The 54,438-nt window shown below is 35.5% G+C and carries 39 protein-coding genes and 1 pseudogene; 24 read left to right on the forward strand and 16 right to left on the reverse strand.

The window, feature by feature from the left end; translation table 11 throughout:
- Positions 1–265: hypothetical protein (locus FLACOL7796_RS03640; RefSeq protein ID WP_317168318.1), on the forward strand; the 265-nt coding region annotated here is incomplete at its 5' end.
- A gap of 25 nt (positions 266–290) precedes the next feature.
- On the opposite strand, the gene FLACOL7796_RS03645 is transcribed toward FLACOL7796_RS03640, so the two are convergent.
- The 3 genes from FLACOL7796_RS03645 to FLACOL7796_RS03655 form a co-directional block, all read right to left on the reverse strand.
- Positions 291–1,799, reverse strand: coding sequence for a glycoside hydrolase family protein (locus FLACOL7796_RS03645; RefSeq protein WP_173969473.1), 1,509 nt, complete (start codon positions 1,797–1,799; stop codon positions 291–293).
- Between the two features lie 151 nt (positions 1,800–1,950).
- Positions 1,951–4,131 carry an HAD-IIB family hydrolase gene (locus FLACOL7796_RS03650; protein ID WP_173969474.1) on the reverse strand — a complete coding sequence of 727 codons (2,181 nt, stop codon included), beginning with the start codon at positions 4,129–4,131 and terminating at the stop codon, positions 1,951–1,953.
- Positions 4,132–5,016: 885 nt separating this feature from the next.
- Positions 5,017–5,793, reverse strand: a complete 777-nt coding sequence (locus FLACOL7796_RS03655; RefSeq protein WP_173969475.1) for a polysaccharide deacetylase family protein — start codon at positions 5,791–5,793, stop codon at positions 5,017–5,019.
- Between the two features lie 198 nt (positions 5,794–5,991).
- Here FLACOL7796_RS03655 and FLACOL7796_RS03660 point away from each other — a divergent pair, with 198 nt between their 5' ends.
- From FLACOL7796_RS03660 to FLACOL7796_RS03670, 3 genes are all read left to right on the forward strand, one after another.
- On the forward strand, positions 5,992–6,684 hold the full coding sequence (locus tag FLACOL7796_RS03660; RefSeq protein WP_173969476.1) for a response regulator transcription factor: 693 nt from the start codon (positions 5,992–5,994) through the stop codon (positions 6,682–6,684).
- Positions 6,674–8,041 carry a HAMP domain-containing sensor histidine kinase gene (locus FLACOL7796_RS03665; protein WP_173969477.1) on the forward strand — a complete coding sequence of 456 codons (1,368 nt, stop codon included), beginning with the start codon at positions 6,674–6,676 and terminating at the stop codon, positions 8,039–8,041. Before FLACOL7796_RS03660 ends, FLACOL7796_RS03665 begins: the two co-directional genes overlap by 11 nt.
- A 1,250-nt stretch (positions 8,042–9,291) precedes the next feature.
- Entirely contained in the window at positions 9,292–12,507 is a 3,216-nt protein-coding gene (locus FLACOL7796_RS03670) for a TonB-dependent receptor (RefSeq protein WP_173969478.1), read from the forward strand.
- A gap of 257 nt (positions 12,508–12,764) precedes the next feature.
- Here FLACOL7796_RS03670 and FLACOL7796_RS03675 read toward each other — a convergent pair whose 3' ends face one another.
- Positions 12,765–13,862, reverse strand: a complete 1,098-nt coding sequence (locus FLACOL7796_RS03675) for a sensor histidine kinase (protein WP_173969479.1) — start codon at positions 13,860–13,862, stop codon at positions 12,765–12,767.
- A gap of 501 nt (positions 13,863–14,363) precedes the next feature.
- On the opposite strand from FLACOL7796_RS03675, the gene FLACOL7796_RS03680 reads away from it, so the two are divergent.
- Positions 14,364–14,903 (forward strand): AAA family ATPase, encoded by a 540-nt coding sequence (locus tag FLACOL7796_RS03680; protein WP_173969480.1) that lies wholly within the window; start codon positions 14,364–14,366, stop codon positions 14,901–14,903.
- 42 nt (positions 14,904–14,945) lie between these two features.
- Here FLACOL7796_RS03680 and hxpB read toward each other — a convergent pair whose 3' ends face one another.
- The gene (gene hxpB, locus FLACOL7796_RS03685; RefSeq protein WP_173969481.1) at positions 14,946–15,584 is read right to left on the reverse strand and encodes a hexitol phosphatase HxpB; all 639 of its coding nucleotides are present in this window, start codon (positions 15,582–15,584) and stop codon (positions 14,946–14,948) included.
- Positions 15,585–15,627: 43 nt separating this feature from the next.
- Positions 15,628–15,966, reverse strand: a complete 339-nt coding sequence (locus FLACOL7796_RS03690; RefSeq protein WP_173969482.1) for a winged helix-turn-helix transcriptional regulator — start codon at positions 15,964–15,966, stop codon at positions 15,628–15,630.
- Between the two features lie 161 nt (positions 15,967–16,127).
- Between FLACOL7796_RS03690 and FLACOL7796_RS03695 the strand changes: the two genes are divergently transcribed.
- Positions 16,128–16,931 carry a DNA alkylation repair protein gene (locus FLACOL7796_RS03695; RefSeq protein WP_173969483.1) on the forward strand — a complete coding sequence of 268 codons (804 nt, stop codon included), beginning with the start codon at positions 16,128–16,130 and terminating at the stop codon, positions 16,929–16,931.
- Between the two features lie 71 nt (positions 16,932–17,002).
- Here the strand turns inward: FLACOL7796_RS03695 and FLACOL7796_RS03700 are convergent, their stop codons facing one another.
- From FLACOL7796_RS03700 to FLACOL7796_RS03710, 3 genes are all read right to left on the reverse strand, one after another.
- A complete protein-coding gene (locus tag FLACOL7796_RS03700) occupies positions 17,003–18,133 on the reverse strand; it encodes an efflux RND transporter periplasmic adaptor subunit (protein ID WP_173969484.1) in 1,131 nt (376 codons plus the stop codon).
- Positions 18,134–18,137: 4 nt separating this feature from the next.
- Positions 18,138–22,517, reverse strand: a complete 4,380-nt coding sequence (locus FLACOL7796_RS03705) for a CusA/CzcA family heavy metal efflux RND transporter (RefSeq protein ID WP_173969485.1) — start codon at positions 22,515–22,517, stop codon at positions 18,138–18,140.
- 85 nt (positions 22,518–22,602) lie between these two features.
- Positions 22,603–22,980 (reverse strand): hypothetical protein, encoded by a 378-nt coding sequence (locus FLACOL7796_RS03710; RefSeq protein WP_173969486.1) that lies wholly within the window; start codon positions 22,978–22,980, stop codon positions 22,603–22,605.
- Positions 22,981–23,839: 859 nt separating this feature from the next.
- Between FLACOL7796_RS03710 and FLACOL7796_RS03715 the strand changes: the two genes are divergently transcribed.
- The 7 genes from FLACOL7796_RS03715 (at position 23,840) to FLACOL7796_RS03745 (ending at position 35,029) form a co-directional block, all read left to right on the forward strand.
- Positions 23,840–24,379, forward strand: coding sequence for a phage tail protein (locus tag FLACOL7796_RS03715; protein WP_173969487.1), 540 nt, complete (start codon positions 23,840–23,842; stop codon positions 24,377–24,379).
- A gap of 20 nt (positions 24,380–24,399) precedes the next feature.
- Positions 24,400–24,939, forward strand: coding sequence for a phage tail protein (locus FLACOL7796_RS03720; RefSeq protein WP_173969488.1), 540 nt, complete (start codon positions 24,400–24,402; stop codon positions 24,937–24,939).
- Positions 24,940–24,959: 20 nt separating this feature from the next.
- Positions 24,960–25,502 carry a phage tail protein gene (locus FLACOL7796_RS03725; RefSeq protein ID WP_173969489.1) on the forward strand — a complete coding sequence of 181 codons (543 nt, stop codon included), beginning with the start codon at positions 24,960–24,962 and terminating at the stop codon, positions 25,500–25,502.
- 68 nt (positions 25,503–25,570) lie between these two features.
- A complete protein-coding gene (locus FLACOL7796_RS03730; RefSeq protein ID WP_173969490.1) occupies positions 25,571–26,701 on the forward strand; it encodes an ABC transporter substrate-binding protein in 1,131 nt (376 codons plus the stop codon).
- Positions 26,698–27,636: a formyltransferase family protein gene (locus FLACOL7796_RS03735; protein WP_173969491.1), complete on the forward strand. Its 939-nt coding sequence runs from the start codon at positions 26,698–26,700 to the stop codon at positions 27,634–27,636. Before FLACOL7796_RS03730 ends, FLACOL7796_RS03735 begins: the two co-directional genes overlap by 4 nt.
- Positions 27,637–27,652: 16 nt before the next feature.
- Positions 27,653–34,129: a T9SS type A sorting domain-containing protein gene (locus tag FLACOL7796_RS03740; RefSeq protein WP_173969492.1), complete on the forward strand. Its 6,477-nt coding sequence runs from the start codon at positions 27,653–27,655 to the stop codon at positions 34,127–34,129.
- Positions 34,130–34,177: 48 nt separating this feature from the next.
- Positions 34,178–35,029, forward strand: a complete 852-nt coding sequence (locus FLACOL7796_RS03745; protein ID WP_173969493.1) for an outer membrane beta-barrel protein — start codon at positions 34,178–34,180, stop codon at positions 35,027–35,029.
- Positions 35,030–35,103: 74 nt separating this feature from the next.
- Here the strand turns inward: FLACOL7796_RS03745 and FLACOL7796_RS03750 are convergent, their stop codons facing one another.
- On the reverse strand, positions 35,104–35,562 hold the full coding sequence (locus tag FLACOL7796_RS03750) for a response regulator (protein WP_173969494.1): 459 nt from the start codon (positions 35,560–35,562) through the stop codon (positions 35,104–35,106).
- A gap of 299 nt (positions 35,563–35,861) precedes the next feature.
- On the opposite strand from FLACOL7796_RS03750, the gene FLACOL7796_RS03755 reads away from it, so the two are divergent.
- The 4 genes and pseudogenes from FLACOL7796_RS03755 to ligD all read left to right on the forward strand — a co-directional run bounded on the left by FLACOL7796_RS03755 (position 35,862) and on the right by ligD (position 39,464).
- Positions 35,862–36,353 carry a hypothetical protein gene (locus FLACOL7796_RS03755; protein ID WP_173969495.1) on the forward strand — a complete coding sequence of 164 codons (492 nt, stop codon included), beginning with the start codon at positions 35,862–35,864 and terminating at the stop codon, positions 36,351–36,353.
- A gap of 5 nt (positions 36,354–36,358) precedes the next feature.
- Positions 36,359–36,913: a hypothetical protein gene (locus FLACOL7796_RS03760; RefSeq protein ID WP_232067285.1), complete on the forward strand. Its 555-nt coding sequence runs from the start codon at positions 36,359–36,361 to the stop codon at positions 36,911–36,913.
- Positions 36,900–37,277: pseudogene (locus FLACOL7796_RS24785) on the forward strand (DNA polymerase ligase N-terminal domain-containing protein); the annotation flags it as partial. The gene FLACOL7796_RS03760 and the pseudogene FLACOL7796_RS24785, both read left to right, overlap by 14 nt.
- A gap of 279 nt (positions 37,278–37,556) precedes the next feature.
- A complete protein-coding gene (gene ligD, locus FLACOL7796_RS03765) occupies positions 37,557–39,464 on the forward strand; it encodes a DNA ligase D (RefSeq protein ID WP_232067287.1) in 1,908 nt (635 codons plus the stop codon).
- Positions 39,465–39,662: 198 nt separating this feature from the next.
- On the opposite strand, the gene ku is transcribed toward ligD, so the two are convergent.
- The 5 genes from ku to FLACOL7796_RS03790 form a co-directional block, all read right to left on the reverse strand.
- A complete protein-coding gene (gene ku, locus FLACOL7796_RS03770) occupies positions 39,663–40,433 on the reverse strand; it encodes a non-homologous end joining protein Ku (RefSeq protein ID WP_173969496.1) in 771 nt (256 codons plus the stop codon).
- 9 nt (positions 40,434–40,442) lie between these two features.
- Positions 40,443–40,811 carry a SpoIIAA family protein gene (locus tag FLACOL7796_RS03775; RefSeq protein WP_173969497.1) on the reverse strand — a complete coding sequence of 123 codons (369 nt, stop codon included), beginning with the start codon at positions 40,809–40,811 and terminating at the stop codon, positions 40,443–40,445.
- Between the two features lie 324 nt (positions 40,812–41,135).
- Positions 41,136–41,897 (reverse strand): alpha/beta hydrolase, encoded by a 762-nt coding sequence (locus FLACOL7796_RS03780; protein ID WP_173969498.1) that lies wholly within the window; start codon positions 41,895–41,897, stop codon positions 41,136–41,138.
- Between the two features lie 28 nt (positions 41,898–41,925).
- Positions 41,926–42,405, reverse strand: a complete 480-nt coding sequence (locus tag FLACOL7796_RS03785; RefSeq protein WP_173969499.1) for a hypothetical protein — start codon at positions 42,403–42,405, stop codon at positions 41,926–41,928.
- A gap of 2 nt (positions 42,406–42,407) precedes the next feature.
- Positions 42,408–43,364, reverse strand: coding sequence for a heme-binding domain-containing protein (locus FLACOL7796_RS03790; protein ID WP_173969500.1), 957 nt, complete (start codon positions 43,362–43,364; stop codon positions 42,408–42,410).
- A gap of 323 nt (positions 43,365–43,687) precedes the next feature.
- Between FLACOL7796_RS03790 and FLACOL7796_RS03795 the strand changes: the two genes are divergently transcribed.
- Positions 43,688–44,806 (forward strand): LytTR family transcriptional regulator DNA-binding domain-containing protein, encoded by a 1,119-nt coding sequence (locus FLACOL7796_RS03795; RefSeq protein ID WP_173969501.1) that lies wholly within the window; start codon positions 43,688–43,690, stop codon positions 44,804–44,806.
- A gap of 389 nt (positions 44,807–45,195) precedes the next feature.
- Here FLACOL7796_RS03795 and FLACOL7796_RS03800 read toward each other — a convergent pair whose 3' ends face one another.
- Positions 45,196–47,616: a TonB-dependent receptor gene (locus FLACOL7796_RS03800; protein ID WP_232067286.1), complete on the reverse strand. Its 2,421-nt coding sequence runs from the start codon at positions 47,614–47,616 to the stop codon at positions 45,196–45,198.
- Positions 47,617–47,945: 329 nt separating this feature from the next.
- Between FLACOL7796_RS03800 and FLACOL7796_RS03805 the strand changes: the two genes are divergently transcribed.
- The 6 genes from FLACOL7796_RS03805 to FLACOL7796_RS03830 all read left to right on the forward strand — a co-directional run bounded on the left by FLACOL7796_RS03805 (position 47,946) and on the right by FLACOL7796_RS03830 (position 53,914).
- Positions 47,946–48,962 (forward strand): SDR family NAD(P)-dependent oxidoreductase, encoded by a 1,017-nt coding sequence (locus tag FLACOL7796_RS03805; RefSeq protein ID WP_173969502.1) that lies wholly within the window; start codon positions 47,946–47,948, stop codon positions 48,960–48,962.
- Positions 48,963–49,059: 97 nt separating this feature from the next.
- Positions 49,060–49,866 (forward strand): AraC family transcriptional regulator, encoded by an 807-nt coding sequence (locus tag FLACOL7796_RS03810; RefSeq protein WP_173969503.1) that lies wholly within the window; start codon positions 49,060–49,062, stop codon positions 49,864–49,866.
- A gap of 417 nt (positions 49,867–50,283) precedes the next feature.
- Positions 50,284–51,324 (forward strand): SDR family oxidoreductase, encoded by a 1,041-nt coding sequence (locus tag FLACOL7796_RS03815; protein ID WP_173969504.1) that lies wholly within the window; start codon positions 50,284–50,286, stop codon positions 51,322–51,324.
- A gap of 2 nt (positions 51,325–51,326) precedes the next feature.
- Complete coding sequence (locus FLACOL7796_RS03820) at positions 51,327–51,980, forward strand: NAD-dependent epimerase/dehydratase family protein (RefSeq protein WP_173969505.1); 654 nt, start codon at positions 51,327–51,329, stop codon at positions 51,978–51,980.
- Positions 51,977–53,110 carry an MBL fold metallo-hydrolase gene (locus FLACOL7796_RS03825; protein ID WP_173969506.1) on the forward strand — a complete coding sequence of 378 codons (1,134 nt, stop codon included), beginning with the start codon at positions 51,977–51,979 and terminating at the stop codon, positions 53,108–53,110. Before FLACOL7796_RS03820 ends, FLACOL7796_RS03825 begins: the two co-directional genes overlap by 4 nt.
- A gap of 15 nt (positions 53,111–53,125) precedes the next feature.
- Positions 53,126–53,914, forward strand: coding sequence for a helix-turn-helix domain-containing protein (locus FLACOL7796_RS03830; protein ID WP_173969507.1), 789 nt, complete (start codon positions 53,126–53,128; stop codon positions 53,912–53,914).
- The last annotated feature ends 524 nt before the right edge of the window (positions 53,915–54,438 follow it).

Here is a 54,438-nt window from a genome sequence, read left to right on the forward strand (position 1 = left end):
AATTTTAAGAATATTAAGTGTGGACAAAATTAATGTACTGAGATTAAAAAGAACTTTATCTTACCTGGAAAGTAAGCAACGCGAATTGAAAAGACAAAATAAAAATGATACCCGAAGCCTTGAGTCTATGATAAAATATCTTAAAAAAGATATGTTAGAGCAGTTTAAATTAACAGATTATGATGTTTACATCAAAGGCGAAATCAACAATACCGAAACTTTTATTCAAAGCGTTAAAAGCATTATAGATACTAATTCCAGATAGTTCGATCATAATCTGCCAGGTACATTTATTGGGCTATTTTATTGTATTCATCAAATGCTTTATTAGGATCTGCAGTTGCATATTCATTCTCGGGTTCCGGAATTACGTGAATTTTTGAATCGCTTAAAGAAACAATCGCTGAACAAACATAAACACCTATCTTACCTTCGCTGTATTTATAGTCCAACAAGGTTAGTTTTACGACTTCATTAATCGAAAGTTCATAATAATTTCCGTAACGGATAATCTTAAAGTAGATTTCTTTGTTTTCGACGATTTCAAATTGATTGGTTTGAATGTTCTCAAAAACAAAATTATTCTTTACATCTTTTTCATTAAATCCCCAGGCTCTAAACTGTACAAAACCATTTACAAAATCAATAGAAATGTAATAGGCTGTTCCCTGCTCATCGCATTCGATTACGAAACCTGTTTTTCCCATTCCTTCGACAGCCAATGTTCCTTCCCATACAAAATTTTCTGAAGGTTTATCAAAACAAAAAACTTCATAACCGCTTCGACAGCCAATTCGCCATTTATTTTCATTTTCGATCTCAAAATTTGCTGACGGATTTCCTAAAATTGGTGTAGGAACAGGCATGTTTCTTTGATGAATGGTTCTTTGGTAAAGTGTTCTCCAATGATGGTAGGTTTTTAATAATAATCGGCCATTACTATCTACATCCAGTTGTTTTGGCGGCGGAATTACGCGAAGTGTATTCACGTTTCCTCCAACGAAGTAAAAATTATAAATCAAATAATACTCGCCTTCTTTTACAATTCTTGCTGCATAATTGCCTTGTGGCATTAATACATTATTATGAAACGCGTGGTATTCTCCTTTAAAATCGGGAGAAAACCAATAACGCACTTTTATATCTTCGCGAATTGAACCCAACAAATAATGCATTCCTTTTATTTCTACCACGCAGGGACATTCTATATCATCATATACATAGGCTACATGCAGCGGTTTTTGCAGTACAAAACCTTTTTCTTCTCTTTTTGCAACGCCAATACATCCTCTTCTATACGTTGGCCCTACTGCACTTCGCGCACAAATTAGCAGATAGTCTTCTCCCTCAAATTCATATTTATAAGGATCTCTGAAACTCAGCCATTCACGTGGGTTATTATCTCTGCTTTCGTAAAACGGAGCATCACTTTTTAGCGGTAAACCATATTGATTGTCTTTTGTCCAGTGAATTAAATCCGGCGAAACTGCCCTGCCTACTTTTTGCGTAACTCCTTTGTCTTTGCGCTTTAAACCTGTATAATACATTTCGTATCCTTCTCCGGCCGAGTTTTTACTCACATGCATTGTCCATAACATATCATCATCCCATTCGCCTGGATCACCTACAAACAAAGCATTTTTTACTCTTTTCCAAGAAAGACCATCTTTTGATACTGCATGCGCAATATAATCGTGATTGGGAATAATAAGATGAAATAAATGATGCACTCCGCTTTCATCTATAAATACATCAACGTCTCCTATTTCCCAATTACTAAATCCTGAACCTGAATACATACTAACCTAATTTATTATTTAACATATTGTGTCATTTTTGTCATCCTGAGCGAAGTCGAAGGATCGCAAACAAAATCGCTAATCTTTAATTTCCATATTTCAAGGGATTAAAATCCCTTGCTACAATATGAATCGTTCCTCCGGAACTTATTTATTTTATTATTTTATAATGTTTTAATCCTTCTAAAATACCGGACGAAGCTGCATCTTTGGCCACATAAATACTTTTTGTGGTTTCATAATTAGCGAGTTCTACGCTTCGGTTTCCTACGATGATTCCTTTTACAGCACCTCTGAACATATCGATATCGTTGCCTGAATCTCCGGCCGCAATAACATTCGATAAAGGAATAGACCATTTACGGCATAAAAACTTAATGGCATTTCCTTTTGAGGCTCTTTTAGGTATAAAATCAAGAAACTCGCCATGACTCGGGATAATATTTACTTTGTACCATCCAGCGCCTAAAACTCTGATTAATTGCTCGTGATCGTATTTTTCTTTATCATAATAATAAGATATTTTATAAGGGTTTTGCGCTTCTTCTTCCTGCAGTCGTAACCACGGAACTTCTTGCAGACGGCTGACAATATCCTCTCTTTTCCATCGGCCGGCCAGAAATTTAGCCCAGCCTTTATCTAAAATATAATCTTTACCATTTGTATAGTAAATTTCGGTTCCTACGGAGCAAATAATAAAATCAGGCAACGGAAATTGTTCTTCTTCGATAACTTGTTTTACCAATGCTAAATTTCGTCCTGATGCCAGAGCAAACGCCATTTTATCAGTACGATTGATCAGATGCTCTTTTAGTTCTTTTAGTCCGGGATTGTTTAATTTTGGTTCTATCAATGTCCCGTCGATATCCGAAACAAATAAATGTTCGACCTTACGTTTTAATCTTTCGATATTGATATTAGGGTAATGCTGTTTTTTGATTCCTGAACCGGATGATAGTGACAGATTTTCGTTGACCAAATCTACATATTGGTTGACGTGACTTAACCAGCTGTAATGTTTCTGAATATTAATGGCGCCATTATTCGAGTAATATTTCCATTGATTCTCATTGGTTAAAATATTTCTCAATGCTTTTTTGATTTCGTTTTCATCCAGCGGATTTACTAATTCTCCGTTCTGGCAAGTCGGAATAATTTCTGATGGTCCGCCGTTTTTGGTTACCACAACCGGTAAACCTGAACTTGCTGATTCTATTACGGTTAAACCGAAATTTTCATGCAGGGCTAAATTCACAAAAACACCTCTTTTTTCGGCGGCATAACGATATATAATCGAGACTTCATTTTCGACGTCATGTTTCTTCGGAATTGCCATTTTCCCGTACAGATCGTATTTATCCATTAATAACAAAAGATCTGTAAGGACATCTTTTTCAGATTCGGGCATTTTTGAAATATCTTTTCTAATTCCGGCAAAAATAACCAGATTGGCAATGCTTTGCAGTTCTTTGTCTTTACCATAAACTTCAATTAGAGTGTGAAGATTTTTATGGCGATCTGGTCGTGAAAGCGCCAGAATAAAAGGTTTGTGCGGATTTATTAAAAACTTCGAAATGGTCTCGGCTACCCAATATTTTCGTTGCTCTTCTTCCATTTGCTTATCAGAATCTTGTTCTCTATGATAATACGGAACAAATTTACTGGTATCGATTCCCGGTGAAATGGCGTGGTATTTACCTAATTCAAAATTTTTATAGGGTTTGTAAGTTTCGATTTCCTGCTCTGTCGAAGTAACTATAAATTCAGATAATTCTAAGGTTTTTTCTTCGGCTGCAATTCTTTGTTTAAACTTGTATTTCTTTTCAATTTCTTCTTCGTTTAAACCACTTTCCAGCAATTTATTTTTTTTATGAAAACCTAAAGAATGGCCTGTATGCGCGAAGGGAATATTTAAGATGGTTGATAATTCGCTGGCTACATATCCTGCATCGCCGTAATGTGAATGAATCCAGTTGGGGAATATATCATGGAGTTTGATATGTTGCACAATTCCGTTTACAAAAGTGTCTAAACCGTCCCATAATTGTTCTTTTGCTTTGTACTTTTTTCCCAGAAAGGGAATACGCCTTATGTCTAATTTATCATTAATGATTTCGATAGGTACTGCATATTCCGGAGAAAGATTTGGGTCGTCGATTAATCTTGTAAATACGTGAACATGTTCTACATTTTCGTGTTGTGATAAAAACTCTGCAAGTTCGTATACATATTTTGTTTGTCCGCCATTATCAGCATCTCTACCAATCTCCAAACCGGAACCTTTTAGCAGTCCGTGAATGTTGATTAATGAAATTCGTAATTTTGTCATCATTGTCTTTTATTTGTTAGAATTTTTAAGGTACGAAAAATCGAGCAGTTGAGCCCAAAATCATACAAAAAATAACAGGATTATTAACATTTACAGACAAAACTGTAAGAATGATGGTGGTCGCGAAGTAAATTTTATGATTTTCGAAAAAGACGAAAAAAAGGTTTTTAGCCACAGATTAAAGGATTAAAATGATTTAATTATTTGTGGTTAATTATTTTAATTTGATAATTATTGAATAGCTAGAAAAGCCACGAATTCACGAATTTAAAATTGTTGAATTTTATAGTAAAAGACAACAAACTATAAATACGATATTGTATAGTCCCGGAGGGATAAAATATTTATAGAAATATTAGATAAAATGAACAGAGCCCGTCGCGGCGGGTGAAATATTTATCAGGTACGTAATTATATGTGGCTCCTCTGGAGCTTGATTTCTAAATTCTATATCTTTTTTTCTATAAATATTTCGCTCCGCTGGAGCTTATCTCAAAATTCCCTATCTCTTTTGTTCTACTAATTTATAGGTACCAATTATCCATATTATTTGTCATTTTCGAGGAACGAGAAATCTTCGTGAGTAACTTTACAAAGATTGGAATTTCTTTGCGGAGTTTCTAGTGTAATCCTTCCTTCGTCAGGATGACAAAAATGAGTTTAATTGTTGAAAATGAATAATAGACAAAGTGCTTGATGTTCTCATTCGAAAAACTACACGAAAATCCTGTTATGACAACGATTGTCTTAGCCCCGATAGAAGAGGAAATCCTTTTTTGCCGGTGTTCGGCACAAAAGATTGGAACGGATTGCTTCGCCAGTTCGCTCTTTCAGGCTCGGGTGCGGGATTAGCTCCTAAAAAAACACCTTATTGTGGTTTGCTATTCATTATTCAGGTAATAAATTGTCTAAGTCTGATGTCTTATAGAATTTAAGATCGTTAAGTTTCATGTATTTGCAAATAAACTCTAAGGTTTCTATTTTGGTCTGATAATTTTCGGTTACGTTTTTAACGGGTTTGTGTCCGCATAAAAGCAAAATTTTATTGTGTTTTTTAGCGTAATCTAATAGTTCTAATACATACGGAATACTAAAATGTATGTGACTGTTGTCGATATCAAAAGCAAATACAATTTTCGAATTATTAAAAAAACTGTCTTGTTTTTCGGGCGCTTCGCCTCCAAACGCTCTTCCTCTTATAATTTTAAAATCATTCGATAAAGCTTTGTCAAGTGCGTCAGATCTTTCTCCGTAAGGATAGGCAAAAGTGGTTACATTAAATTTTAGTCTTTTCATAGAAGCAATCATCGGGTCGATTTCCTGTTTCATGTAGGCATCGATTCCGTGTTGGTTGACAAATTTTACAGCGTTGTAATGATGGTAACCATGACCTGCAATTTCGTGGCCTTCCTTTTGCATTTCAAGAAGTTTTTTTATTTGAGGAGCGCCAATAGAATCTATTCGGCAAACATTAAAAGTGGCTTTCCATCCGTATTTTTTCAAGGCCTGATCGGCTTCGTACCATTCGTCGACATAGGCGTCATCAAAAGATAAAATTACTCCCGCTGCATATTTTTTAGGTTCTGGTTTTTCTTTTTTGGTTTCGCAGGAAAAAAAAGTAAAGAGTATTAAAAACAATAGTGTTTTAGTGTAGAATAGCTTCATAGATTACTGGTGGTTAATTTTTCGAACTCTTAAAAAAATACGACTTTGTACTTCAAATATATAACATTCTTGTTTAGCTTTTATGCCCTATTCTTTAAATTTTAATATAAATCATCGTCATATTCTTTGGTTAATTTTTTGCAGCAGGTTCTACTTTTTAATTACTTTTATAGCAACAAATTTGATTACTATTCGCACATGAATAAAGTATTATTAGTTGAAGACGATCCAAGGGTTGCTTCATTTATTACGAGAGGACTTGAAGAGCATCTGTATGAAGTGAAAACAATTACAAAGGGTTTTGATGCCATAAAAGAAGTAATGGAGAACGAGTATAATATTATTATTCTCGACATCATGCTGCCTGATATTACAGGATTTGAAGTTTGCGAAGTTTTAAGGAGCCGAAAAATAATTGTTCCGATTCTTATTCTGAGTGCGCTCGATACACCACACGAAAAAGTAAAAGGTCTGCAAGCCGGAGCCGATGATTATCTCGCTAAACCTTTTTTGTTCGAAGAATTACTGGCGAGAATAAATGCGCAGCTGCGTCGTGCAGAATTCAGTACCGGAATTCTCGATTTTCAGTCGTATGCCGGAGTCGAAATTAATATGAAAGAACAAAGTGCAACAAGAGACGGAAAAGAACTGAATTTGTCTTCGCGAGAATTAAAGCTTTTGATCTTTTTTATGAAAAACCGCGAGAAAGCCTTATCCCGAATTGCGATTGCACAAGCGGTTTGGAATATCGATTTTGATACAACATCCAACACCGTAGATGTTTACATTAATTATTTGAGAAACAAGATCGACAAGAACTTCCCTACTCCTCTTATTCATACCATAAAAGGAACGGGATATATGCTCAAACAAAAGAGTTATGAATCTTAAAAATAAGTTAGCCGCTAATTCTACTTTACTTTTTGCTTTTATAACCGGGCTTCTTATGGCCGGATCTTTCCTGCTGTTTAAAAGTCACATGAAAGATCTCTATTATGATAATCTTGAGGATCATGCCATGACAACGGCACTTTTTTACTTTGAAAAAGATGAGATAAAAGAGTTTAATAGTGAGCGTTACAAACAAATTGAACTTCAGTACAAACGCATCAACAATGAATCGATACGGGTTTATGATGCCAAAACCAATACGCTTTATTTACGCGATACTATTAATTTTGAATTAAGCGATCAGGACTTAAAAAATATCAAAAAAGAAAAAATTCGAACTTTTAGCCGTGGCGACAGGCAATTTGTTGGCTTGTTTTACAAAGACAATCAGGGAGATTTTATCATTGTCGTTTCCGGAATCGATCGTGCCGGTAATCGTCAATTAGATATGCTGGGGCTCATGTTTATTTTGTTTTATCTCGTGGGGATTCCTCTCAATTATCTTTTGGGAACCTTTTTGGCCAGGCAAACTTTTCGCCCTTTTACAGAAGTAATTAAAAAAGTAAATACCATAACGACCGAAAATCTTCATTCGAGATTAGAAGTCCCGCAAACCAGCGGCAAAGATGAGATTAAAGAACTGGTAACGACTTTTAATTATCTTTTAGAAAGACTAGAAAGCGGAATCATGATTCAGAATAATTTTCTAAAAAATGCTTCGCACGAATTAAAAACACCGCTTACCATTATTATAGGAGACATCGATGTATCGCTGCAACAGCGCAGAACCAACGAACAATATGAAGAAATTCTAAAATCGCTGCGTAAAGATACTTTACATCTAAAAGCCACTCTCGACGGTCTTTTGGTTTTATCGGGATTAGAACTTTCTGAACCGCAACAAATGGAAACCGTAAGAATAGACGAAATCTTATGGAATGTTCTCGAGAAAAAAGCCATAGAATATCCGGAATCTAAGGTTTCATTCAATTTGAATGCCATTGCAGATCAGGAAGATTTACTTTCTGTTTATGCCAACAAACACATGCTTTTTATCGCCTTGTATAATATTTTAGATAATGCCATAAAGTTCTCGAATCCTAAACCGGTCAATATTTTTGCGCTTTCTAATGAAGGTAAACTGATCATCAAAGTCGTAGATCAGGGTCCGGGAATTTCAGAAACCGATCAGAAATCTATCTTCGATCTATTTTTTCGAAGCGATAATACACGCCATATTCAGGGACAAGGATTGGGACTTTTTATAACCACACAAATCCTTAAACTTCATAATATCAATTTAATTGTAGATTCTGAACTTGAAAAAGGTACTTCGTTTTCTTTGGTGTTTCCTTAAAGCAATAATTCATCGAGATTTCTATTTTATTTTTTTTCAGGAGCTAATCCCGTACCCGAGCCTGAAAGAGCGAACTGGCGAAGCAATCCGTTCCCATCTTTTGTGGTGAACACCGCCACAAAAGGATTTCCTCCCGAAGCCTCGGGACTATCGGGGCTAGGGCAATCATTTTCATAAGAATGTTTTTCGTATAGTTTTGTCATTTCGAACAACAGTCGAGCGGATGTAAATATGAAATAACAAATGTTTTGTTGTGTACCTACGGCACGCTAACGGATCTTAAATTCAATTTTCTACCAATATTTTGTGCCTAGCGGCACAATAAAATAGCTCCAGAGGAGCGTAATATCTATAGCAATATATCCGCGCCTCATTTAAAGCTCCAGCGGAGCATAATATCTATAGCAGATTTATCCACGCCCCATTCAAAACTCCAGCGGAGCGCCATATATTTTTATTATAAAATCGATATATATGTCGCCCCGATGGTGCTTTTTGAAACATGGATATTTAATTTTCTATAAATATATCGTCCCTCTGGGACTTTATCAACAGCCTAAAAAGAAAGCTCCGGAGGAGCGTAATATCTATAGCAATATATCCGCGCTTCATTTAAAGCTCCAGCGGAGCATAATATCTATAGCAGATTTATCCACGCCCCATTCAAAGCTCCAGCGGAGCGACATATATTTTTATTATAAAATCGATAAATATGTCATCCGCCGCGGCGGACTTTTTGAAACATGGATATTTAATATTCTATAAATATATCGTCCCTCTGGGACTTTATCAACAGCCTAAAAAGAAAGCTCCGGAGGAGCGTAATATTTATAGCAAATATATCCGAGTCCCATTTAAAGCTCCAGCGGAGCGATATATTTTTATTCTTTAATTCTTAAAAATGTCTCGATAGGGTTTTGTTTTAAATGTTTTTAAATTACACTCAGCACGTTAAATAATCATTTATTTTTAGTAGAATACTTCTCTCTCAGATTATCGATTTTTGCGATCGGTAACATTTACTTAACACTCTAATCTTTTTCTAATCTACTTTAAATCTAGCTTTAATCTACTTATTTTTAGCTTTTTACACAAGTCGTTGATTTTAAAGAGCTAATTCCTTTCTCTTGAAATAACATCTTCATAATCCTAAGTTAACAATGAATAGTTTTATCATTTTAAGTTAACAAAAGCGTTAAATCTGATCGAAACAAAGACAGTTTCTTTGTCAAATAAAAACTAAAAACAACATGACAAAACTAAAACTCTTTTTTTCGGCATTCATGCTTCTTGTTATGGGGAACATTTTTGCTCAAATTACAACCTCATCTTTATCTGCAAAAGTTAGCGATGGTACAAGCCCTTTAACTGGCGCCGAGGTTACATTAACACATTTACCTACCAACTCCGTTTACAGAGCTGTAACAGATAAGCAAGGTAGGTTTAGTTTCGAAAATTTAAATGCCGGTGGACCTTACGAACTTGAAATTAAAAGTTCTGGTGTTCAGGATTATTCAAATGCACAAATACATTTAGCACTTGGAGACAATGATTTGCCTACAATAGTAGTTGGTAAATCAGATAATAATGTTCTGGAAGAAGTAGTAATTACAGGTTCTAAACCTTCTTCTAAAAATAACGGAACAAGTATTAATGAGAAAAAAATTAATGGTCTTCCGTTAATCAACAGAGGAATTCAGGATGTTACTAAATTAGTACCACAAAGTTCTAACAACTCTTTTGCAGGAACGAACTTTAGATACAACAACGTAACTATTGACGGTTCTATTAACAATGATGCAATTGGTTTTAGCCCTTCTTTAGGAGGTCAGTCAGGAACTTCAGGAATGCCTGGAAGCAGTACACGATCAAACTCTATAAGTTTAGATGCGATACAGGATATTCAGGTTTATATTGCTCCTTATGATATTAAATTAGGAAACTTTTTAGGAGGAAGCGTAAATGCCGTTACCCGCAGCGGTACAAATGAAGTAACAGGATCTATTTATAGCTATGGCAGAAATGCTGCTATTACTGGTCCTAATAATGCAGGTGATGGTTCTAAAATGCCAAATTCTTTTGGTGATTACCAAGTTGGTTTTAGATTAGGTTTACCAATTATAAAAGATAAATTGTTCTTCTTCACCAACATGGAATATGCTGAAAGAACAGATCCTTTGTTCTACAATGCAGGACAAACGAATTCTGAAGGAAAATTAACTTCATTGGTTGATAACACTACAGCAGAACAAATTTCAAACTTCGTTAAAACAAATTATGGTTTTGATCCGGGAAGTTACGGTGCTTATAACAACTTTGCGAAAAGTCAAAAATTCTTCAATAAATTAGATTGGAAAATTAACGACAAACACTCTCTTTCGCTAAGAAACAATACTGTTATTTCTCAAGCTTCGAACTTAGAGCGTGATGCTGCAAACTTCAGGTTTTCAAGCATGGACTTTACTCAAAAAAACCAATCTATTAGTACGGTTTTAGAATTAAAAAGCCACTTTAACAGCCAATGGTCTAACTCATTTATCGCAAGTTACTCGGCTATTAAAGATTACCGTGATCCAAAATCATCCAATGCAATGTTTCCTCAGGCAGAAATTGGTTATAACGGAGGAACAATTTTCTTAGGAAATGATCGTGAAGCAACTGTTTTTAACATGAAACAAAACACTGCCGAAATCACTGATAACCTTACTTACAAAACAGGAAACCATACTTTATTGTTTGGTACACACAACGAATTCTACGACATTAACTACGGATTTGTAAATGCACTTAACGGAAGAGTTTCATACAAATCTCTGGCAGATTTCTTTAACAAACTTCCTACTCGTGTTCGCGGAACGTATCCTTTTGATGGTTCTACAAGAGATCAGATTTTTGATAATCCTTATGCTAAATTCAAAGTAAACCTTTATAGTGTTTATGTACAAGACGAAATTAGAATTGGAAACAAATTAAAAGTTACTCCTGGTGTAAGAGTTGATTATACTGATTTACCAAACAAACCAAAATTAAGCCCACAGGTACAAAATTCTCCGGCTGATCCTAATTATGGCAATACATACACTTACACGCCTTTAAGCCAAATTAATAACAACTTTTTCAGCACTGCATTAGTTTCTCCAAGAATTGGTTTTACGTATAATGTAGACGAAGATAAAACGCTTGTTTTAAGAGGTGGATCTGGAGTATTTACAGGTAGAATTCCGTTTGCATGGTTAGGATATGCTTACTACAATGACGGTGTTGGTTACGGAAGTTATGATAAAAACAACCTTACTCCTGCTCAGGTTGCAGCAGCTGGTGATCCTTTGGCAAACAACGGTTTGAATGGATATCACGATGCAACGCCAAAAGTTCAGGCAGATTTAGTAGACAATAAATTTAAAATGCCGGCTGTATTAAGAAACTCATTGGCCATCGATAAAATCATCAACGGTTACAAATTTACAACTGAAGGTATTTATACTAAAGTAATTCGTGATCTTGAATTTCAACAAGTAAATAAGACAGATAACCCAACTTATTTCTCTTATGATACAAATCACCAAATGCCAATTTATGCAGCAAACATAAATCCAGCTTTTTCTAATGCTTATTTATTATCAAATACAAACAAAGGATACAGATACAGCATCACTGAGATGGTTACGAAATCATACGATTTTGGTTTAAACTTTATGGTAGCGTATACTTACGGAGATTCTCGTGACGTAACAAACGGAATTCGTAACTCTATGGAAAGTAACTTCCAGATGAACCAGTCATTGACTCCTAACGATCCTCAATTGGCGACTTCTAACTTTAACATCAAACACAGAATCGTTTCTAATGTTGGTTACTCTGTAAAACTGGCTGATAACAATACTTTCTCTGCTAACGTGTATTTTAATGCACAATCAGGAAATCCGTTCTCATGGGGATTTGTAAACTCTACAATTGCAGGAACAGGACAAGCGGCAGGATTGGCTTATATCTTTAAAGATGCAGCAGAAGCAGCTAAATACATTGGTGTAAATGCAGCAGGAGTTCCTTCAGCAACAGCAGCTCAACAAGTTGCAGCTTACGAAGAATTCATTAATGGAAATGATTACCTAAAAAGCAGAAGAGGAACATTCACTCAAAGAAATGGTGATACTACTCCTTGGAACATTCAGGCAGATTTGAAATTAACAGATGAAATTAAAGTTCAAAAAGTAGGTACATTCCAAATTTCATTTAGCATGGCAAATGTTGGAAACCTTATCAATAAAGATTGGGGAAGAAGCTACTTTGTTCCAAACACTTACAATTCAACAGCTAACCTTGGTTTAACAAAATCAGGAAACTTAGGCGGAGTTGCTACTGGCGACCCAACATATACTTTCCAAAAACCAACGGCTACACCTTATACTATAGATCAACTAGCCTCAAGATTCCAAGGACAACTTGGACTTAGATATTCGTTCTAAAAGATTGTGTTTTATTTTTTTATTTGTCCCCCAGTTTCACACCCTTATGAAACTGGGGGACTTTTTTTAAACAAATGCTTTGTTAAAATCTCAATTTTTTAAATTCCAAATTCCAGTACCAAATACCAATATCTTAAATTCCAAATTCCAATAAAAGAGAGGAAAAGATTAAAATCTTTTCCTCTCTTTATATAGTTTAAAACAGCTCCAACAATTGGAATTTGGAATTTTTAATATTGTGTTTTTAATTTGAAATTTTATCCCTTCAGCGGTAAGATAAACTTAAAAGTACTTCCTTTTCGAAATTCACTTTCGGCCCAAATTTCGCCTTGGTGTTTTTTTATAAATTCACTGCAAAGTAATAATCCTAAGCCATTTCCGGTTTCATTTTCTGTGCCTTTTTGGATTACTTTTCCGGTAATTTTAAACAGTTTTTCTTTTATTTTATCAGGAATTCCAATACCATTATCTGTAATAGAAACCTCAACTTTTTGATTTATTACCTGCATTGTAATTTTAATTTCACCTTGCTGATCTGTAAATTTAATTGCATTGGTCAGTAAGTTTCGCAAAACGGTATCAATCATGTATTTATCCAGTTCTGCTTCAATAATTTCAGTTGATTCAAAACTTAGATCTATATTTTTATTTAAGGCACTATTTTTATGGAGCGCAATATTTTCTTCAATTAATTGATTTAAAACCACTTTTTGAGGATTGTATTCGATCATTCCGGTTTGCACACGCGACCAGTCTAGCAAATTCTCCAGCAGTTTGTAAATATTTTTGTTCGATTCATGAAGCATTCCTGTAATCTCCTTAATTTCTTCATGGCTGTAAGTATCAATTTTCTGAGCCAATATTTCTGATAATGTAACTGAAGATCCCAAGGGTCCTTTTAAATCATGTGCTATAAGCGAAAAGAATAAATTTTTATCGTTTAAAAGTTTCTTGATTTTAGAATCCTGTTTTTCCTTCACCAACAATAAAAATCCAACAGTACCAATAAGTGTGAGCAAAAATAAACTTATGCTATATAAACTGTCGAAAATACTGGGTCTAAAAAAATATTGTTGCGGATCGATATGACTGTAAATCGCTCGTAAAAAGATTAAAATTTCGAATAAAACATAACAAAGCAGATAAAATATTCGGAAAAAATTAGTTCCTTTTTCTCTAAAGTAACCTATCGTTGGCGGTAAATAAATAAAAAATATTGCCATCGACATAATAAAAATACGCGTGTTGATCGTATTCTCGAACAATGTCGCCAGGTTAAAAACTAGTATTCCGGCAATTGTAAGTCCTTTTTGTAAATGATACCGTCTGTTGCATTTCGTTTTAAGAAGAGACATTATCGCTATTGTTTCGCAACATGTACCACACAAAATTATTGAGTTAGCAGCATTAATAGAAATAAAATCCGGGATGATGTTTCTTAAAAAAATTAAAACCCATCCTATGGTTAATAATATTTTACCATTGCCAAAGGTTCTTAGTTTTTTTCTGTTCTCAACGGTAGCATATGAAAACGAGTAACTAAAAATAAGAATGCAAATAAATAAGTTTCCCCAAAAATAAAGTATAAAAATCGTTTTTGGATCTAGTGGCAAAAATTGAAACATTACAGGCTTTAATGTATTTTAAAAAACTAATCGCAAATATACAACTTAGTGATGTAATCCGCTATCGTACTGCGTTTATTGGTTAAGAAAACTATTTCGATTAACCATTACTTCAGAAAATTTTTCTATTTTTCAACTTAAATAAATTGAAGTGAACTTTAAGATTATGACTATTTTTATATTCTACAATTATAACCTTAATTGAATTGCGACACATTAATTAAAAACAAAATGAGAATAATGATTATGGGCGCATCAGGAGCCGGTGCTACAACATTGGGCGATTATTTCGTAAAAAATAATGATCGTTTTTTACACCTGGATTCTGATAATTATTTTTGGAAAAAAACCGAACCCCTGTTTCAGGAAGCAAGAATTGATGATGAACGCAATTCCTTATTCGAAAATGATTTTTATTCTCACAAAGATGTAGTAGTTACCGGTTCGATATTTCATTGGCATACTAACTATAAGTTTTTATTTGATCTTGTTGTTTTATTATATATTCCGCAAGAACTTAGAATGCAAAGATTGAGCGAAAGGGAAATTTCGAGATATGGAGATAAAATACTTTTCGACGAAAAATTAAATGCTAAATACAAAGCTTTTCTTGTATGGGCAGCCGAATATGATCTAGAAGAAAATACTTCAAGCAGAAGCCTTAGACAACAAAAACAATGGTTAACAGAAGTACAATGCGCTACTTTGTTTCTAGATGGTGATCTAACGATAAAAGAAAGATTTGACATTTTACAAAATCATATTTCATAAATCATCTGTAAGCTTCTTCCCTTTATCTTATAAATAATCAATTCAGGAAAAAATAGTGAGCTGATGTTCTAAAAAACAATCCATCTTATAATCGGCTAAACTTAAATTAACATCCTGATTTCCATTTGTAAATGCAACGACTTTCATACCTGCTTTTTTCGCTGCCAGCATTCCTGAATAAGAGTCTTCGATAACAATACAATTTTCAGGATTGATACCCAGTTTTTTTGATGTCATTAAATAAATAGCAGGATCTGGTTTGCCCAACTCAACAAATTCTGCTGAGAAAATGATATCAAAATATTGCGCAATACCCGCTTTTTTAAGTACTACCGGTATTATTTTATAAGGTGAGTTGGTAGCCAGACCAATCTTGAAACCATTTGATTTTAGTTTTTTTATAAAAGATTCAATACCTTTTATTTCTCCCCCAACCTGCTCTATTAATTCCATTACTCTTGTGATCACCATTTCTTCAACCTCTTCGAGAGTTTTGTTTTGCCACGGAAATTTTTCATACCAAAACTTTGTCACCTCTACAGTTGTCATTGTTTTAGTGAGATTAGTAAATTCTTCTTCTAAGGCAACACCAAGTGATGAAAATATTTCAAATTCAGCTCTTTGCCAAAAAGGTTCTGAATCAATAATAACACCATCCATGTCAAAAATAACTGCTTTCATAAATTATAAGAATATAAGTTTAATCTAAAATTGGTTGGCCAAACTAAACCTTTTTGTTTTCTATCAATAATTTCCCCCAATCGTTTAACAGCCATAAAGCTTCTACCAGTTTTTTTCCTATTTCGGTAAGGGAATATTCGACTCTTGGAGGAAGTTCATTAAAGGATTCTTTAGTTAAAATTCCATCTTGTTCCATCTCTTTAAGCTGTTGGTTCAAAACGCGTCTGTCTACTTTAGCAATACCACGCAAAAATTCGCTCGGACGTTTTTTCCCTTCATTAATTTGCCAGACTATAGGAATTTTCCATTTTCCGCTAATCGAATTTACAGCAATTTCTAACGGACAAATTTTATTTTCTTCTGCTCTTTCCTTTATTTCCATAATAGTGACCTTTTTATCCCTATGAGACAATTATATGCGTTATTGCCCATGTTGAATGTATTTTGAACCTTTACAAAAATAACAAAATTAAAAAGACCTCAATAGTTTAGACGAATAAAGCAAAAACATTAAACCTGAAATTACAATACAATAATACTATCATGACTGACACAAAACGAAAAGGATCGCGTTCTGCAAAAGATATTCCAACATCAATTTTAAATCAACTAAATCGGGGAGAAATTGAAACCACAAATCTGGTAGAATGGTTGGCTGTAGATCAAAAATTACTGCTTGAAAATGTGCTTCAGAAAATGGAACGAACATATTATCTTAAACCTATTACAGACCAAATTAATGGTTTACAAAAACAAACGGTTAATACGATAAACGAAACTATTGGAAGTTGCATTTTAGAAATTGCAACCAAACAAAATGATATCGAAATTCTTCCGGCAATACAATCTCATCAATCAGATTTGGTTCGATGTTGGGGAACTTATACTATTGGCCGCAATGCCCAATTATCTATTGCTGAAATTCTATCCCAAATTAAACCTTTTGCTGCCGATACACATTTTGGTGTGAGAGAAATAAGCTGGCTCGCTATAAGATCTGCCTTAATTAAAAACCTTGACGAAAGTTTAAAGATTCTCTCAAAATGGACCAATGATCCTGCTGAAAATCTAAGACGTTTTGCAAGTGAAGCAACCCGGCCAAGAGGCGTTTGGAGTGAACATATCGAGCAACTAAAACAGCAGCCGGAACTAGGTTTGGTGATTTTAGAACCTCTGTTTTCTGATCCTTCTAAATATGTACAAAATAGTGTCGCCAACTGGCTCAATGATGCCAGCAAAACACAACCTCAATTTGTAATTGAGATTTGTAATAAATGGCAGAAAAAAAGCGCATCAAAAGAAACGGCTTATATCGTAAAAAAGGCATTGAGAACCATCGAAAAATAATTAACTGAAATAAAAAAGGGGATAGCTTTTTTATCACTATTCCCCTTTTTCGCAATTAACTAAAAAAATCTTTATTGGTCTCCTCCATTCATAAAAGTCATCAAAAGTGTGTACGCATTTTTGGTTACAATTTTTGAAGATTTATCAATAGCAGAAGATTTTATCTGACGAAAACCATCTGTTGTTGTTCCCGGTTCTACAGCTACCATTTTGTATTGATTATTTCCTGTTACCGCAAAAACAAAAAACTTGCCTTGCCACCTTACAACCGCGTCTTCTGGAACTGCAATTGCTTTTTCGTTTTGATATTCGGCTTCAGCATTAATAAAAAGTCCCGGAATTAATGCACTATCATACTGATTTACTTTACAAACTACTTCGGCTGCACGATCATCATTAAGACTTTGATTGATATAAGCAATTTTTGCCGTATACTTTTTAGATCGTTTTGCATTGGTAAAAGCCGTTACTGTTTGCCCAACCGAAAGCAAATGAATATCTTTTTCGAAAGCATTCATTACCAATACGATATCGCTCATTTCTAACAACTCAAAAAGCATATCTGTTGGCGCAATATATTTACCCACGTTTACATTTACCTTAGACACCAAACCGTTTATAGGCGAAGTAATCGCTACTGTTTTACTAATATTTGATGCTGTTAAGGTTTTTACATTAATATTTAGCAAAGCTAATTTTTGTGCCAACGATGCCATATAAATACGCTGAGTCTGCATTTCGGTAGCAGTTTGCTCAAACAATTTATCACTGCTTGCTTTTTTGGCATTAAGTTCTTTTTGTCGATCGTATTCGCTTTTAGCCAATTGAAATTTTTCTTTGGCAGTAAGATAATCCTGCTGCAATTGTATGTACTGCATATCTTCTACTACAGCCAATAACTGACCTTTTCTAATGTGCATTCCGGCCATTAAATCGGTTTTTCTAATGTATCCGCCCAAAGGAATACTTACGCTTACTACACTTTTTGGCGGTACCGTAACTGTTCCCTGAAGTTCTAGAATTCCTTTTACATTTTTCTCTTCCGGATTCCCAACAACCAATCCTGCATTTTTAACCTGATCGTTCGTTAATGTAATGCTGTTTTCCGGATTGACTTCTGTTTTATTTTGTGGCTCTTTTTTATCTTCCTTGCAGGAAACCAATAACAAAAGGCTTAAAATCGTGATGCTATATATTTTCATTGTATTATAAATTTGTAAGGGTTTGAAGAGTAATAATCGCTTTGTTGTAATCATTAATCCTGTCCAGATATTCATTTTTGATGGTGATCGCCTGATTAACGACTAAAACCCATTGCAGATAATCGATATCTCCGTTTTCTAACTGACTGTTGGCGGCCTCAATAATTACTGTGGCATTTTTAAGTCCTTCGTTTTCGTAATAGTGTAGGCTTTCTCTATACTTTTCGACCTCGCTTGTGGCATTGGCGATTTCTGTAGTCATTTCGATCTTCATATTTTCTGCCATAATCTTATAATTTTCATATTCGATTTTAGCTGCTTTATTTCGCGAGGATTGACTAGAAAAGAATAACGGAATCGACAATCCCAAATTCACATAACTAAACCTATGACTGCTATCATAATACGTTTCTTGTCCGGTAGAACTTGTTTGTGCGCCAATAATACTCAGGTTGTTATACCCAACCGTAATATCAGGCATTAGTCTGGATTGTTCTGTTTTCCATTTCCATTTTGCGGCTTCGGCTTCGTGATTTGCAAGTTGTATTTGAGGAAGTTCTGCCGTATTTGATTTTTCGTTTAACGAAAGATTAAAATCGGTTTTGATATTGTCAGAAGCCGGAACATGAACGGTACTATCCTGAAGTATAATATTGAATGATTTCAGTGTAATCGCAATATCTTTATTGACCATCGTAAGCTGATTGGTATAAAATTGTCTTGCCGATTGTGAAGCACTTTTCTCCAATACATTTGTTTCTCCTACCTTATAACGTAATTCTGATTTCTGCTCCATCAATCTGTAAATAGAATCGGCGTAAGCCAATAATTCCTTTTTACTATTAAGCCAAATATAATAGTAGAACAAGTTTCTAACATTCGATTTAATTTGCTGCGAAGTCAATTGCGATGTTACTTTGGCCACATTATAATTTTCCTGTAATGCCTTTTTTTGATTACTGTATAATGTTGGAAAAGCAAAAGTCTGACTCACGCCAAATCTTGTATCATTAACGCCACTATTAAACTGTCCATAATCTGCATCTAAAGCCAATTTTGGAATATCATAAGCTGATTTTTGCAGCTGCTCTTTTGATTGTTCGTTTAATCGTGCTGATTTTATTCTTTTGTTATTCTGAATCGCAATCGACAAAGATTCAATTAAAGAAACAGGCTTTTGCTGCGCTTGTACTGAAGCCGTTATAAACAAAGCGACAAGCAATAAAGTCAATTTATCCATTTTATGTTTTTTGATTTTTTTCGAAAATACCTTCGTGTGATACGTCATTAAATAAATGGCCGGAAGTACAAAAAGTGTCAGTAAAGTTGCCGTTATCAATCCGCCAATAACTACTGTTGCTAATGGTCGCTGAACCTCTGCTCCTGCTCCGTTACTTAAAGCCATTGGTAAAAATCCTAAAGAGGCAACTGCGGCCGTCATTAATACGGGACGTAATCTGTTTTTTGTTCCTATAATAATAATCTGGAACGGATCTGTTATTTCGCCGTGTTTTTGTATTCGGTTGAACTCGGATATTAAAACAATACCGTTTAAAACCGCCACTCCAAAAAGGGCAATAAACCCAACTCCGGCAGAAATACTAAAAGGCATATCACGCAGCGCCAATCCAAAAACGCCACCAATTGCCGATAGCGGAATTGCGGTAAAAATGATAATTCCTTCTTTAAAAGATCTGAAAGCAAAATACAACAACGCCAAAATCATAAATAAAGCCGCCGGAACAGCAACTCCTAAACGGGATTTTGCTTGTTGCAAATTCTCAAAAGTTCCACCGTAAGTGATATAATATCCAGGATCGAATTTGATTTGACTATTGACTTTTTTCTGTAATTCTTCGACGATAGATTCTACGTCACGACCTCTAACATTAAAACCGACAATGATTCTACGTTTCGCATCTTCACGCTGAATCTGATTTGGACCTTCAACTTCTTTTACCGAAGCCACTTGATACAACGGAATCTGCATTCCGGAACGTGTAGAAATTAATAGATTTCGAACGTCAGAAATGTCTTTTCTTCCGCTGGCTTCTACTCTTACAACCATATCAAAACGTTTCTCGCCTTCGTAAATACTTCCCGCTACAGCTCCTGCAAAAGCAGCATTTACAGTTTGATTGATATCGGAAACATAAATGCCGTATTTTGCCATTTCCGCCCAATCATAATCAATTACAATTTGAGGCATTCCGGTTACTTTTTCGACATAAAGATCTGTTGCGCCTTCGACGGTTTTACTGATCGCGCCCAATTGTTCGGCATATTGAGCCAGTTTATCAAGATCTTCTCCGTAAATTTTACAAACCAAATCTTGTTTTGCTCCCGTCATTAATTCGTTAAAACGCATTTGTACCGGAAACTGAAATCCTGTTGTAACTCCTGGCGCAACTTCTTTTACGGTTTCGGTCATTTTATCTGCAAGTTCCGGAAACGAAGAAGCACTTGTCCATTCTGATTTATCTTTTAATACAATAATCATATCTCCGCCTTCAATCGGCATTGGATCGGTTGGAATTTCTGCACTACCAATTCTCGACACTACTTTTTCGACTTCAGGATATTTACTTTTAAGTGCCGATGAAATTTTCTGAATCGTTTCTGTTGTGGTCGAAAGATTGGTTCCTAACAGCAATCGGGTTTCTACAGCAAAATCTCCTTCTTCTAATTGCGGAATAAATTCTCCTCCCATTCTGCTGAAAAGCAACAATGCAATTCCGAATAAAACAAAAGCAGAAACGACGATTCCTTTTCTAACTTTTAAAGCTTTAGACAACCAATTTTCATAATAACTTTCTAATTTTATCATGATTCGGTCAGAAAGATTCGGTTTATGGCTGATCTTTTTACTGATAAATAAGGCGCTAACCATTGGCACATAAGTCAGCGAAAGTATAAATGCCCCTAAAATCGCAAAAGCAACAGTTTGCGCCATTGGTTTGAACATTTTCCCTTCGATTCCTTCCAATGATAATATGGGCAAATAAACAATCAGGATAATGATTTGTCCAAAAACCGCGGCATTCATCATTCTTCCGGCAGAACCTGTCACTTCCTTGTCCATTTCTTCCTGCGAGATGGTATCAACGCCTTTGTATTTTTTGGCACTATGAATATGATGCAAAATGGCTTCGACAATAATGACGGCGCCATCGACAATTAAACCAAAATCGAGCGCTCCAAGACTCATTAAATTTCCGCTTACGCCAAAGGTGTTCATCATAATAATGGCAAACAACATCGCTAACGGAATCACAGAAGCTACAATAAATCCGGCGCGTAAATTCCCAAGAAAAAGTACCAGAACAAGAACAACAATTAGTGCGCCTTCAATTAAGTTTTTCTGAACCGTTCCGATGGCGTTATCGACCATTTTTGTACGATCAAGAAAAGGCTCAATTTTTAATCCTTTTGGTAAAATCTTTTCGATTTCGGCAACACGCTTTTTTACATTTACAATCACATTATTAGCATTTTCGCCTTTTAACATCATGACAATTCCACCAACAGATTCTCCAATATCGTCTGTTGTTAAAGCGCCGTAACGTATCGCTGAAGACATTTTTACCTCAGCAATATCTTTGATTAAAATTGGCGTTCCTGCTTGTGTATTTTTGACAATAATATTCTGGATGTCCTTAATATTTCGGGTTAAACCCACACTTCTGATATACAATACGGTTGGTCCTTTTTCGATATAAGCTCCACCGGTATTTTCGTTATTACTGCTTAATGCCGTAAAAACTTCTTTTATGGTCAGGTTTTGCGCTTTTAATCTTGACGGATTTACGGCAATTTCATATTGTTTTAGCTTTCCGCCAAAGGTTGCTACATCGGCAATTCCGGGAGTTCCCAGAAGTTGTCTTCGAATGGTCCAATCCTGAATAGTGCGTAAATCTTCAAGAGAATATTTGGTTTCGTAACCAGGCTGTGGTTTTAAAACATATTGGTAAATTTCGCCCAATCCTGTTGTTGCCGGAGCCATTTCCGGAATACTGGCATTCTCTGCAATTTCTACTTTTTGCAAACGTTCAGATACTTGCTGGCGCGCCCAATACACATCGGTATCATCGGCAAAAACAATGGTTACAAGTGAAAGTCCGAAACGCGAAATACTACGGCTTTCTTTAAGCTGCGGAATATTACTAATCGCTTGTTCTATCGGAAAAGTAATTAAACGTTCTACGTCTTCTGCTCCCAAAGACGGCGCGGTTGTAATAATCTGAACCTGATTGTTGGTGATGTCAGGAACGGCATCAATTGGTAAACGGGTCACTTCGAACACACCATAGATAATCCATAGTAATGTAAAAACCCCAATTACCAGTTTATTTTTAACTGAGAATTGAATGATCTTATTAAGCATCTTTTGATTTAATTTTTTTGAAATAATAATGTCATGGCTAAAGCACAAAATGCCTTAACCACAATAAAAATCTTCGAAAATTAAATTATGCCAAAGGAGGTCTGAATACCGAAAACAAAGCGGGATCAGAATATAAGTTTGAAGTAAACGGAATTATACGTGATTCTGAAAAATCAGTATTGAAAAAAATATCGAACGTATGTTTTTCGGATGGAACAAAAACCAGTTGAAAAGAAGCGCTCGAAATATGTTTAAAAGGAAGCTGCATATCGCGATCTGAATCGTTATCGTTTAAATCTTCTCCCCAGTAATGCATTTCAAGAAAATCTATAAAACTTACATTGTGTCTTTGCTGATGTTCCTTATAATGTTCGATCAGGATTGGCAATTTATAAAATTGCTGAAAGAACCCAATATTGGATACGATTAGAAAGATGAATATGTAGATAATAACTTTTCGCACTTTACAAATTTAGTTCATGTAACAAAATTTTCCCAAAGCTTAAGGCAGATCTAAGAAAGTTTTATCATTTTACTGATATAAGCAAATAGATATTTAATTTATCCTATTAAAGCATACAAAATATTGAAGTCTTATTAATTTCGATATTTTTTTTAATAGTCTTTTTAGTATTTAATATGATTTCGATTTTAAATTATTATTGAAACAAGTTGCAAAACCTAAAAGAAATGCCTTTTGTGCAAAATCATATACAACAATAAAATCAATGAACATCTGATAGTTATTAAACGAATGTAAGCTTATGCTTCTCTGGTTTACTCATTACATAAGAATTTACGTAAAAAACACTGTCTTCCTGATAGTTATGTTATTTATTTTTGTAAATTTAATCGTTCAAATACACGAAAACCCATTTCTACAAGCCTAAAACGATGTGTCATCATTACATTTTTCGCTAAAAAGTTACTTTTTTCACTGAAAAATGAATTCGCATAATTAGAAGCCATTCATCAAAATTTCTGTGACAGGAAAAATAGATTTCATGACAGGAAATCCCTTTTTCGTGACATATTTTTCATCACCAAGCCACTAGCCGTATAATTTTAGAGTATAAATTAAGTTTTAAGGCGATTTAGTGTTCAATTTGAAAACCATAAGTGTTACTTTCTATTCAAAAATTGATTAAAAAGTGGAATTTATTACTTAGATAAAAACACGTAAAAACACCTGTTCGTAAAACACTTATTTTCAATAGATTAGCATATAGTAAAAATCTATCAGATTAATTACCGATTGTAACCGAATCTATCAAAACATTATAAATCAAACAACTAACATTAACCTATTAAATCTAAAAATTATGGAAGGATACGTTGGAGAAATCCGCCACTTCGCTGCCACTTTTGCACCCAGAAGCTGGGCGTTTTGTATGGGACAACTGGTCGCGATACAATCGAACACTGCTTTATTCTCTATTATTGGCACCACTTACGGAGGCAATGGCACCAGTACATTTCAGCTGCCAAATTTAGGCGGCCGTGTTGTTGTTGGAGCCGGTCAAGGACCTGGGTTGTCAGACTACACTCTTGGTGAAATTAGTGGAACAAATTCTGTTGCACTAAATAGTACACAACTTCCGTCTCACACTCATACTTCAGTGGCAACTGTTACTGTCCCATCTTATGGAGACGATGGAGATGCCAGCACTCCAGATGGAAACGCACTGGCCGCAAAACCTAAAATGTATAGTACACAGCCTGGGGAAGACAGCATGAAAGAAGTAAACTTTAGCGTTTCGACTAGTATAGCTGGTCAAGGACAACCTATTTCAATTACACAGCCTACTATAGGCATGAATTACATTATTTGCCTGAATGGTATTTTTCCATCTAGAAACTAAAAACCTTAAACAAAAAAACTATGGAAGGATATATATCTGAAATCCGCATATTCAGTGGGAATTTCGCACCAAGAGGCTGGGCTTTCTGTAACGGCGCTCAAATAGGCATTGCAGGTAATGAAGCTTTATTTACACTAATTGGCACTACGTACGGTGGTGATGGCCAGGTTACATTCAATTTACCAGATCTAAGAGGACGTGTTCCTGTTGGCACTGGTCAGGGACCTGGACTACCTAATATAATATTGGGTCAGATTGGAGGTACAGAAACTACCACAATGACCATAAATCAAATGCCTTCCCACAATCATATTGTAGCAGGCACGCTTACAATACCTGTTCGCAAAGAAGCTGGTAATACAGGAGCGCCGGCAAATAATATTCTTGGAGGATTGACAAATGCTTATACTACCGCAGCACCAGATAACAATCTGAAACCAGAAAATGCTACAGTTACATTATCAAATACAGGTAATGGTCTTCCATTCGATATTATACAGCCTTATCTGGTTACAAATTATATTATTTGTACAGAAGGTATTTTTCCATCTAGAAACTAAAAACCTTAAACAAAAAAACTATGGACGGAACAATGTCAGAAATTCGATTATTTGCCGCCAACTTTGCTCCAAAAGCTTGGGCACTTTGCAGCGGACAAATATTAGCAATATCTACCAACCAAGCGTTATTCAGCCTTTTAGGCACAACATATGGAGGTAATGGAACGACAACTTTTTCATTACCAGATTTTAGAGGTAGAATTCCAGCCGGAACAGGAACAACCCAAGGCGGTATAACGCAATTACCTCTTGGCGCACAATTAGGAAGCAATACAGTAACTGCAACAATAGCAAATTTACCACAGCACACACATAATGGTACAGGAAAATTTGCAATGAAAGTAGTGGCTGACGTAGGAAATACCGGAGCTCCTGCTAACACTAATTTGGCCTCTTTAAACGGGCTTTATTCTAGTCAGCCTGCAGATGGTGCGATGAAACCTATAACGCCTGTAATTACAATAAATCCAACTGGAGGCAATCTTCCTATGTCAATTCAACAGCCATATTTAGGCTTGAATTATATAATATGTCTTCAAGGAATTTTTCCTTCTAGAAATTAAAAAAAAAACAACCCACTAACAATTAAGCTAATGGGTTGTTTTGTTTTCAAAACAGTTTAAAAAAATTTATGAAGATAGCTTTACTTTTACCCCGATCTGTTATTTATCCTTCAATGTCTTTTGACATCATGGATGGATTTAAATCTGCCTTAAAAAAAATTGGAATTGATGATAAACATGAAATTGTAACTGCCGGCATAGGAGTTGGCGGCAACAATAAAGAAATTTATGAATGCTCAGAACAATTATTATTAAACGGAACAGACATTATTATAGCTTATATAAATCCTCTTACTGCTGAATTTATACAGCCTATTTTTGAAAGTGCTGGTAAACTTTTAATAGTTCTAGACAGCGGTTATCAATTTCAAACAACAGATAAAAAACTATCTAATGTCTATTTTATATCTCTGGAAGGTACTTTATGCACTCGAGCAATCGTTAATAAAGCTATTGAAGAAGGACAAAATAAATTTGCTTTTACCTGTTCTTTTTATGATGCCGGTTATAAATCACCTTATTCTTATTCGACCGCTATTGAAGATAAAGGAGGAATCATTACTTATAATCATGTTACCCCTTTGCAACGTACAGAACTTAATCTAGCACCATTAGATGAATTTTTGGAACAAAATAAAGATGTTTCACTAGTTACATCTTTTTGCGGTGATATGGCTGAGGATTTTTTTAGAGAATCAGCAAAATCAAAACATATTGCATCAAGTAAAACTTACGGAAGTGGTTTTACTGCCGAGGAACTTTGGCTTCAAAAAATACCATATCCCGGCTACAATTGGAGTTGTGCAATACCATGGTCATCCAATACGTCTAATAAAGAAAATGAAGAGTTTGTTTCTGTTATGAAAAATATCAAAGAGCAAAAAGCCAATGTTTTTTCTCTTTTAGGATGGGAAGCAGCTTTATTTATTGGTAATTCTGACGGTAAGTCTTTAGATAACATTGTTATTGATTCTCCAAGAGGAAGAGTTTACATGAATCCAAATACCGGATTTTCTGAGGCTCCTTTATATTATGCAACCGTAACAAAAAATGAAGAAACTGGAAATTGTGTATTAGAAAACATAACCGAAGTTTCTAATTTAGATCAGGAACGTGAACGTCTTCAATATCACATACTAGCTATTCAAGATACTATGGCAAATTCTTGGTTTAACTCTTATGCCTGCTTAGATTCATGAATACAACACGAGACATAGTAGTACTTTGTAACAACCGTATGGCTTTTCCGGCGATACAAACCTTACATAGCCTTGGAAGACTGCATGCTATTGGAGTACCCTCAGAAAATGAAGATGTAAAAGCCTTTTGTTCTGTTTTTGCCGCAAAAGCGGGTATCAAATTAATATGGATTGAGAAATCTAAGTTAGAAGTACATCTTCAGGAAATTATTAAAAATATTGGTATTAAATTTATTTTCACGATGACTTTTCCATGGAAAGTTCCCGAAGAAATAATCGAAAAGCATCCTAATCTTTTCTATAATTTTCATTATGGTCTATTACCTGAAATGCGTGGTGCTGATCCGGTTTTTGAGTCGATTAGAAAACAAAAAAATGAAACCGGAATTTCTGTTCACAGTATTGAAAAAGCGATAGATAAAGGAAAGGTAGTTTTAAAGAAAACACTTCCGTTACATAATGATTTCACTCACGGAATGCTTTCTACTAATTTATCTTATCTGGCTTCTTACATGCTACCTGAGCTTTTCACATTATTACATAATAATGACAAAGGTGTAAGTCAGGACGAATCATTGGCGAGATATTATAAAAAACCAACAATTGCCGATGTCAGTATTCAATGGGAAAAACAGGATTCTAAATCTATACAAGCTTTAGTAAATGCCTGTAATCCATGGAATAAAGGAGCATATACACAATGGAATGGTTTAAACATACGACTTCTGGAAGTTTCTCAAACCAATACTATTACAGATTACCCAAAAGCTCCCGGGACTATTCTAGAAATAAATGAAAACAACGGACTTATAATACAATGTTATGATAATACACAACTTCGTATAAATACTGTTTATACTGAAGAAGGCTTTATGAGTGGGCATAAATTGCTCGCTTTTGGCATAAAAAACGGCGAACAATTTGCCTCTTTATAATTTAACTATCTTAATTATGAAACATTTTTACTCTCAAATCAAAAAATTTTTAAATATCGCCCTCTTTTTGGGGATATTTTTACAGAGTTACATAGGTAACTCTCAGACATTAGCCGCTGGAGATATTATCTTCACAGGATATGACTCTACCTTCTCTGCTACAGATGGAGATGTGTACTCTTTTGTAGCTTTAGTTGCTATTCCTCCTGGTACGGTGATACGATTCACTGACCGAGGTTATTTTGGAACTCCCGGTTCCTGGCAGGCTGCAGCTGCGTCTGAAGGAACTGTTACCTGGACTTCCGGAGCAGCTATTGCAGCCGGAACTGAAGTAACTATAAAAGGTTTGACAGCCTCAACTTACAATCCCGTTAACTTAACATCTACTCCTAATGGTTCAGTTGCTTTGACCGAAGGTACAATGGTAAACGGATTAAGTTTATCTTCTGTAGGAGATCAAATTATTGCTTTTCAAGGTGGTACCTCTCCAACCGGAGCAGTTACTTTTATTAGTGGACTGCATTATTACAACTGTCCTGATGGTACTTCACAAGCTGCTTGGGATTCAGGTGCATGTGCTAATGGATCTAATGGCTCAAAACTTCCTACAGGTCTTGTAGGTGGTACAAGTGCATTTTTTACAGGGCCTGGTGGTTCAGGAAGCCCTGAAGTAGGAAAATTTAATGGCAGCGGAAATCTTAGCACTGTAGCCAATATTAGAATAGCTGTAATGAATCCTGCAAACTGGACTACATCAGCGACTACTCTTGCAATGCCTTCTGGAGCTCCGTTTCTAGGTTCGCCCCCAGTTGTAACGACTACTGCGGCGACAAATGTTAAATCAGTTTCTGCTACATTTGCAGGTAATGTAACTGACACAGGTGGTGATGCTAACGTAGAAAGAGGAATAGTTTGGGCTACTACAACAAACCCAACTACAGCAAATACAAAAGTTCAAATTGGAACTGGAATTGGACCTTTCAGCGGACCTGTAACAGGACTTACTCCTGCAGCAGTGATTTATTATAAAGCTTATGCTAAAAATAGTACAGGCACCACTTACGGAGCTGAATTAAATTTTACTACAGGGACTGCATTAACTGCTCCGGCAACAATCTCTAAAACAAATGTAAGTTGTAACGGAGGAAATAATGGTACCGCTACAATTGCTGTAAGCGGTGGTACACTTCCTTATAGTTATTCATGGTCTCCATCCGGAGGAACAAATGCAACCGCATCTGGTCTTGGTGTTGGAGTTTATAATGTAACCGTTACTGATGGTGAAGGAACACAAATAACAAGATCTACCACTATAACGCAGCCATCTGTATTAAATGCAACTTCTGCTTTTACAAACGTAGCGTGTAATGGAGGATCAAATGGTGTTGCTTCTGTAAATCCATCAGGAGGCACACCAGGTTATACTTATCTATGGAATACTGGTGCTACAACACAAACCATAACAGGTCTTATGGCCGGAACATATAGTGTAACTGTTACAGACGCAAATGCTTGTACCAAAACGATAAATAATATTCAAGTAACACAACCAAGTGTATTAAATGCAACATCTGCTGTTACAAATGTATCATGTAATGGAGGATCTAATGGTACTGCTACTGTAAATGCTACAGGAGGAGCTGGAGGATATACTTATTTATGGAGTACTGGTGCTTCAACAGCGACTATAACAGGTCGTTTAGCAGGAACTTACAGCATAACTGTTACAGATGCCAATTCATGTACTATAACTTTAAATAATATTACAATAACACAGCCTTCTGTTTTAGGCGGAACCGCATCTACAACATCAGTTTCATGTTTTGGAGGATCTAATGGTACTGCTACTGTAACTCCATCAGGAGGTTCAGGAGGGTATACCTATTTATGGAGTACTGGTGCTACAACAGCTACTATAACTGGTCGTCAAGCAGGTACTTACAGCGTGACTATTACAGATGCAAACTCTTGTGCCTTTACTGTAAGTGGTATTACTATTAACCAGCCTGCAGCTGCACTTAATGGTACAACTGTTATAACAAACATTGCATGTAACGGAGGATCTACTGGTGTTGCTTCTGTAACTCCAATAGGAGGAACCAGTCCTTATACCGTTTTATGGAGTAATGGAGCTACAACATATACTACAACAGGTCTTTTGGCAGGTGTCTACAGCGTAACTATCACTGATGCAAATGCATGCAGCAGAACCATAAATAATATCCTGGTAACGCAGCCTCCTGTATTAAATGTAACACCTTCCTTAACAAATGTTGCTTGTAACGGAGGATCAAACGGTGTTGCTTCTGTAAATGCAACTGGAGGAGCCGGAGGATATACTTACTTATGGAATACTGGTGCAACAACATCAGCCATAACAGGGCTAGCAGCTGGTACTTACAGCGTAACGGTTACTGATGCTAATTCTTGTTCTAAAACGGTAAATAATATTAACGTAACACAGCCAGCTGTATTAGACGGAACAACATCTACAACGTCAGTTTCATGTTTTGGAGGATCTAATGGTATAGCTTCAGTAACTGCAACTGGAGGAGCCGGAGGATATACCTATTCTTGGGCACCATCTGGCGGGACTGCAGCTACAGCTAGCGGTCTTACTGCAGGAACATACAGCGTTACCATTACTGATGCTAACGCTTGTAGCAAAACTATAACGGGTATTATTGTTGGTGGTCCTGCTGCTGCTTTAACAGCCACACCTGCTGCACAAACTAATATTCTATGTAATGGATCTGCAACTGGATCTGCAACTGTTGCAGTAACAGGCGGAACTGGAACTTATACTTATCAATGGTCTCCTGTGGGAGGAACTGCTGCAACAGCAACAGGATTAACAGCAGGAACTTACACAGTAACTGTAAGAGATGCTAACTTATGTCAAACTACGCAAAGCTTTACTATTATAGAGCCTGCTGCTTTAACAGCTTCAGCAGCTGCAAAAACTAATATTGCATGTAATGGTGCTACAACCGGATCTGCAACAGTTTCAGCTACAGGAGGAACAGGAGGTTATACTTATTCTTGGGCACCTTCTGGAGGAACTGCCGCTACAGCATCTGGATTAGCTGCCGGGACTTATACCGTAACAGTTACAGACGCAAACTTATGTTTTACTACTCAAAGTTTTACTATTACACAGCCGCCAGTTTTATCAGCAACTACAGCTGCTACAAGTGTAAGTTGTTTTGGAGGAAGTAATGGTAGTGCAAGCGTAACAGTATCAGGCGGTACACCTGGTTATACCTATGCATGGGCACCACTTGGAGGCAATAGCGCGACTATTACCGGAAAACCTGCAGGAAATTATACTTGTACAATTACAGATGCTAACGGATGTACATTAGTTAAAACGATTACCATCAATACTCCTGCTGCATTATCTGGAACTATTTCAAAAACAGATGTTTCCTGTAATGGAGGCACTAATGGTGTCGCTACTGTAACTGCCACTGGAGGAGTTGGAGGATATACGTACTCTTGGTCACCTACTGGAGGAACTGCTGCAACAGCATCTGGATTAACTGCTGGAACATATACTGTAACAATTACAGACGCTAATACATGTTCTACTACTGCAAGTGTAACAATAATACAGCCTAGTGCTTTATCAGCTGTTACATCACAAACTGATGTTCTTTGTAATGGAGGAGCAACTGGTACAGCAACCGTAGTTGCTTCTGGCGGAACAACAAACTATACTTACATATGGTCTCCAAGTGGAGGAACTGCTGCTACTGCAACTGGACTTACTGCTGGAAACTACAGCTGTTTAATTACAGATAATAACGGATGTACCTTAACTAAAACTTTTACTATCATGCAGCCATCAGTTTTATTTGCTACGACAAGCCAGATAAATGCAACTTGTTCAACAGGTGGTCAGGCTGCAGTAAATGTTAGTGGTGGTACTACTCCATATTCATACTCATGGTCAAATGGTGCTACGACACAAATTGTAACAGGTCTACTAGCTGGAAATTATAATGTCGTAATTACAGATGGTAACGGATGTACGCTGATTAAAAACTTTACTATTACTACAACTAATACTTTAGTTGCCGCAACATCTCAAACTAATGTTTTATGTAATGGATCTAATACAGGAACTGCATCTGTAATTCCTAGTGGTGCTCCAGGTCCCTTTACTTATGTATGGGCTCCTTTTGGAGGAAATGCCGATACAGCAACTAATTTAACTGCAGGAAATTATTCCGTAACGATTACATCTGCTAACGGTTGTTCTATTGTAAAAACGTTTACAATCACAGAACCTACAGCTATAAACATTACACCGTCGCAAACTAACCTATTATGCAATGGCGCCGTAACAGGATCTGCAAGTGTTGTCGTAACAGGAGGAACTGGTAGCTATACTTATTCTTGGTCACCTTCTGGTGGAACTGCCGCTACAGCAACAGGACTGAGTGCAGGAAACTATACAGTAACTATAAAAGATGCTAATTTATGTGTAACAACACAAAATTTCACAATCACACAACCTACTGCAATTACAGCAACCACTACAACAACAGATGTATCTTGTAATAGTGGATCTAACGGTTCTGCAACAGTAAACGCAACAGGAGGAACTGGAAACTATACTTATACATGGTCTCCAACAGGAGGATCTGCTGCTACAGCAACAGGATTAGCTGCGGGAAATTACACTGTAACCATTACAGACGAAAACAACTGTAGTATTACTGAAAATGTTTCTATAGCTGAACCTACAATTCTTGACGCTACGATTGCACAAACTGATGTAACTTGTATTGGTACTGCCGATGCTACTGCAACTGTTACTGCAACAGGCGGAAATGGTAATTATACTTACTCATGGTCACCTTCTGGAGGTTCTGCAGCAACAGCAACCGGACTTAGTGCAGGAAATTATACGGTAACTATTACAGATGCTAAAGGGTGTTTTGTTACAAAAACTGTAACAATCGTAACCACTCCAGATGTAACTGCACCAGTTCCTGATGTAGCAAATTTACCTGCAATTACAAGTACTTGTTCAGTTTTGGCATCACAAATTTCTGTTCCAACAGCAACAGACAATTGTGCAGGAATTATAAATGCTACTACAACCGATCCTTTAAGCTATACAGCTGTAGGAACGTATACCATCAAATGGACTTATAATGACGGACATGGAAATACTTCATTTCAAAATCAAACGATTAATGTAACAGCTTCACCTTTAGATCAGGTAACTTTTAGCAATGCTTCGTATACTTTTGATGGAAATCTTCATGCATTACAAGTGGCTAATCTTCCTGCGGGAGCTACTGTAGCGTATTCTATTACGCCAGCGGCAAGTACTTTAAATGGTGCTATAAATGCTGGTAGCTATACCGTTACTGCAATCGTTTCGCCTGCAGCAAGTACACCAAATTGTTCGCCAATTACACTTACTGCGCAACTTACGATTAACAAAGCAGCGCAACTGATTACTTTTGGTGCAATTCCTGCTAAAATTTTAGGAGTACTTAATGACTTCAGTTTAGATGCGACTTCTAATTCAGGTTTACCAATTCGTTATTCATTTACGTACACTTCTGCCCTGCCACCTGCAAATGTTTCTGCAATAGGGTTAGTTAATTTGTTAAGATCAGGTAGTTTAATAATTGTAGCACATCAGGATGGTAATGACAATTATTTACCTGCTGCAAATGTTGAGCAAGTTCTTGTCATCAAAAACAATGATATCACCATTACTAAAATTACACTTGGTAACAAAGTATATCAAAATCCTGCGAAACAAATTACATACGTGATGGGATGTGATGAGAATAATCCAAACGTTAGTTTCACAAATGAAACCGGAGCGACATTCTCACCTGCTGCTAATCTTACGATTACAACTCCTAAACCTGGAATTTATACGCAAAATGTTACTGTAACTTCGCAAGACGGAACAGCAACGGCTACTTATGCCTTGACAATAGAAAAACCATTTGGTTTCTATGACATTGTTCATCAAAAATTCAACAATGTATTGCTTATAAATAACAATCCTCAGACAAACGGAGGTTACGAATTTGTTTCGTACCAATGGTTTAAAAACGGACAGTTGGTAGGAACAGGTCAATACTATTCAGCAGGAGAAGATTTATCGAATTCATTAGATACTTCTGCAGATTTTAGTGTAAAAATGACAACTAAAGACGGAAAAATTCTTCAAACTTGTAGTGCCAAAATTACGGTTCAAAAATCGTTAACGGCAAGACTTTATCCTAACCCAATTCAAACAGGACAAGTCATTACAGTTGAAGCAGATTTCCCCGCCGAAGAATTAGAAAATATGCAAATAAGCTTATATACTGTTTCTGGTCAATTGGTAAAAACTTTGAAATCATCTACGGTAAGAACTGAAGTTCAGTTACCAGATGCTGAAAGTAATATGTATGTTGTAGTTATTGAAACTGCCAATATCAAGAAAACACTAAAAGTAATTGTAAATAAATAAAATCTGTCAGTACTACTTTAGGGTAGTACTGGCATAATAAAAAATAAGATGAAAAAATATATACGAAACTATATAACATCACTGTCGATCGTTACACTACTTTTAGGAACTTGCCTAAACAGTTATGCTCAGGACAGAAAACAAGAATTATCAATAGCTGTAGGAGGACCTTTTTCATTTCTAAAGTATAATTCTGGCGGAGATGTAGTACCCGGAAACGGTATAAATGCAGGAATTCGCTATTCTTATTACTTAAATGAAGGTTTAAGTATTGGTATTGGTGTCGAATATCAAACCTATAATTCTGATGTAAAGTATGGCTTTTTTAACGGACAATACAATGCTATTGATGCTGAAAATGAAGCTTTTCAATTTAGATACAAAGCAACTAATTTAAGAGAGGAACAAAAACTGGGATACATCAACATTCCAATTGGTATTCAGTTTGAAACTCCCGGAGATACAAAATTATATGTTGCAGCAGGAGCTAAAATAGGTTTCGCGACAAACGGAACTTACCAAAGTACTTTCCAGAACCTTACTACAAGCGGGTATTATCCGCAATATAATGTAGAATTGTTTAGTCCTGCATTTGCTGGTTTTGAAAATGTAAACGATCTAAAAACAAGCAAACAAGATCTAAATACAGAGGTATCTTATTCTGCTACATTCGAAACTGGTTTAAAACAAAAAATTGGTGATCGCAGTGCTATTTATATCGGACTTTATTTGGACTACGGTTTGAATAATGTTTATGATAATAAAGGAAGCAAAAATCTGGTACAATACAATCCGCAATTACCTGTGCAGTTGCAATACAACAGCATACTTGACTCTTCTTTTTCAAATGATGTCAGATTGGTTTCTTACGGACTTAAACTAAGATATGCGATTCGATAATGTAAATTCAATCACACAAATTCTTAAAACTAAAAAATCCATTCGTTGCGGCGAATGGATTTTTTTATTAAAGCTTATTCAATCTTAACCGATTTAATCTCGATCTTATTGTACTGCGCAATAGATTTTGGTTTTCGCCAATATTCTATAATAGTTTTGATAACCTCTTTGAACTTCACATAATCAAAAGGTCTCACAAAATAACTGTGCGTTGGCAGAGAATACGGATCGATTACAAAACTTTGCTCAAACAAAGTGGTAAAAAACAAGTACGGACAATTGAATATCGTCCCTACTCCATTATTATCCGGATTCGTTTCCATCACTTTATAATTCATAACATTCAGCAAAACAATATCAGAAAACACCAAAAAAGGCTTAATCTGATGACGAAGCATATAATTGCAAGCCGTTTCGGCGGTATTAAAATATATGATTGGGTTGGCGTAATTGAGTTCACTAAAAACCTCAATAAATAATTTTCGATCTTCCTGCTTATTCTCTATTACTACTATGGGTCCTTTTTTATTCATAACAAATACATTTAAATTCTTAACTACAGGCACATAACTTCCCGTACTTAATTCTATTCAAATATTTTAAAAATTGACCAAAAATTACTTACAAAATCTTCTTTTCTGCTTATATAATTTTCATTTATGGCAAAATCATTAAGAATTTCCTTTTATAAAAGCTAAAATACTGTTAATTATATAATTACTATTTCAAATTTTATAAGTAAATACGACTACTTCCTAACTAATTTTGAGTGAGACATTTAGAATCAGAAAAAATGAATTTTAATTATCTAATAATTTAAACTCAAATAGCTATGAATACTTCAAACCATAAAACAAGCGGACATATAGGAAGTTACCTTAAAGACGATCGCATTCTTCATCCCGAAGATGATATTCATCTGGCGGCTGATCAAACACAAAACGATATCTACGCCGTAAATAACAATAATGACCAAAGTGACGAAAGTTATGTCGACGAATATCAAAAAAGAATGGATGAAGAATATGATGCAGAGGAAGATCAATTCTTTAATCAGGAGGAAGATCCTGATGATTTAGATGATAATTTCGCTGATGCCCTTGACAGAGAAAACGAAGACGATGACTATTTTGAAGAAGATCCAGATGAAGATCTTGACGAAAGTGATCTTGACGATGATCTTATAGAAAAATATGACGAAAATGATCGTGATCCCGATAATTTTGCCACAGACCATTTGAAACAAGACGAACTTGATCAGGAATACGACATCGATCAGGATCTTGAAGAAAAAGATCCGGTAAATAATCCAAGAAAGTTTTAAGCACAATGCTTTACTCAAATAAACCATTCTACCTGAATGGTTTATTTACTTTTTTATCAATCATAAATCAGGGAATCATGGATATCTATACTTTTTTTCAACTAATAATTGTTACCATCGCAGCCACATCTGCCATGACATTATTCAGTTATATTGTATCAGAAAGCTTTCGGGAATTGTACAAAGAACCGGTTTTATTAACTTTTATGTTAAGCAAACTGCATCTTGAATTATCCCCTAATACAAAAGAAACATTAGCCTGGATATTACATTATTTTATAGGCTTTTTGTTCGTTTTATCCTATTACTTTTTATGGGTAAACGAGATTTTACCACTTTCCTTTTTAATCGCTTTTTTACTAGGTTTTACCAGCGGAATCATTGGCATTTTGGGTTGGATGATCATGTTTAAAATGAGCGATCATAAGCCCAAAATCGATTTTAAAGGTTATTATTTTCAGTTGCTTTTGGCCCATATCATTTTCGGTCTTGTTGCAGCAGGGATTTATGCTCTTTCATTAACTGTTTTAATCTTAACAAACGCCCATGTCACTGTCTAAATACAATCAAAAAAGAGATTTTAAACAAACTCTGGAACCAAAAGGAAAGGTCGAAAAATCAGCCAGCAAATTGATTTTCGTGGTGCAAAAACACGCCGCTTCGCATTTGCATTACGATTTTAGACTCGAGATGGATGGAGTGCTCAAAAGCTGGGCGATTCCCAAAGGTCCGTAGATGAATCCTGACGATAAACGTTTGGCGATGATGGTCGAAGATCATCCTTATAGTTATAAAGATTTTGAAGGCACAATTCCGGCCGGAAACTACGGTGCCGGAAATGTTATTGTTTGGGATAATGGCACTTATACCCCAGATGAGCCTACTCAAAATCCTGAAAAAGCATTACTCGCAGATCTTAAAAAAGGTCATTTGAGTTTTATTTTAAAAGGAAAAAAACTAAAGGGAGAATTCTCACTCATCAAACTAAAAGGCAAACAGGAAAATGCATGGTTACTCATTAAAAAACAAGATCCGTATGCTACAGAAAGCGATATATTAAACAAAAATAAATCGGTTATAACAGACAGGACTTTAGAAGAATTAGAGAAAAAATCCAAAAAAATGGATCAGAATAGCTCTGAAAAAAAAGCTTCGAAAAAAAGTAATTCATCCGCTGAAACTCCTGCCGTTTTCATTAAACCCATGTTAGCGAATACCAAAGAAAAAGCATTTGATGATACCAATTGGGTATTCGAAAATAAATACGATGGATATAGGACAATTGCTGTAATTAATCCTACTGATGTGCAATTATTTAGCCGAAATGAATTATCTTTTAATACTAATTTTAAACCCATTGCAGATGAATTACAAAAAATAGATCATATTGCAGTTTTAGACGGCGAAATTGTGGTAGAAGACGAAAACGGAAAAGCTAATTTTCAGCTGCTTCAAAACTATCTGAAAACGGGTTTTGGAACGCTAAAATACTATGTTTTTGATCTTCTTAATTTAGATGGAAATCTCATCACTGATTTGTCGTTGCTTGAAAGAAAAGAGCTTTTGAAAATTCTCTTTAATAAATATGATTTCACCAATGTTTTTTACTCAGAACATACCATAGAAAAAGGTTTGAAGCAATTTGATCTTTCGATAAAAAACAAAGGCGAAGGAATTATTGCCAAAAAAGCCGATAGTACTTATATCCCAAATAAAAGAAGCAGCGACTGGCTTAAAATTAAAATTTCGAATGAAGAAGAAGCCATTATCATCGGAATCACGCAGCCTAAGAATTCCAGAAAATATTTTGGTGCCATTTTACTCGGGCAATATTACGGAAAAAGGCTTCAGTTTATTGGGAAATGCGGCACCGGTTTTACAGATGCAACATTAAAAGAATTGTATACAAAGCTAAAACCTCATTTTGTGAATGAATCTCCGCTTAGCGAAAAAGTAGTCCTGAGAGATCAAATTCAATGGGTAAAACCGAAACTGGTTTGTCAGGTTAAATTTTCAGAATGGACGAATGACAAACATTTAAGACATCCCGTATATCTGGGTTTGAGAATTGATAAAAAAGCCAATGAAGTTTTTGTTCCTTCAAACAATAAATCAAATGTTGAATTAGAGGTTAAACCGGATAAAATTTTAAAAGAAGAAAAAATGAAAGAAGAACCAACCCCTGCAACAGAAAACGATTACGACTTAAAAATTGGGAAAACTACTTTGCATTTAACCAATCAAAACAAGATTTATTTTCCTGAAGATGGTATTACCAAAGGAGAAATCGTGCAGTATTATAATGAAGTCGCTGATTTGATTCTTCCGTATCTTAAAGATCGGCCGCAATCGATGAATCGTTTTCCTAACGGAATTAATGCACCGGGATTTTATCAAAAAGATGTCGCTGTAGACAAAGTTCCGGATTGGCTGAAAACCAAAAAAATATTTTCAGAATCGAATGAAGAATATCTTAATTATTTGATTTGTAATGATAAAGCAACTTTGCTCTATATGGCGAATTTAGGCTGTATCGAAATGAATCCTTGGAATTCTACCATTAAACACATCGAAAATCCGGATTGGCTCGTTATTGATATTGATCCTGACAAAGATGATTTTCAGGAAGTGGTAAAAACTGCTTTAACCGTAAAAGAAGTTCTCGACGAACTCGAAACCGATTGTTATTGCAAGACTTCTGGCGCAACCGGATTACACGTTTACATTCCGCTTGGCGCACAATACGATTACGATTCGATTAAAATCTTCGGAGAATTACTGGCTACCGACATTCATTCACGTTTACCCAAAACAACTTCTTTAGAACGAAGCATTAAAAAAAGAAACCATAAAATCTATATCGATTATTTACAAAACCGACGCGGACAAACTTTGGCTTCGCCTTATTCTGTAAGACCTAAGCACGGAGCAACAGTTTCTACTCCTTTAGAATGGAGCGAAGTAAATTCGAAACTGCATCCTTCGCAGTTTACCATCAAAAATGTATTGAAACGTTTTGAGAAAAAAGGAGATTTATGGCAACCCGTTTTAGGAAAAGGTGCCAACATCAAAAAGATACTACACAAACTGGAAAATAGAAATCCTAACTAATAAATAAAATCGTTACTAAAAAGTATAATTCCTCCGGGATATTTCCAGGGTGTACCATTCGTTAATTCTACCAATATTTAACTCCTTCGGAGTAATAAAAAATATCTCGGAGAGATTAAATATTGGTAGAAATCAATTTATTTATGCCGTTTTTGTGTCCCGTAGGGACTACATTTATTAACTAGCAACCTGAAGTAACTAAGAGGATTTCTTTTTTTCCAGACTTGCTTTTAGCATTGCCATTAAATCATCGCTTTGTTTGTGAACGACTTTTAATTTTGGAGCGGCTTGTTTTTTACCTTTTGCTTTGTTCTTTATAATTTGCAAAAGCTTCGCGGTATATTCATCTTTGTAAGCGCTGATATCGAATTTTTCTGTAAGCTGATCGATCAGTTTTTCGGCCATATCCATTTCTTTTGTAGCTTTTTTAGACGCTGCAGGTAATTTTAATTCTGATGTATCTCGTATTTCCTGCTCAAAACGAATTCGGTTTAAAAGAATTACATTTTTGTACGGTTTCAAAATCGCCAGGCTTTCTTTATTGCGCAAAACAAAACTCGTTACCCCTACTTTTCCTGACGCTTCAAGCGCATCTCTAAGCAAAGCATACGCATTCATAGCGCCTTTATCAGGCTCAAGATAATACGGTTGTTCATAGTAAATACTATTAATTTCTGTTTCTAAAGCAAAACTCTGAATGTTAATCGTTTTGGTTTTCTCAGCATCTGCTGCCTCAAAATCCGCATCTTCAAGAATAACATATTTATCATCTATTTTATATCCTTTTACAATATTGGCGTACGCCACTTCTTTTCCGGTATTTTCATTTACCCTTTTGAATTTGATGTTGGCGTGATCTTTTTCATCCAGCATATCCATGTCAATACTGCTTTCCTGCACCGCAGAAAATATTTTAATGGGAATATTAATTAACCCAAAACTTATCGATCCTGTCCAAATTGCTCTCATAACTTTAGTTTATAAAATTGAATTTCCTTCGACCCATTTCAGGGCTTTATTGAAAGCTAACTTTTTAAAACCACGTAATTCTCCCGTGCTGTTAAATGTAAATTTGTCATTAAAATTCATCTCTTCAGAGTCTGAAACAATCGCAACCCTGTTCCAGTTTTCAAATTGTTGCAATCCCAAAACAGCATCCTGAAACCATACATTTTCAGTAAAACTCTGAACATCCGTATCCAACGCAAATAAAAAATTTATTTCATTTGATTGTTTGGATAAACCTTCTAACTCAGGCAATACAACACTCTTAAAATCAGCAGTTGTTACCTGACCAAGAGCTCTAAAAGCAATTAAATTTTTGGCTGTTTCTATTTTATGTATCATAATGATTATAGTTTGATTTGTTGTTCTAATATTTTCTTTTACAGAGGGTTAAAATTAATTCACAACACATCAGAAAATCTTACACGATTATGGGCAGAGATTACAAAACTTCAACAATGTATTTATCAGTTAAAAACAATCAAAAATTTTTCACGCAGATTAAGCAGATTTTATTCAAAATAATAATCGGCGCTAATCTGCATAAATCCTTTCAAATCTGCGTGAAACCTTAATTATAACAAAATAGGTTTCGTCAAATAACACTTCATAAAAAAACTCCAAAATCAAATGACTTTGGAGTTTATAATTAACCTTTAAAATAATTTATTTCTTTGCTGTTGCAGCTTCTTCAATAATACGTAAAACTTCTGTTGGGTGCGAAAGCATTACCACATGGCTTGCTTCAATTTCTGTTGTTTTCGCATTCGCTCTTTTTGCCATAAATCGTTCTAATTCCGGGCTTATCGATTTATCGCTTTTAGCTAAAATATACCAGCTTGGTTTTGTTTTCCAGGCAGGTTCTCCGCTTTTATCTGCAAAAACACCTTGTTTTGCAGGAGTTTGTGTTGCATAAATCAGGTTTTGGTCTTTCTCTTTAAGATCCTGAGCAAAAACTTCTTTAACTCCCGCTTTCGACAAATAAACAAAACCATCCAAAGGCTCTAAATAATTGCTAAGCGTAATCGCAGGGCCTTGCACAGATAAAGCAGGAATTGTTTCTCCTAAATCAGGAACCAATGCCGCAACAAAAACCAAACCTTTTACTTTAGGGTCGTTTCCGGCTTGTGTAATCACAAAACCTCCCCACGAATGTCCCACTAAAATAACATTTCCTTTCGCCTGCGCAATCGCTCTTTTGGTAGCAGCAACATCATCTGCCAATGATGTAATTGGATTTTGAACCGAAATTACGGGATATCCTTTTGCCTGCAAAGCCACAATTTGATTGGTAAACGAAGATCCGTCTGCCCAGATTCCGTGAACAAAAATGATTGTTGGTTTATTTGATGTTGTTTCCTGTGAATACATTTTTATACTACTAAGAGATACAAAAACAGCAAAAGCTAAAATTTTAATTGTTTTCATTTGTTTAATTATTTAGTGTTTATTTAATTTATAATTCAGGCACAATTGCCCTTTTTTGATTCAGTAAAAGCCCAATTCGATGCGAATTACCAAGTGTATCTTTTTGAAGTATCATCGTATTCTCTTCAAATTTTTGATATTTAAAATCCTCTTTTTCTCCCACAGATTCCAAAATTTCAATAGATAATAACTTACCAGGGATAATGGCTCCAATCCAGTTAGGATCGGGTTTTTGATGCCATGTAATGCAAATCAGTTTTTCGCCCTTCTGCAAATGAGAACTATTTGTTTCAATCCTCTCAATGGCTATTTGATTGCCGTACAATAATGCTGTAGTGTGTTTTTTATTGTTGATAGAAGAATTGATGACCTCCAAACCGGAAACTTTATCCAGCATATTGTCCGGTAACGAAGCTTCTTTATTCAAAGCATTTTCATTGGTTTTATCTGAGCATCCCAAAAGGAAAAAGAAAGAAATAATGGCGGTAAAATAAAGTATCGTTTTCATGTTTATTGACGTATTGGAAGTGTGAATACATAATCGTTTTTCTCCATAGGTTTGTGGCAATTCATACATTCGATTACAAAATCTGCCCTTTTACCGTACGGAATCAGTTCGGTGGTTTTAAAGCGCGAAAATCCCCAACCGTTTGTTTTCTTGTATTTCTTATGATCTTTACTCATAAATTCTACTTGTTTAAAAGCGCCCTGAGAAATATTCCCGTCCTCATCTTCAATTTCTTCATAAGCCGCTTTCGCTAAAATTGCTCCGTCGGGCCAGGGATTAATTTTCTTTTCTTTAATTGCTTTTATCGCAATATCATTTCCGTAAATAATTCGCATGGTTCCGTTATCCAGACGTTGCGTTGTACTTACAACAGCCCAGTTTTTATAATCAGCTACATAAGCAATTCCGTTTGGCGTTTGAGGTATTTTTGCTGAGTTTTCAACCTTTTTTAATGCTGCAGACTGATCATTCAGAGCCTCTATTTTAGCCGTATCCTGAGGTTTATTATTCACTCGTAAACTCCATATATAATTTTGAAGTACTTTGATATCATTTTGAGAAAGTTTAGCCTGCGGATGTGCCAATGTATAACTCTGCAAAGGCATTGCTCCCTGAGAAACCTGATTCACAGATTCCCAAAGTTTTGCTTTTTGGTCTGCAGGTGATAGTTTATCCCATTCAGAAAAGTTGAGTCCGTTTCTGCCGTCTTTAATATGTTGCGCCACCAGCCAAGACGCCGGAACTATTTTATCATACCAGGTTAAATTAGTCTGGTTTGAATGGCAATCATAACAAGAATTTCTTAAGATAGTTTGTACTTCGTGAGGTACTTTTACCTCTCCCGTTACTGGCGGATTTGTAATTTCAGGTCGTAAAGATTGTACGGTTGCAAAAATTCCAAATAAGAGGAATAACGGAATCATGATGATCTTTCTTTTATATATTTTTTGCTTTTTCATATCGTTGGTTTTTCTGTTTAATGGCTGAATTTTAATCTTTATTTTAATCTGTTCATCAAAATGAAGCTGAACAAAAATGCTCTCGTTTTACAATTTGATAGTGCAAATAAAGCGCTGAAACCCCAATGGAATCAACAAAAAATGCGCAAAAGGGAAAAAATGAACTTAAAAGGGAATAAACAGAATCGAACGGAATTTGACTTTCTCTATTGGATAGCTTCATTATAGGAATTACTATCGAATGCTATTTTTGAGTATTGAAAATAATTATACCCAACCCATTATTATTAATTAAATTTGAATCCTGAATACAAAAATTTCCCATGAAAAAAGACAAGCTTTATCTTTTTACTTTTTTATCATTATTGGTAGTCGTATACATTTGCGGATACTTTAGTATGAACTATTTGGTCAATCTGAGTACAGAACAATTTCTAAAAATCCAGATCGAATCCAGTAAAAGAGAAGCCAAAGAAATGGCCAACCTTATTTCTTTGCAAGCACAACAAAATGCTGATAAAAAAGTCATCATCAATAATGTTCAGCAAAGCATTGAAAAAACCGATACTCAAACCGGATTCATTTGCATGTTTGATCAGACAGGAAAAGAAATATGCCATCCAAATCCGGAAAAAATTGGACGAATGACCGGACCAGACGAATCATTTATTTCGACAACGCATAACGAAGTAAACCCAGAAGATTTTTATTCGTACTTAAAAAATAAAACCGAAGGCGGCGGAATTCGAAATTATAATGATCCAAAAATAGATTCTGAAATTATCTACCTCTATCCCGTTAAAGACACCGATTGGATTATTGCTTCGCATGCCAATCTTCAAAGCATTAATAAACAAGTACAGGATCTAAAATTCTACTTTATTCTCGTTTACATTAGTACAGGCGCTTTGATTGTTTTGCTTTCATTTTTTATGATCCGCCTTTTTGGAAGCCGTTATGAAAGAAAACTGGAACAGAAAAATGAAAACCTTTTTAATGAAGTTTTAAGCCTTTCGAAACTCAATTATGATTTAACGAATTATAAATCTAAACTGGAATCGAATGAACAATTAAAGGTTCAGGATGTTGCGATTGCCGGTACGAATAAAAAGAGAATTCTAACGAATCTGAAAAACGAAATCGTCTCGCTCGAAATAGAACAAATCGCTTATATCTACATGGAAAATACGATTACTTATGTGAAAGATATAAACGGAAAAGTCTCGACAAGTAATAGCAGCCTAGAAGAAATTTATAGCGAATTAGACAACTCCACTTTTTTCAGAGCCAACAGACAATTTATTCTGGCAATAAAATCGATAGATAAAATACTCAAATACGGCAATAATCAGTTGAAAATTGAAGTTGTGCCGAAATCTCAAATCGATGTCATTATTAGTAAAAACAAAGCTGCTGAGTTTAAAGCATGGTTGAATAAATAGCAAAAGGAAATGTTTCAATCCCTAAAGAAACGACATATTTATAGAAATTAAACCGTACAATAAAAAACATTGAATATCTAAAATTTATATGTCGCTCCGCTGGAGCTTAATTCTGAATCAATATCAAATAGCTATAAATATATCGCTCCTATGGAGCTTTGCTGATAAATATATTTAGAAATCAAAAAAACAGTTGATTTTAAGTCCCGGAGGGATGACATATTTATAGAAAACCAGAGGGACGACATATTTATAGAAAATTAAGCCACAAAAGCAAAGAGCCTCAGCGGGGCGAAATATAAAATTCAAACAATAAAAAAGAGGAATATTCCAAAAATGAAATATTCCCCTTTTTCTATATTTAAAATTATTGATCTGAAATAAATAACTTAGAATTTAAATGTAATGTTGGCTGTAACACGTGTTGGGTTTTGAGCCGCTAGTCTGTACGACCAATACTTTTCATTCGTTAAATTATCCACTTTAATTCCAAGTCGGTATTTAGGCTGATCGTAAAAAAGCGAAGCATCTAAAACAGTGTACGACGGAATAGAAAATTTGAATGTTGCGGTATTCGTCTGGTAATATTCGCTACCATAAATACCTCCAAAACCAAATCCTAAACCTTGCGCAGGACCATTTACAATTCTATAACTTGCCCATAAATTCGCCGTTCTTGGAGATCCTGCCGTAGATGGTCGTAAACCCTGAACACTGGCATTACTTTTTTCGAATTTACTATCATTATACGTATAACCTGCCACGATATTTAATCCAGAAATAGGATTGGCGATCAACTCAGCTTCAAAACCTTTACTTACCTGAGTTCCGTCCTGAATAGAGAAATTGATATGATCAGGATCATCACGTGTAATGTTTGTAACCTGAATATCATAATAGCTAAGTGTCGCTGATATTTTGTTCAAATCAAATTTAAAACCTCCTTCATATTGATTCGCCTGATTTGGTTTGAACGTGTTTCCGTCAAAATCAGAACCTGAAACGTTGCTAAAACCATTCATATAATTACCAAAAACCGCAATCTTATCTTTCATAAGTTGATACACCACTCCAAATTTTGGTGAAAATGCCGTCTGATTGTAATTTCCTGCAATAGAATCCTTGCTTGGGTAATACGTTCCTTTATTTTCGTATCGGTCTACACGAATTCCTCCCATTACCAATAATTTGTCCGTAACGTTCAAAAAATCAGAAACATAGGCACTATACGTGTTTTCATTATTCGCCACATAATTAGTGAATTTTACTTTAGGATCAGTAAACATAGGGGCCACTTTATCTAAATTGAAATTGTTGTAAGCGTCGCCCGGTTTTTTATAATCCATGGCTGGCATATTTACGATGGCATCGTTACGAGTTGCACGAAGACTGTAAAAATCGACACCTGCCACTACCCTGTTTTTTAGTTTACCAATGTTAAAAATACCAATGAAATTCTGCTGAATATCTGTTCCGTAAAAAGGAGAATCCTGATACGTAACTTGTTGTCTTAATGTTGTTGGAGACATCATTTGTAACGCCACGGTATACCCCTCAGATGAAGATCTTGTTCTGGATATAACCGTTTGAGACGTCCACTGATCGGTCATTTTATATTTTAACTGTGCAAAAACATTATATTGCTGACTTGTATAATTAATGGTATTATTGGCAAAAGACAATTTATACGGAATATCAAGTGCTTCGATACTACTTTCGGTGTTTTTTACAACAAATGGTGCCAATCTGGTTGGAGAAGTTGCTTTGTACATACTAAATTCTGCATCGATTAAAAGCGTTAAACGATCATTGATTTCATATGAAAAACTTGGAGCAAAAGAAAAATTTCTATTAAATCCGGCATCCTGAAAACTTCTTTCGCTATGAAAAGCAGTATTCATTCTTAACAAGGCAGTTTTATCTTTATTTAATGGCGTATTCACATCTGCTGTAAATCGGTTTAAATCCCAACTTGCTGCTGAATATGATATTTCGCCTTTAAAACTATCAAAAGGCTTTTTGGTCACACGATTAAACAATCCTCCAAAAGAAGATAAAGTACTTCCAAAAAGTGTTGCCGATGGTCCTTTGATCACTTCGATACGCTCCAGGTTCGAAGGATCGATTGTAGTATACGTAAAACTTCCAACTCCGTTTCTAACCAACTGTGGCGTTGGGAAACCTCTTGATATAGAAGTCGTTCGTCCTTGGTTTCTTACCTCAGCAATACCAGCTCCCGGAACGTTTTTAAAGGCACTGTTATAATCTGTAATAACCTGTTCTTTCATTAACTCTTTACTCACAATAATGTAAACCTGAGAGTTTTCGATATTTTTAAGCGGCATTTTTGCCACATCGATACTTTCTTTTTTGGCAAAACGATTTCCACCGGTACGAATGACAACATCTTCAAGATTTTCTACAGATGAATTTACTCTGATATCTACTTTCGCTGATGGCGCCTCTGCTTTAATCTCAGCTGTTTCTGTAGAAGATGCGTAACCTGACATTGTAACTTCGAGCGTATAGGTACCAAAAGGCAACTTTTTAAACTCATAATTACCAGATGCGTTTGTTACCGCGCTTTTACTAATTTCAATTAATTTAACAATAACACCCTGATTTGCATTTCCGTCATTGGTAATAATAGTTCCGGATATTTGTCCTGTATCTGAAGTCTGAGCCTGAAGAAATCCTCCGCTCATTAATAAACCAACTACAATAACGAAATTAAATTGCTGTTTTAGATTTGCGATCATTCTTCCTGAAGTTCTTATGAAAGAGGAAGTTGATACTATTTTTGTTTTCATGTTATTATTATTTAAACCAATTCTAAATTAAGGCGCAAATGAACAATATTTTTTGTTATCAATCAACAGCAAATCATCAATTTTTTTCGAAATAATTGCATTTAAATAACCGTAAAAAAAACACTAAAACAAGGCTTTAAGAAATTTATTACGTAAAATTTTTATTAGGTAAAAAAGAAGATACATTAGCTGTAATTTGAAAAATTGTTTCTTGCTTAAAGGTCCTTTTCAAATGACGTTTTAAACAAAGTAAAATTGACTTTTTAAACAAAATGCAAAAAATAATGCCGCTATAACTTTGCTCCCATAACAAATAACATTTAGAAAAAATGGAAACAAATAATTATTACGGAGCATTACAAAAACCTCTTAATTCAGGATTTAATGCACAATCAACATCAGGAGAAATCATCAAAGGAATTGACCTTACGGGAAAAATTGCCATTGTAACGGGCGGACATACCGGAATTGGTTTAGAAACTACCAAAACACTTTCTAACGCTGGAGCCACAGTAATTGTTGCTGCCAGGGATTTGGCTAAAGCCGAAAAAAATCTAAGCGGAATTGCCAATGTAGAAATAGAATCGCTGGACTTCATGAATCCGGAATCTATTGATGCATTTGCTTTAAAATTTTTATCTTCAAAAAGACCATTGCATTTATTGATCAATAATGCGGGAATTATGTGGGTGCCCTTGCGCAGAGATCATCGTGGTTACGAATCGCAATTGGTAACCAACTATTTGGGGCAATTTCAATTGACTTTAAGATTATTTCCCGCACTTAAAAAAGCAAACGGAGCAAGAGTTTTAAACGTTTCATCTTACGGACATCAGATGGCGCCTTTTAATTTTGACGATCCTAATTTTATACATCGCGATTATGATACGTTACAAGGTTACGGACAGTCTAAGACTGCTTGTAATTTATTTGCACTTGAACTGGACAATCGCGCCAAAGAATTCAATATCAGAGCTTATTCGTTACATCCGGGAAGTGTTTTAGGAACGGATTTAGGAAGAGAAGAACCGATCGAATTATTCAAACAAATGGGAACTCACGATCAGGATGGCAACCTTAAACCGGAAGTAGCTGCTTTGCTAAAAACAATTCCGCAGGGAACTGCAACAACCATCTGGTGTGCTACAAGCCCAATGTTACACAATATTGGCGGAGTATATTGCGAAGATGCCAATGTAGCTGAGCTTGACTTAGGAAATATCGAACATAGATTTGATGATCCTTCGACTATTCGTGGCGTACAACCCTATTCATTAGACCACGATAATGCTAAAAGATTATGGGATTTAAGCGAAAGAATGACAGGAATTACATTTGGCATTTAGTAAATCTGCCTTAGCTGAAAATATAAATACCACCAGAGATTGTTATCTTTGATAGATTGAAAAGGGCAAATTTGGTGGTTAAATTAATACTATTACAATGGAACATGTGTCAAAATATTTAACTCAGGATATAAAGCTTTCGTGTTATGAAGATAAATTCTTTAAGTCAGATTTAGTTTTTGACGACCATATGCTTATTTGGTTCATTTCAGGAGAAACCAAAATCATTCAGGCCGATGCTGTTTTTACTTTTAAGTCGGGAGACATTTTTCTGATTCCGAGAAATTTATTGGCCACTATTATCAATTATCCTAAAAATGGCCAGCCACACAAAACGGTGGTTATGCATCTTTCGACCAAACGTTTAAAAGAGTTTTACAAAAATATTGATTTAGATTCTAACCGAACTGCTGAACAAAAAATCATCCATTACAACAATCATCCATTATTAGAAAGCTGTCTGGCTTCGTTAATTCCTTATTTCGAAATAGAAGGTAATTTTCCTGAAAACCTTGCTTCTTTAAAGATTACTGAAGCCATTAGTATTTTGAGAGAAATAGACAAAGGAATCGATAATATCCTCGCTAATTTTGATGAACCTGGTAAAATAGATCTGATTGATTTTATGCAGCGCAATTTTATGTTTAATATGCCAATGGAAAAACTCGGCTATCTTACCGGTCGCAGTTTATCTACTTTTAATAGAGATTTTAAAAAACACTTTGATACCACGCCGCAAAAATGGCTTACCAAAAAAAGACTCGAACTGGCGCATTACCAATTATCTAAAAATAAGAAAAAGCCAATCGAGATTTATTACGAAGTTGGTTTCGAAAACTTATCTCATTTTTCTTATGCCTTTAAAAAGCAATTTGGTTATGCCCCAACTTCACTAAGGGAATAATTTGGTTTCAACTTTTAGGTTTCAGGTTTACCCTAGCCCCGATAGAAGAGGAAATCCTTTTGTGCCGGGGTTCGGCACAAAAGATTGGAACGTATAGCGGGATTAGCTCCTGAAAAAAAGATTCGGTTTTATTATAGAAATCGGCATGATAAAATTATCTGTAGTCTTATTGAGGGACTTCGACTTCGCTCAGTCTGACATACAAAACAACAAACCCTGCTATAAAAAATCCGCAACAATCCGTGCTTTCGCAAAGCGAATCCGTGTCATCCGCGTCCCATCTCTCATTATCTAATTATCAAATTTCCTAATTATCTAATTCCTCCCTGCTGAACCTCTCAACAAAACAACTTTGGACTTTTCAACAAAGTTACCAGATAATATTCTTAAGATCTTTGTACCATAAAAATGCAATCAATGATACATACCCATCAAAAAGTATTGGTAACAGGCGGAACCGGTTTTGTAGCGATACATAGTATTTTGCAATTATTAAACCGTGGTTATGAGGTTCGAACAACCGTTCGCTCGATTACAGGAAAAGACAAAATTTATGAAATGCTAAAAAATGGCGGCATTACAGATTTTAGTAAGCTGGACTTTATCGAAGCTGATCTTACGTCAGATAAAAACTGGCTCGAAGCCATGATTGGCTGTCAGTATGTGTTGCATATTGCTTCGCCTATATTTTTAAGATTGCCCAAAAACGAAGACGAAATGATTCGTCCCGCGGTAGACGGAACATTGCGTGTCTTGAAAGCCGCTCGCGAAGCAGGTGTAAAACGTGTGGTTATAACATCAAACTTTGGCGCTGTAGGTTATAGCCATAAAGACCGGAATAGCCTTGTTACTGAGGAAAGCTGGACAAACCCGAACGAAAAGGGACTTTCGACTTATAATAAATCTAAAGTTCTGGCCGAACAAGCCGCATGGAATTTTATGAAAACCGAAGGTGGATCGCTAGAACTTAGTGTTATTAACCCAATGGGAATCTTTGGTCCGTCGTTAAGCGCTGATTTATCGAGTGGTTTTGAAATGCTGAAAAAACTATTAGACGGAAGCATGAAAGCAATTCCCGATATCCGATTAGGAATCGTTGATGTAAGAGATGTAGCAGAACTGCACATTCTGGCAATGGAAAATCCTGATGCAAAAGGACAACGCTTTTTAGCCTTAGCCGGAGGCACAATGTCATTATTGGAAATAGTGAAACTCATAAAAATAAAAATGCCTTATGTTGCCGGGAAAGCATCTACAAAATCTTTACCTACCTTTATAATACGTTTAACAGCTTTGTTCAACGATCAGGCAAAAGCCATTCTGCCATTGGTAGGTATTTACCGCGAAGCCAGTAACGAAAAGGCGAAAACCGTTTTAGGCTGGAAACCCAGAAATAACGAAGAAGCAATTATGGCAAGCGTAATTAGTTTAATTAAATGGAAATCTCTTAAAGTATAAATATGAAAGTAATTGTAACAGGCGCCACCGGAATGGTAGGCGAAGGAGTTTTGATAGAATGTTTGAATAATAATGAGGTAAAACAAGTTTTATACGTAGGAAGAAAACCAAGCGGAAAATCGCATCCTAAACTAAAAGAATATCTGGTGCCTGATTTTCTTTCGCTGAAAAGCGATGACAGTCAGCTTTCTGGGTATGATGCATGTTTTTATTGCGCCGGAATTAGCAGTGTAGGATTAGATGAAACGCAATACACGCAAATTACGTACGATACTACCTTGCATTTTGCCAAAGTTTTATTAGCACAAAACTTAAACTTTACCTTCAATTTTATTTCTGGAGCGCATACAGACAGTTCTGAAAACGGAAAAGTAATGTGGGCTCGCGTAAAAGGAAAAACCGAAAATGCTTTGCAAGCCTTGCCTTTTAAGGCACAATACAATTTTAGACCAGGATTAATGAAACCTGATAAAACCCAAACTCAGCTAAAAGGATATAATAAATATATTCCGTTATTCTCGCCTTTTTTAGGTTTGTTTTATACAGGATGCACCACCAGAGAAATAGGACGCGCCATGATTTTAGTGACCAAAATAGGTTTTCCTAAAAAAATACTCGAAGCAAAAGATATTTTAACAGCCGCTAATTTAGAATGAAGAAACGAATCTTAAAAATAATAAAACGCATACTCATTACAATCCTGGCAATAATAGTAGTTCTGGGTATTGCTACTTTTTTGTACATGCAAAAGGCAACTTTCGGGAGTTTACCATCATCCAAAAGCATGGTGAAAATTGAAAAATCACCTCATTATAAAGACGGAGAATTTCAGAATACGATTTATACGCCAACATTGGCTCCGGGATATAGTTTTTGGGGCGAAATACAAAAGCAGATTTTCGATAAAAGCGTTCCGACAGAACCTTCAAAAAGAATTCCGTCTGTAAAAACAGATTTAAAACATTTTCCTGCAGATCAGAATCTTTTAGTATGGTTTGGGCATTCTTCTGCCCTTTTGCAAATTGACGGAAAGAAAATTCTAATCGATCCTATTTTTAGCGATAATGCGTCTCCGCTGCCTAATACCGTAAAAGTTTTCGACGGAACCAATAAGTATCACGTGCAAGATTTACCCAATATAGATTATTTACTCATCTCGCACGATCATTATGATCATCTTGATTACGAAACCGTTCTGGCGCTTAAGGATAAAGTAAAAACCGTGATTTGCGGTTTGGGAGTTGGCGCTCATTTTGAACGCTGGGGATATCCAAAAGACAAAATTATCGAACAGGATTGGAACGATGATGTTGTAGTGGCAAAAAACTTTACCATTCATACTTTGACCGCAAGGCATAAATCAGGACGTGGTTTAAAACAAAATCAATCGTTATGGGCTTCTTTTTTAATTAATTCGCCTACGCTAAAGGTCTATTACAGCGGCGATGGCGGTTACGACACGCATTTTGCCGAAATCGGGAAACAATTTGGTCCTATTGATGTTGCTATTATGGAAAACGGACAATACGATAAAGCCTGGCATTACATTCATATGTTGCCCGAGGAAACCCTGCAAGCCGCAAAAGATCTGCAAGCCAAAAGCATTGTTCCTGTTCATAATTCGAAATTTGCGCTGGTCAAACATACCTGGAACGCCCCGCTAAACGAGCTTAACCGACTCAACGCAAAATATCAGATTCCGCTGATTACGCCTGTTATCGGAGAAATCGTTATTTTTGATGAGCACAAAGTTTTTAAACAATGGTGGAAAGACAATTCCAACTAACAGACGCTTCAAACCATGAGATATACCGAAATTAAAAGCTGTTATATTGGTCCGGAAATATCGCCGGAACAATTCATTGCCGAACATTTCTTTTTGTACCTCGCAAAAGGCACGATCGAAGGTTATGACGGCATTAGCAAATACCATCTAAAACCCGGCGAATATTGCATCGTTCGTAAAAATCATCTGGCGCGGTACAACAAACAAAAGCAAGACGGAGAATTCGAAAAAGTTGTTGTTATTTTTGATACCGACTTTCTCGAAAAATTCGCCATAAAACATAAAGTAATTGGTCAAAATAGTATTAATGAAGCATCGTTTGTACACATCAACAAAAGCGATTTAGTGCCCAATTTTATTCTTTCGCTGATGCCATATTACAATGACGGAGGCGAAATCGACGATACATTTTCGAACATCAAGCGCGAAGAATTGCTTTTGATTCTTTTAAAAGAAAATCCACAATTAGTCGACATTCTTTTTGATTTTGCACCACCAGAAAAAATTGATCTCGAAGCCTATATGAACCGCAATTATAAGTTTAATATCAGCATGGAGCGTTTTGCCTATCTCACAGGCCGAAGCATTTCTGGTTTCAAGCGCGATTTTGCCGCTATTTTTTCAGATACTCCAAGTCGGTGGCTTATTCAGCGAAGACTCCAGGAAGGTTATTTCCTGATCGAGAAAAAAGGAAAAAAGCCTTCTGATATTTATCTCGATCTCGGTTTCGAAGATCCCTCGCATTTTTCATTTGCTTTTAAGAAGAAATACGGTATCACGCCTTCGGCTGTATTGCAGAAGTAGTTTGTTTTTTTGCCACAGATTACAAGATTAAAAAGATTAAAAACCAATCTGCTCAATCTGTGAGATCTGCGAGAAAAAATTTTTAAACACATAGAAACATAGGTTTAATGCTTTACTAATTGAGGTAGTTTAAAAAATCTAGATTTTTAAACATAGCTATGCGAACAGTCTATGCGGTAATATTTAAAGTGAAACGCCTTTTTTAGCAATCCTAAAAATTATGTTCCTATGTGTTTAAATAATAAGTTTTTTTCACGCAGATCTCACAGATTGCAGCAGATAATCACAGATTTAATTTTTAATAATCATCTGCGCAAATCTGCTTAAATACTTTAAAAATCTGCGTGAAACAAAAAATAAAATCTTTTTAATCCTGTAAACTGTGGCAAAAATTTAAACACATACTTTTTCACGCTCATTTCACAGATTGCAGCAGATAATCACAGATTTATTTTAATAATCATCTGCGCAAATCTGCTTAAATCCTTTTAAAATCTGCGTGAAACAAAAAAATAAAATCTTTT

It is taken from the genome of Flavobacterium bizetiae (assembly GCF_902804475.1).
Lineage (GTDB): Bacteria > Bacteroidota > Bacteroidia > Flavobacteriales > Flavobacteriaceae > Flavobacterium > Flavobacterium bizetiae.

Bases quoted from the DNA above. Each gene is read 5' to 3' on its own strand.
- FLACOL7796_RS03645 (WP_173969473.1), bottom strand. From the start codon at position 1,799: ATGTATTCAGGTTCAGGATTTAGTAATTGGGAAATAGGAGACGTTGAT.
- FLACOL7796_RS03650 (WP_173969474.1), bottom strand. From the start codon at position 4,131: ATGATGACAAAATTACGAATTTCATTAATCAACATTCACGGACTGCTA.
- FLACOL7796_RS03655 (WP_173969475.1), bottom strand. From the start codon at position 5,793: ATGAAGCTATTCTACACTAAAACACTATTGTTTTTAATACTCTTTACT.
- FLACOL7796_RS03660 (WP_173969476.1), top strand. From the start codon at position 5,992: ATGAATAAAGTATTATTAGTTGAAGACGATCCAAGGGTTGCTTCATTT.
- FLACOL7796_RS03665 (WP_173969477.1), top strand. From the start codon at position 6,674: ATGAATCTTAAAAATAAGTTAGCCGCTAATTCTACTTTACTTTTTGCT.
- FLACOL7796_RS03670 (WP_173969478.1), top strand. From the start codon at position 9,292: ATGACAAAACTAAAACTCTTTTTTTCGGCATTCATGCTTCTTGTTATG.
- FLACOL7796_RS03675 (WP_173969479.1), bottom strand. From the start codon at position 13,862: ATGTCTCTTCTTAAAACGAAATGCAACAGACGGTATCATTTACAAAAA.
- FLACOL7796_RS03680 (WP_173969480.1), top strand. From the start codon at position 14,364: ATGAGAATAATGATTATGGGCGCATCAGGAGCCGGTGCTACAACATTG.
- hxpB (WP_173969481.1), bottom strand. From the start codon at position 15,584: ATGAAAGCAGTTATTTTTGACATGGATGGTGTTATTATTGATTCAGAA.
- FLACOL7796_RS03690 (WP_173969482.1), bottom strand. From the start codon at position 15,966: ATGGAAATAAAGGAAAGAGCAGAAGAAAATAAAATTTGTCCGTTAGAA.
- FLACOL7796_RS03695 (WP_173969483.1), top strand. From the start codon at position 16,128: ATGACTGACACAAAACGAAAAGGATCGCGTTCTGCAAAAGATATTCCA.
- FLACOL7796_RS03700 (WP_173969484.1), bottom strand. From the start codon at position 18,133: ATGAAAATATATAGCATCACGATTTTAAGCCTTTTGTTATTGGTTTCC.
- FLACOL7796_RS03705 (WP_173969485.1), bottom strand. From the start codon at position 22,517: ATGCTTAATAAGATCATTCAATTCTCAGTTAAAAATAAACTGGTAATT.
- FLACOL7796_RS03715 (WP_173969487.1), top strand. From the start codon at position 23,840: ATGGAAGGATACGTTGGAGAAATCCGCCACTTCGCTGCCACTTTTGCA.
- FLACOL7796_RS03720 (WP_173969488.1), top strand. From the start codon at position 24,400: ATGGAAGGATATATATCTGAAATCCGCATATTCAGTGGGAATTTCGCA.
- FLACOL7796_RS03725 (WP_173969489.1), top strand. From the start codon at position 24,960: ATGGACGGAACAATGTCAGAAATTCGATTATTTGCCGCCAACTTTGCT.
- FLACOL7796_RS03730 (WP_173969490.1), top strand. From the start codon at position 25,571: ATGAAGATAGCTTTACTTTTACCCCGATCTGTTATTTATCCTTCAATG.
- FLACOL7796_RS03735 (WP_173969491.1), top strand. From the start codon at position 26,698: ATGAATACAACACGAGACATAGTAGTACTTTGTAACAACCGTATGGCT.
- FLACOL7796_RS03740 (WP_173969492.1), top strand. From the start codon at position 27,653: ATGAAACATTTTTACTCTCAAATCAAAAAATTTTTAAATATCGCCCTC.
- FLACOL7796_RS03745 (WP_173969493.1), top strand. From the start codon at position 34,178: ATGAAAAAATATATACGAAACTATATAACATCACTGTCGATCGTTACA.
- FLACOL7796_RS03750 (WP_173969494.1), bottom strand. From the start codon at position 35,562: ATGAATAAAAAAGGACCCATAGTAGTAATAGAGAATAAGCAGGAAGAT.
- FLACOL7796_RS03755 (WP_173969495.1), top strand. From the start codon at position 35,862: ATGAATACTTCAAACCATAAAACAAGCGGACATATAGGAAGTTACCTT.
- FLACOL7796_RS03760 (WP_232067285.1), top strand. From the start codon at position 36,359: ATGCTTTACTCAAATAAACCATTCTACCTGAATGGTTTATTTACTTTT.
- ligD (WP_232067287.1), top strand. From the start codon at position 37,557: ATGTTAGCGAATACCAAAGAAAAAGCATTTGATGATACCAATTGGGTA.
- ku (WP_173969496.1), bottom strand. From the start codon at position 40,433: ATGAGAGCAATTTGGACAGGATCGATAAGTTTTGGGTTAATTAATATT.
- FLACOL7796_RS03775 (WP_173969497.1), bottom strand. From the start codon at position 40,811: ATGATACATAAAATAGAAACAGCCAAAAATTTAATTGCTTTTAGAGCT.
- FLACOL7796_RS03780 (WP_173969498.1), bottom strand. From the start codon at position 41,897: ATGAAAACAATTAAAATTTTAGCTTTTGCTGTTTTTGTATCTCTTAGT.
- FLACOL7796_RS03785 (WP_173969499.1), bottom strand. From the start codon at position 42,405: ATGAAAACGATACTTTATTTTACCGCCATTATTTCTTTCTTTTTCCTT.
- FLACOL7796_RS03790 (WP_173969500.1), bottom strand. From the start codon at position 43,364: ATGAAAAAGCAAAAAATATATAAAAGAAAGATCATCATGATTCCGTTA.
- FLACOL7796_RS03795 (WP_173969501.1), top strand. From the start codon at position 43,688: ATGAAAAAAGACAAGCTTTATCTTTTTACTTTTTTATCATTATTGGTA.
- FLACOL7796_RS03800 (WP_232067286.1), bottom strand. From the start codon at position 47,616: ATGAAAACAAAAATAGTATCAACTTCCTCTTTCATAAGAACTTCAGGA.
- FLACOL7796_RS03805 (WP_173969502.1), top strand. From the start codon at position 47,946: ATGGAAACAAATAATTATTACGGAGCATTACAAAAACCTCTTAATTCA.
- FLACOL7796_RS03810 (WP_173969503.1), top strand. From the start codon at position 49,060: ATGGAACATGTGTCAAAATATTTAACTCAGGATATAAAGCTTTCGTGT.
- FLACOL7796_RS03815 (WP_173969504.1), top strand. From the start codon at position 50,284: ATGATACATACCCATCAAAAAGTATTGGTAACAGGCGGAACCGGTTTT.
- FLACOL7796_RS03820 (WP_173969505.1), top strand. From the start codon at position 51,327: ATGAAAGTAATTGTAACAGGCGCCACCGGAATGGTAGGCGAAGGAGTT.
- FLACOL7796_RS03825 (WP_173969506.1), top strand. From the start codon at position 51,977: ATGAAGAAACGAATCTTAAAAATAATAAAACGCATACTCATTACAATC.
- FLACOL7796_RS03830 (WP_173969507.1), top strand. From the start codon at position 53,126: ATGAGATATACCGAAATTAAAAGCTGTTATATTGGTCCGGAAATATCG.